Origin of the sequence: Streptomyces sp. 8N114, from assembly GCF_052245835.1 — a bacterium.
GTDB lineage: Bacteria > Actinomycetota > Actinomycetes > Streptomycetales > Streptomycetaceae > Streptomyces.
This window is the reverse complement of sequence record NZ_JBQQBT010000002.1, coordinates 169,410-226,484: the sequence shown is the minus strand read 5'-3', so window position 1 is coordinate 226,484 and position 57,075 is coordinate 169,410. Positions and strand designations below refer to the sequence as shown.

General features: G+C 71.7%; 49 protein-coding genes (2 of these 49 running past the window's edge). 22 read left to right on the top strand and 27 right to left on the bottom strand.

Going from position 1 to position 57,075, the window contains the following annotated elements; translation table 11 throughout:
- Positions 1-1,242 carry the 3' portion of a DUF1266 domain-containing protein gene (locus ACTWQF_RS06545; RefSeq protein ID WP_443277958.1) on the top strand. It extends 69 nt beyond the left edge of the window, so 1,242 of the gene's 1,311 nt are visible here — the last part of the coding sequence; the start codon falls outside the window, past its left edge; its stop codon occupies positions 1,240-1,242.
- A gap of 159 nt (positions 1,243-1,401) precedes the next feature.
- On the opposite strand, the gene ACTWQF_RS06540 is transcribed toward ACTWQF_RS06545, so the two are convergent.
- Both ACTWQF_RS06540 and ACTWQF_RS06535 read right to left on the bottom strand, forming a co-directional pair.
- Complete coding sequence (locus ACTWQF_RS06540; RefSeq protein ID WP_443277956.1) at positions 1,402-1,809, bottom strand: RidA family protein; 408 nt, start codon at positions 1,807-1,809, stop codon at positions 1,402-1,404.
- A gap of 71 nt (positions 1,810-1,880) precedes the next feature.
- The gene (locus tag ACTWQF_RS06535; protein ID WP_443277954.1) at positions 1,881-2,840 is read right to left on the bottom strand and encodes a TIGR03557 family F420-dependent LLM class oxidoreductase; all 960 of its coding nucleotides are present in this window, start codon (positions 2,838-2,840) and stop codon (positions 1,881-1,883) included.
- A gap of 146 nt (positions 2,841-2,986) precedes the next feature.
- Between ACTWQF_RS06535 and ACTWQF_RS06530 the strand changes: the two genes are divergently transcribed.
- Together ACTWQF_RS06530 and ACTWQF_RS06525 are read left to right on the top strand one after the other, a co-directional pair.
- A complete protein-coding gene (locus tag ACTWQF_RS06530; RefSeq protein WP_443277952.1) occupies positions 2,987-3,913 on the top strand; it encodes an SDR family NAD(P)-dependent oxidoreductase in 927 nt (308 codons plus the stop codon).
- A gap of 126 nt (positions 3,914-4,039) precedes the next feature.
- Complete coding sequence (locus ACTWQF_RS06525) at positions 4,040-5,230, top strand: zinc-dependent alcohol dehydrogenase (protein WP_443277950.1); 1,191 nt, start codon at positions 4,040-4,042, stop codon at positions 5,228-5,230.
- Between the two features lie 148 nt (positions 5,231-5,378).
- Here ACTWQF_RS06525 and paaK read toward each other — a convergent pair whose 3' ends face one another.
- Positions 5,379-6,668 carry a phenylacetate--CoA ligase PaaK gene (gene paaK / locus ACTWQF_RS06520; protein ID WP_443277948.1) on the bottom strand — a complete coding sequence of 430 codons (1,290 nt, stop codon included), beginning with the start codon at positions 6,666-6,668 and terminating at the stop codon, positions 5,379-5,381.
- Positions 6,669-7,098: 430 nt separating this feature from the next.
- On the opposite strand from paaK, the gene ACTWQF_RS06515 reads away from it, so the two are divergent.
- Positions 7,099-7,431 carry a hypothetical protein gene (locus ACTWQF_RS06515; protein WP_443277946.1) on the top strand — a complete coding sequence of 111 codons (333 nt, stop codon included), beginning with the start codon at positions 7,099-7,101 and terminating at the stop codon, positions 7,429-7,431.
- A gap of 51 nt (positions 7,432-7,482) precedes the next feature.
- Here ACTWQF_RS06515 and ACTWQF_RS06510 read toward each other — a convergent pair whose 3' ends face one another.
- Both ACTWQF_RS06510 and ACTWQF_RS06505 read right to left on the bottom strand, forming a co-directional pair.
- On the bottom strand, positions 7,483-7,731 hold the full coding sequence (locus ACTWQF_RS06510; RefSeq protein WP_443277944.1) for a DUF397 domain-containing protein: 249 nt from the start codon (positions 7,729-7,731) through the stop codon (positions 7,483-7,485).
- The gene (locus tag ACTWQF_RS06505) at positions 7,728-8,582 is read right to left on the bottom strand and encodes a helix-turn-helix domain-containing protein (protein ID WP_443277942.1); all 855 of its coding nucleotides are present in this window, start codon (positions 8,580-8,582) and stop codon (positions 7,728-7,730) included. Before ACTWQF_RS06505 ends, ACTWQF_RS06510 begins: the two co-directional genes overlap by 4 nt.
- A 205-nt stretch (positions 8,583-8,787) precedes the next feature.
- Here ACTWQF_RS06505 and ACTWQF_RS06500 point away from each other — a divergent pair, with 205 nt between their 5' ends.
- Positions 8,788-9,192: an ATP-binding protein gene (locus tag ACTWQF_RS06500; protein ID WP_443277941.1), complete on the top strand. Its 405-nt coding sequence runs from the start codon at positions 8,788-8,790 to the stop codon at positions 9,190-9,192.
- 210 nt (positions 9,193-9,402) lie between these two features.
- Here the strand turns inward: ACTWQF_RS06500 and ACTWQF_RS06495 are convergent, their stop codons facing one another.
- The 6 genes from ACTWQF_RS06495 to ACTWQF_RS06470 all read right to left on the bottom strand — a co-directional run bounded on the left by ACTWQF_RS06495 (position 9,403) and on the right by ACTWQF_RS06470 (position 15,144).
- Positions 9,403-10,842 carry a COG1470 family protein gene (locus tag ACTWQF_RS06495; protein ID WP_443277939.1) on the bottom strand — a complete coding sequence of 480 codons (1,440 nt, stop codon included), beginning with the start codon at positions 10,840-10,842 and terminating at the stop codon, positions 9,403-9,405.
- 191 nt (positions 10,843-11,033) lie between these two features.
- Positions 11,034-11,696: a hypothetical protein gene (locus tag ACTWQF_RS06490; RefSeq protein WP_443277937.1), complete on the bottom strand. Its 663-nt coding sequence runs from the start codon at positions 11,694-11,696 to the stop codon at positions 11,034-11,036.
- A 37-nt stretch (positions 11,697-11,733) separates the two neighbouring features.
- The gene (locus tag ACTWQF_RS06485) at positions 11,734-13,092 is read right to left on the bottom strand and encodes a nucleotidyl transferase AbiEii/AbiGii toxin family protein (RefSeq protein WP_443277935.1); all 1,359 of its coding nucleotides are present in this window, start codon (positions 13,090-13,092) and stop codon (positions 11,734-11,736) included.
- Positions 13,089-13,784, bottom strand: coding sequence for a hypothetical protein (locus ACTWQF_RS06480; protein WP_443277933.1), 696 nt, complete (start codon positions 13,782-13,784; stop codon positions 13,089-13,091). The genes ACTWQF_RS06485 and ACTWQF_RS06480 overlap by 4 nt, the downstream gene beginning before the upstream one ends.
- Before the next feature lie 47 nt (positions 13,785-13,831).
- Entirely contained in the window at positions 13,832-14,338 is a 507-nt protein-coding gene (locus ACTWQF_RS06475; protein WP_443277931.1) for a cupin domain-containing protein, read from the bottom strand.
- A 35-nt stretch (positions 14,339-14,373) separates the two neighbouring features.
- On the bottom strand, positions 14,374-15,144 hold the full coding sequence (locus tag ACTWQF_RS06470; protein ID WP_443277929.1) for a MerR family transcriptional regulator: 771 nt from the start codon (positions 15,142-15,144) through the stop codon (positions 14,374-14,376).
- Positions 15,145-15,338: 194 nt separating this feature from the next.
- Here ACTWQF_RS06470 and ACTWQF_RS06465 point away from each other — a divergent pair, with 194 nt between their 5' ends.
- The 6 genes from ACTWQF_RS06465 to ACTWQF_RS06440 all read left to right on the top strand — a co-directional run bounded on the left by ACTWQF_RS06465 (position 15,339) and on the right by ACTWQF_RS06440 (position 23,832).
- Positions 15,339-15,842, top strand: a complete 504-nt coding sequence (locus ACTWQF_RS06465) for a hypothetical protein (protein ID WP_443277927.1) — start codon at positions 15,339-15,341, stop codon at positions 15,840-15,842.
- A 22-nt stretch (positions 15,843-15,864) separates the two neighbouring features.
- Entirely contained in the window at positions 15,865-16,566 is a 702-nt protein-coding gene (locus tag ACTWQF_RS06460; protein WP_443277925.1) for an endonuclease V, read from the top strand.
- Between the two features lie 262 nt (positions 16,567-16,828).
- Positions 16,829-18,730: a methylmalonyl-CoA mutase family protein gene (locus tag ACTWQF_RS06455; RefSeq protein WP_443277923.1), complete on the top strand. Its 1,902-nt coding sequence runs from the start codon at positions 16,829-16,831 to the stop codon at positions 18,728-18,730.
- Positions 18,727-20,985 (top strand): methylmalonyl-CoA mutase, encoded by a 2,259-nt coding sequence (scpA, locus tag ACTWQF_RS06450; RefSeq protein WP_443277921.1) that lies wholly within the window; start codon positions 18,727-18,729, stop codon positions 20,983-20,985. The genes ACTWQF_RS06455 and scpA overlap by 4 nt, the downstream gene beginning before the upstream one ends.
- A 4-nt stretch (positions 20,986-20,989) precedes the next feature.
- On the top strand, positions 20,990-21,976 hold the full coding sequence (gene meaB / locus ACTWQF_RS06445; protein WP_443277919.1) for a methylmalonyl Co-A mutase-associated GTPase MeaB: 987 nt from the start codon (positions 20,990-20,992) through the stop codon (positions 21,974-21,976).
- A 326-nt stretch (positions 21,977-22,302) separates the two neighbouring features.
- Positions 22,303-23,832 carry an FAD-binding oxidoreductase gene (locus ACTWQF_RS06440; RefSeq protein WP_443277917.1) on the top strand — a complete coding sequence of 510 codons (1,530 nt, stop codon included), beginning with the start codon at positions 22,303-22,305 and terminating at the stop codon, positions 23,830-23,832.
- Positions 23,833-23,879: 47 nt separating this feature from the next.
- On the opposite strand, the gene ACTWQF_RS06435 is transcribed toward ACTWQF_RS06440, so the two are convergent.
- The 9 genes from ACTWQF_RS06435 to ACTWQF_RS06395 form a co-directional block, all read right to left on the bottom strand.
- Positions 23,880-25,388 carry a hypothetical protein gene (locus ACTWQF_RS06435; RefSeq protein ID WP_443277915.1) on the bottom strand — a complete coding sequence of 503 codons (1,509 nt, stop codon included), beginning with the start codon at positions 25,386-25,388 and terminating at the stop codon, positions 23,880-23,882.
- Positions 25,385-25,600, bottom strand: a complete 216-nt coding sequence (locus tag ACTWQF_RS06430; protein WP_443277913.1) for a non-oxidative hydroxyarylic acid decarboxylases subunit D — start codon at positions 25,598-25,600, stop codon at positions 25,385-25,387. Before ACTWQF_RS06430 ends, ACTWQF_RS06435 begins: the two co-directional genes overlap by 4 nt.
- A gap of 171 nt (positions 25,601-25,771) precedes the next feature.
- Positions 25,772-27,208 carry a non-oxidative hydroxyarylic acid decarboxylases subunit C gene (locus ACTWQF_RS06425; RefSeq protein ID WP_443277911.1) on the bottom strand — a complete coding sequence of 479 codons (1,437 nt, stop codon included), beginning with the start codon at positions 27,206-27,208 and terminating at the stop codon, positions 25,772-25,774.
- A gap of 75 nt (positions 27,209-27,283) precedes the next feature.
- Complete coding sequence (locus tag ACTWQF_RS06420) at positions 27,284-27,925, bottom strand: UbiX family flavin prenyltransferase (protein ID WP_443277909.1); 642 nt, start codon at positions 27,923-27,925, stop codon at positions 27,284-27,286.
- A complete protein-coding gene (locus tag ACTWQF_RS06415) occupies positions 27,915-28,634 on the bottom strand; it encodes an isochorismatase family protein (protein WP_443277907.1) in 720 nt (239 codons plus the stop codon). The genes ACTWQF_RS06420 and ACTWQF_RS06415 overlap by 11 nt, the downstream gene beginning before the upstream one ends.
- Before the next feature lie 36 nt (positions 28,635-28,670).
- Complete coding sequence (locus ACTWQF_RS06410) at positions 28,671-29,495, bottom strand: 2,3-dihydro-2,3-dihydroxybenzoate dehydrogenase (RefSeq protein ID WP_443277905.1); 825 nt, start codon at positions 29,493-29,495, stop codon at positions 28,671-28,673.
- Between the two features lie 82 nt (positions 29,496-29,577).
- Positions 29,578-30,846, bottom strand: coding sequence for a 3-deoxy-7-phosphoheptulonate synthase (locus ACTWQF_RS06405; RefSeq protein WP_443277903.1), 1,269 nt, complete (start codon positions 30,844-30,846; stop codon positions 29,578-29,580).
- Positions 30,843-32,906 (bottom strand): anthranilate synthase family protein, encoded by a 2,064-nt coding sequence (locus ACTWQF_RS06400; protein ID WP_443277901.1) that lies wholly within the window; start codon positions 32,904-32,906, stop codon positions 30,843-30,845. Before ACTWQF_RS06400 ends, ACTWQF_RS06405 begins: the two co-directional genes overlap by 4 nt.
- 135 nt (positions 32,907-33,041) lie before the next feature.
- Positions 33,042-35,696, bottom strand: coding sequence for a LuxR C-terminal-related transcriptional regulator (locus ACTWQF_RS06395; RefSeq protein ID WP_443277899.1), 2,655 nt, complete (start codon positions 35,694-35,696; stop codon positions 33,042-33,044).
- 668 nt (positions 35,697-36,364) lie between these two features.
- Between ACTWQF_RS06395 and ACTWQF_RS06390 the strand changes: the two genes are divergently transcribed.
- From ACTWQF_RS06390 to ACTWQF_RS06360, 7 genes are all read left to right on the top strand, one after another.
- Positions 36,365-37,996 (top strand): carboxylesterase family protein, encoded by a 1,632-nt coding sequence (locus tag ACTWQF_RS06390; RefSeq protein ID WP_443277897.1) that lies wholly within the window; start codon positions 36,365-36,367, stop codon positions 37,994-37,996.
- A 106-nt stretch (positions 37,997-38,102) separates the two neighbouring features.
- On the top strand, positions 38,103-39,113 hold the full coding sequence (locus ACTWQF_RS06385; protein WP_443277895.1) for an SDR family oxidoreductase: 1,011 nt from the start codon (positions 38,103-38,105) through the stop codon (positions 39,111-39,113).
- Positions 39,104-40,189, top strand: coding sequence for an aldo/keto reductase (locus tag ACTWQF_RS06380; RefSeq protein WP_443277893.1), 1,086 nt, complete (start codon positions 39,104-39,106; stop codon positions 40,187-40,189). The genes ACTWQF_RS06385 and ACTWQF_RS06380 overlap by 10 nt, the downstream gene beginning before the upstream one ends.
- Positions 40,190-40,225: 36 nt before the next feature.
- Entirely contained in the window at positions 40,226-41,164 is a 939-nt protein-coding gene (locus ACTWQF_RS06375; protein WP_443277891.1) for a pseudouridine-5'-phosphate glycosidase, read from the top strand.
- A 1-nt stretch (position 41,165) separates the two neighbouring features.
- Positions 41,166-41,858 carry an HAD family hydrolase gene (locus ACTWQF_RS06370; protein WP_443277889.1) on the top strand — a complete coding sequence of 231 codons (693 nt, stop codon included), beginning with the start codon at positions 41,166-41,168 and terminating at the stop codon, positions 41,856-41,858.
- A 126-nt stretch (positions 41,859-41,984) separates the two neighbouring features.
- Complete coding sequence (locus ACTWQF_RS06365) at positions 41,985-43,043, top strand: methyltransferase (RefSeq protein ID WP_443277887.1); 1,059 nt, start codon at positions 41,985-41,987, stop codon at positions 43,041-43,043.
- Positions 43,040-44,353 (top strand): aspartate kinase, encoded by a 1,314-nt coding sequence (locus ACTWQF_RS06360; protein ID WP_443277885.1) that lies wholly within the window; start codon positions 43,040-43,042, stop codon positions 44,351-44,353. The genes ACTWQF_RS06365 and ACTWQF_RS06360 overlap by 4 nt, the downstream gene beginning before the upstream one ends.
- A 297-nt stretch (positions 44,354-44,650) precedes the next feature.
- Here the strand turns inward: ACTWQF_RS06360 and ACTWQF_RS06355 are convergent, their stop codons facing one another.
- Positions 44,651-46,354: an MFS transporter gene (locus tag ACTWQF_RS06355; RefSeq protein ID WP_443277883.1), complete on the bottom strand. Its 1,704-nt coding sequence runs from the start codon at positions 46,352-46,354 to the stop codon at positions 44,651-44,653.
- An 86-nt stretch (positions 46,355-46,440) separates the two neighbouring features.
- Between ACTWQF_RS06355 and ACTWQF_RS06350 the strand changes: the two genes are divergently transcribed.
- The 4 genes from ACTWQF_RS06350 (at position 46,441) to ACTWQF_RS06335 (ending at position 50,830) form a co-directional block, all read left to right on the top strand.
- Positions 46,441-46,929, top strand: coding sequence for a MarR family winged helix-turn-helix transcriptional regulator (locus tag ACTWQF_RS06350; RefSeq protein WP_443277881.1), 489 nt, complete (start codon positions 46,441-46,443; stop codon positions 46,927-46,929).
- 121 nt (positions 46,930-47,050) lie between these two features.
- A complete protein-coding gene (locus ACTWQF_RS06345) occupies positions 47,051-48,691 on the top strand; it encodes an FAD-dependent monooxygenase (RefSeq protein WP_443277880.1) in 1,641 nt (546 codons plus the stop codon).
- 53 nt (positions 48,692-48,744) lie between these two features.
- A complete protein-coding gene (locus tag ACTWQF_RS06340; RefSeq protein ID WP_443277878.1) occupies positions 48,745-49,521 on the top strand; it encodes an amidohydrolase family protein in 777 nt (258 codons plus the stop codon).
- Between the two features lies 1 nt (position 49,522).
- A complete protein-coding gene (locus tag ACTWQF_RS06335) occupies positions 49,523-50,830 on the top strand; it encodes a phenylacetate--CoA ligase family protein (RefSeq protein ID WP_443277876.1) in 1,308 nt (435 codons plus the stop codon).
- 6 nt (positions 50,831-50,836) lie between these two features.
- Here ACTWQF_RS06335 and ACTWQF_RS06330 read toward each other — a convergent pair whose 3' ends face one another.
- The 6 genes from ACTWQF_RS06330 to ACTWQF_RS06305 form a co-directional block, all read right to left on the bottom strand.
- Positions 50,837-51,961: a helix-turn-helix transcriptional regulator gene (locus ACTWQF_RS06330; protein WP_443277874.1), complete on the bottom strand. Its 1,125-nt coding sequence runs from the start codon at positions 51,959-51,961 to the stop codon at positions 50,837-50,839.
- 141 nt (positions 51,962-52,102) lie between these two features.
- A complete protein-coding gene (locus tag ACTWQF_RS06325; protein ID WP_443277872.1) occupies positions 52,103-53,161 on the bottom strand; it encodes an NAD(P)-dependent alcohol dehydrogenase in 1,059 nt (352 codons plus the stop codon).
- A 19-nt stretch (positions 53,162-53,180) separates the two neighbouring features.
- Positions 53,181-54,515 (bottom strand): AMP-binding protein, encoded by a 1,335-nt coding sequence (locus ACTWQF_RS06320; protein WP_443277870.1) that lies wholly within the window; start codon positions 54,513-54,515, stop codon positions 53,181-53,183.
- Entirely contained in the window at positions 54,512-55,282 is a 771-nt protein-coding gene (locus ACTWQF_RS06315; RefSeq protein WP_443277868.1) for an amidohydrolase family protein, read from the bottom strand. The genes ACTWQF_RS06320 and ACTWQF_RS06315 overlap by 4 nt, the downstream gene beginning before the upstream one ends.
- Positions 55,283-55,286: 4 nt before the next feature.
- Positions 55,287-56,393 carry a 3-dehydroquinate synthase II family protein gene (locus ACTWQF_RS06310; protein WP_443277866.1) on the bottom strand — a complete coding sequence of 369 codons (1,107 nt, stop codon included), beginning with the start codon at positions 56,391-56,393 and terminating at the stop codon, positions 55,287-55,289.
- Positions 56,390-57,075, bottom strand: partial view of a 2-amino-3,7-dideoxy-D-threo-hept-6-ulosonate synthase gene (locus ACTWQF_RS06305; RefSeq protein WP_443277864.1) — the 3' portion only. It continues 151 nt past the right edge of the window; 686 of the gene's 837 nt are visible here — the last part of the coding sequence; its start codon lies off the right edge, out of view; its stop codon occupies positions 56,390-56,392. The genes ACTWQF_RS06310 and ACTWQF_RS06305 overlap by 4 nt, the downstream gene beginning before the upstream one ends.

Here is a 57,075-nt window from a genome sequence, read left to right as displayed (position 1 = left end):
CAGGACGATCACGACGACATCTTCCCCGTGATCGAGTACGAGGGTGACGAAGGCTGTTGGAAGGCCCCGGCCGATCTGGAGCGGCGGCTGTACAAACTGCACGAGGTCGACGAGAGCTACACCTATCTGCGCGTCCTCGCCGAGCACGGCGTCTACCATCCGGTGCCGATCGAGCAGGCCGACCGGAACCCCGCCGAGCGGCAGGTGCTCACCAGCGAGATCACCGGTTCCGACGGCATCGCCAGGACCATCACCCAGGTCTACACCGACGGCGTGCTGCCCCGCCCGCACCCGTACGTCGTATACGAGTTCATCACGCTGGGCACCCTCGCCGACATCCTGCCGCCCGAGGTGGATGTGCTGGTCGTCAACGCGGCGACGCCCTGCCAGGAGATGTTCCAGGTGGACGACGAGGAGCGGGAGGTGTGGTCGGACCTGCACGAGGAGCTGTTCGACCCGCACGCGCTCACCGACCGGCTCGTCACCCGCCGCACCGGGGCCCCGGAGCAGGGCCCGTTGCTGCACGGCCTGGCCTGCGGGGCCCACCTGTGCTACGGCAACGGCGACCCGTGGAACACCCTGGACTGGCACGGCGCCGGCTACAGCGCCGAGGTCGAGCGGCTGGAGGAGAGCTGGGGAGTCAGCAGCAGGGAGGACTGGCTGGAGACCCAGCAGCGGCTGCTGGAGTGCGAGATCAGCCCCTGGTTCTGGGACTTCGTGCTGGGTGCCCGGATCGCGCTGCAGAAGGAGCACGGCGGTCGCGGCCCGGTGGACGCGGGGCTGTGGCGGGACAGCGTCGAGGCGACACTGCGGCACGTCATCGACGCGCCGCCCGGGCCGGAGTTCGAGACGTTCATCGCGGACATGCGCGAACTGGTCGGCAAGGTCCTGCGCTACGAGGCCCGGTTCCGCGCCGACGAACTGCTCGGCCCCGACGAGGTGGTCCGTACGATCGCGGCCTGGGACCTGGGCCGGGCCTCCAAGATGGCCCGCTGGGGCCGTGGCGCCCGCTATGCGACCCGCGCCGAGATGTACGACGCGATCGAGCGGGTCAGCGCGGGTGTGCGGAGCACGTACCGCTCCTGGGCGGAGTTCTCGGCGGCGTATGTGATGGGCCGCTGTCTGCACTTCGACGAGGAGCGGTTCGGCGAGTGGTACACCGAGGTGCTGGTCGCGCACCGCGCGCTGCTGCGGGCCCCGGCCGGGCCTTGGAACACGGTGCCGTTCCAGTTGCCTGGCTGAGCACCACCCCGGCTGCGGGTGCGTCGTGGCTGGTCGCGCAGTTCCCCGCGCCCCTTACGGGGCGCGCCCCCTGCTGTGCTTGGGAGGTCTGCGCCAGAGGCGCAGGGCTGGCAAGCGCAGCCCCCGCGCCGGGTGCGCAGCGAAGTGGGGCGCGCCTGGTCAGTCGCGTACTGCCGCTATCGCCTCGATCTCGACCAGCTGATCGGTGTAGCCGAGTACGGTGACGCCCATCAGTGTGCTGGGGACGTCGTGGGCGCCCATGGCGTCGCGGTAGACCTCCCAGGCCGCCACCAGGTCTTCCTGCCGGCTGGAGGCGACCAGCACCCTGGTGCTGATCAGGTCCTGGAGGTCCGCGCCCGCCTCGCCGAGGGCGGTGCGCAGGTTGTCCACCGCCCGGGCCGCCTGGCCCGCGTAGTCGCCCACGGGGGTGACGGTGCCGTCGGCGGCCAGCGGACAGGCCCCCGCGAGGAAGATCAGACGGGCTTCGGGCGGTGCCGAGGCCGCGTAGGCGTACTCGGCCACATCGGAGAGGGTTCGGGAGCGGATCAGGGTCACGGCTCGCGCCACGAGGGGTCCCTTCGGGGGCGTCAGTTGGGTCCTCCGGTACCCCAGCGCAGGGCCGCGGCCCGCGCAACCGGTTATTCGCCGCGCTTGAGGCGTCCGATCAGTTCCGCGTCGCAGAAGTCCAGGAAGCCCCTGGGGTCCGGGCCCGCGTTCATCAGGACCAGACGGTCGTAGCCGGCCTCCGCGAAGGGCTTGGCGACCTCCAGGTAGCGCTGCGGGTCGTTGCCGCAGGCGAAGCGCTGCCGGATGTCCTCCTCGCGGACCTGCGCCGTGGCGGCCTCGAAGTTGACCGGGTTGGGGAGTTCGCTCATCACCTTCCAGCCGGCCAGCGCCCAGCGGAAGTACTTGAGCGCCGACTGGGCGCCCTCGCTCTCGCCCTCCGCCCAGGCCATCGGCACCTCGGCATAGCCGGGCCCGGTGCCGCCCGCCTCGCGGTAGTGGCGCACGATCTCGGGTTTCTCCTCGGTGGCGAAGAGCGCGTCGCCGAGTTCGGCCGCGATCCGGCAGGAGGCGGGGCCGCTGGCGGCGACCGCCATCAGTGGCGGTTCGGGAGGCAGGTCGAAGACGCGGGCGTCCTCGAGGCGGAGGTACTTGCCCTCGTAGGAGCGGTAGCCGCCCTGCCACAGCAGCCGGATGATCTCCAGGGCCTCGCGGAACCTGGTGTGCCGTTCGGATACGGCGGGCCAGCCGGTCCCGATCACGTGCTCGTTCAAACGTTCCCCGGAGCCGACGCCGAGTACGAAACGGCCCTCGGAGACGAGTGCCATCGTCGCGGCGGCCTGGGCGACGATGGCCGGGTGGTAGCGCATGCTGGGGCAGGTGACACCGGTGACCAGCCGGATGCGCTCCGTCTTGGCGGCGACGGCGCCGAGCACGCTCCAGGTGAAGGCGGAGTGGCCCTGGTCGTCCAGCCACGGATGGTAGTGGTCGCTCATCTCGACGAAGTCGAATCCGGCGGCCTCGGCGGCGATGGCCTGGCGGATCAGTTCCTGGGGACCGTACTGCTCGGTGGCGAGCTTGTAACCGATCTGCATGTGTGCTGCTCCTTGGTCGCTCTCCCCCCTCGGGTACCTCCACTTCCTCTCGCACACTCGCACCGTCCCACTGCCTGCGACGGGTGTGACACGGAGCATGCGGGGAACCGCCGGGTACCGACACCTCCGTCCGAAGGAGAGCGGGCATGGACACACTCTCGGATCTGTCGGTGCTGGTGACAGGCGGCTCACGAGGGCTGGGGCTGCTGCTGGCCCGGCAGTGCGTGGAGCGGCGCTGCGACGTGACTGTCGCGGCGCGGGATGAGGAAGAGCTGGACCGCGCCGTCGGACTGCTGCGCCGCAGGGCACGCGGCACCACCGTGACCAGACGGGTGTGCGACGTGACCGACCGGGCGGCCGTCCATGAGCTGGTGGAGAGCACCGCGACCGACCAGCGGGGCCTCGACGTGGTGATCGCCAACGCCGGGAACATCCAGGTGGGGCCCGCGGAGGAGTCGGGCACCGAGGCCTTCCGCAGCGCGATGGAGACGATGTTCTTCGGCTCGCTGCACACCGCGATGGAGTCGCTCCCGCATCTGCGGGACAGCCCGGCGGGCGGACGGCTGGGGGTGATCGGCTCGGTGGGCGGACTGCTGCCGGTGCCGCATCTGCTGCCGTACTCGTGCGCGAAGTCCGCCGTCGCGGCACTCGCGGACGGGCTGCACGCCGAGCAGGCCGAGCACGGGGTCAGCGTCACCGCCGTCCATCCGGGCCTGATGCGGACGGGTTCGCACCGCCAGGTGGAGCTGTCCGGCGACGAGGGCAAGGAGTTCGCCTGGTTCGCCACCCTCGCCGGGCTGCCCGGCCTGTCCATGGACGCGCTGCGCGCCGCCGAGCGCATCGTCCGGGCGCTCGAGCAGCGCCGGACGCGGGTGGTGCTGACGCCTGCGGCGCACTTGGGTGCCAAGGCGTACGGGGTCGCCCCGACCCTGGTCACCCGCACCAACGAGTTGGTCTCCCGGCTGATGCCCGAACCGGACGACTCCGGCCGGGAGGGCCGCTCGCGCTGGCAGTCCGCGGTCAGCGCGCTCAACGACCGGGCAGCGCAGCGGTTGAACCAGACACGTGCGTAGTGGCTGCGGCCGTCGCACGTTCCGCCGGACCCTCGCCATCGTGGCGCGCCACCGTTCCGGCGGGAAGATTTTCTCCCTCGCTGCGGAGGGCCGCCGAACCCCGCCCGCAAAGAACCTGGAGGACACATGCGAGCTGTCACCTATCAAGGTAAGCGGAACGTCAGCGTCGAGACGGTGCCTGATCCGGAAATCACGGAGCCGGACGACATCATTCTGCGGATCACCACAAGCGGGATCTGCGGATCGGACCTCCACCTGTACGAGGTGCTGGGGCCATTCCTCGCCGAGGGCGACATCCTGGGGCACGAGCCGATGGGGGTGGTCGAGGAGGTCGGGCCCGAAGTCGCGGAGCTCTCCCCCGGGGACCGGGTGGTCGTACCGTTCAACGTCAGCTGCGGCACGTGCTGGATGTGCCGACAGGGGCTCCAGTCGCAGTGCGAAACCACGCAGGTACGCGAGTACGACAGCGGCGGCGCGCTGTTCGGCTACAGCAAGTTGTACGGCCAGGTGCCGGGCGGCCAGGCGGAGTTCATGCGGGTGCCGTTCGGCAACCATCTGCCGGTGAAGGTGCCGGACGGGCCGCCGGACGAGCGGTTCGTGTATCTGTCCGACGTGCTGCCGACCGCGTGGCAGGCGGTGGCCTATGCCGACATCCCCAAGGGCGGCAGCGTCACCGTGCTGGGGCTGGGCCCCATCGGCGACATGGCGACCAGGATCGCACTGCACCAGGGCGCCGAGCTGGTCATCGGCGTGGATCTGGTGCCCGACCGCCTGGAGCGGGCCCGCGCGCACGGCGTACACACCCTGGACCTGCGCGAGCATCACGATCTTGGCGCCGCTGTACGGGAGTTGACGGACGGTCGGGGCACCGACGCGGCCATCGACGCGGTCGGCATGGAGGCGCACGGCGCGCCGCTGGCCAAGGCCGCGCACCAGGCGGTCGGCCTGTTGCCGGATGCGCTGGGCGCCAAGATGATGCAGCGCGCCGGGATCGACCGGCTGGCAGCGCTGAACGCGGCGTTCGACGTCGTACGGCGCGGCGGCACCGTCTCGGTCTCCGGCATCTACGGGGGTGCCAACGACCCGCTGCCGATGCTGAAGCTGTTCGACAAGCAGATCCAGCTGCGTATGGGCCAGGCGAACGTGCGTAACTGGGTGGACGACATCCTCCCGCTGCTGAGCGACGAGGACCCGCTGGGCGTCGACCACTTCGCGACCCACTCGCTTCCTCTGGAAAAGGCGCCGGGTGCCTACGGCACGTTTCAGCGCAAGGAAGACGGCATGGTCAAAACGCTGCTGAAGCCCTCAGCGACCTGACGCCCCGCGAGGGCCGGCGCTTATCCGCTTGCGTACCCGGCATGGGGGCTGCGCTTGCCAGCCCTGCGCCCTGGGGGTACCCCCTGCTCGAAGAGCTTGGGGGAGCAGACTGCCCAAGCGCTCAAGGGAGACGCGCCAGGGGCAGCCCCTACCCGCGCAAATCCCGGATCCGGCGAAACTTGCCGATTGACCGCTCGATGGTCTCCGGATCGACAACGCGGGCCTCAACCGTCACGCCGATGCCCTCCTTGACGCGGCGGACAATGGTTTCCGCCGCATCCTCCCGCTCCGCGGTCGTCGCCGTGGGGCGGGCTTCCACCAGGACGGTGAGGTGGTCCAGTCGGCCGTGCCGGGTGAGCTGGAGCTGGAAGTGCGGAGCCACCGCGGGGATGTCGAGGACGATCTCCTCGATCTGGCTGGGGAAGACGTTGACGCCGCGCAGGATGATCATGTCGTCGCTGCGGCCGGTGATCTTCTCGATACGGCGGAACGCCGGGCGCGCCGTGCCCGGGAGCAGCCGGGTCAGATCGCGGGTGCGGTAGCGGATGACGGGCAGCGCCTCCTTGGTGAGCGTCGTCAGCACCAGTTCGCCCCGCTGCCCCGCGGCGTACGGCTCCTCCCCCAGCGGGTCGACGATCTCCGGGTAGATGTGGTCCTCCCACAGGTGGAGGCCGTCCTTGGTCTCCACGCACTCCTGCGCCACCCCCGGCCCCATCACCTCCGAGAGCCCGTAGATGTCCACCGCGTGCAGGGCGAACCGCTCCTCGATCTCCCGCCGCATCGCCTCCGTCCACGGCTCGGCCCCGAAGATGCCGACTTGCAGCGAGGTGCCGCGCGGATCGATGCCCTGCCGTTCGAACTCGTCCAGGAGCGTGAGCATGTAGGTGGGCGTCACCATGATGATCTCGGGCCGGAAATCCTGGATGAGCTGCACCTGCCGTGCCGTCATCCCGCCGGATGCCGGAATGACGGTGCAGCCGGCGCGCTCGGCGCCGTAGTGCGCCCCCAGTCCGCCGGTGAACAGCCCGTAACCGTACGAGACATGCACCTTGTGCCCGGGCCGGCCGCCCGCAGCGCGGATACAGCGCGCCACCAGGTCGGCCCAGGTGTCGAGATCGCGCTGAGTGTATCCGACGACCGTCGGGCGCCCGGTCGAGCCGCTGGAGGCGTGAATACGGCGCACCTCCTCCATGGGCACACCGAACATGCCGAACGGGTACGTGTCGCGCAGATCCGCCTTGGTCGTGAAGGGGAACTTCGCCAGGTCGTCCAGCGTGCGGCAGTCCTCGGGCCGCACCCCTGCCGCGTCGAACTTCTTCCGGTACAGCTCCACGTCCTCGTACGCGTGCCGCAGCGTGGTCTGCAGCCGCTGCAGTTGCAGGTGGCGCAGCTCGTCGGTGCTCAACCCCTCGCCCGGATCGAGCAGTTCGTCCGTCATCCCCGAGCCCCCGTTTCGGCGGTGATCCGCATTCGCACGGCCGCAAACCCTTCGCCCACCTCGACCGGTCCGCTGCCCGGCGCGGCGGCGGCCCGGTCGGCACCGAGCACCGCCTCCGCAGGTCCGCACTCGGTTCCCGTACCGTTCCCCACCTGCGACCTCCCGCTCCTCGGCGGACACCGACCGACCATTCGGTGAGCCCAGTAATCCAGCGCGAGCTCCGGCCTGTCAAGGGAGCTGCAGCGACCTCCTCGGCAAACTGATCGTTTTCGTCCGCGATCGGGAACCGGGCAGACGTCGAGCTGCGTGGATGGTCACGTTCAACTATTCGAGCGATTAGCTTTGATGTCCGTGGAATCAGGTGGAATCAGAAGGTGCTGCGAACATGCCGAGGCATCGGTTGCGGGAGGGCGGAGGGGAACGACGGGCGATGAAGCGCGTCGACGCTTCGCTGCTGCACCGTAACGTGCAAGTCGCGTATCTCGACCTGGACACGGAAGAAGCCACCCGGCGCTGGGGTGACCCCGAAATCACCTGGGACGACCTCGGCCCCTGGAACACCTTCGTCTTCCGGCTGGCGAACGGCACCCTTGCGGGGCTGGTCCGCGAGGTCGAGAACGCCCCCAAGCCCGGCTACTTCCTGCTCGCCAGCAATGAGCAGACCGGTACCCCGGAGGGCATCGAAACCACTGACGCCCTCGCCGCCTTCCTGAGGGAGGCGGATTTCCCCGAGGCGCGGGTGCTGGAGCGGTACCCGAACTGACCCGCAGCATGGAGGCCCGCACCGATCGGTGCGGGCCTCATTGCGCTGCCCTCAGTCGCGGGCCGCGTGCGCGATGAACGCCGACCATGCGGTCGGGGCGATGGAGAGGGAGGGGATGGAGGTGTCCTTGGAGTCGCGGACGTGGATCGACGCGGGGGTGGTGGCCACCTCAACGCAGGCGTCCGCACCATCGCTGCTGTAGCTGCTCTTGGCCCAGTCCAGTGCGACCTCCACACAGTCGTCCCCCTGGGAGCCGCTGTAGCTGCTTTTGAACCAGTTCAGCTCGGCTGGGTTGCTCATAATGCTCCTCGCATTCGCTTCAGCAGGCTCAGAGAGTCCGCCGGGGTCAGAGCCTGTGAGCGCAGTTTTGCATACACCATGTGCAAATTGCTGAGCGCTGTGGGATCGGAGATTAGTTGGCCCGTTTGCTGGCCCTCGGAGTAGGCGAACCACCGGTGCTCAGGCGTCTCCAAGAGCCGCAACGGACCGTCCAACCCGGCGTGTTCCGGCTGCACCAGCGGCATGATCTGCAACTCCACATTGTCCAGCCCGGCACACTCGATGAGGTGGTCCAGCAGCTCCCTTGTGACCTCCTCCCCACCCGTTCGCCGCTCCAGGAGGGCCTGTTCGATGATGAAGCTGAACATCACGGGCTTCTTGCGGTGCAGCAACTCCTGCCGGTCCAGCCGGAGCGCCAGCCGTTCCTCGAACTGCTCTGCCGTAGGCGTCGGCGGCACCTGCCGCATCACCGCTTTCGCGTACGCCTCCGTCTGCAACAGGCCAGGGATCACTCGGCACTCGTAGGTGTACAGGCTGAGTGCCGTCTGCTCCATCTGAGCCCACTGGCGGAACCAGGAGGCGATGCCATGCGTTCGGGACAGGTGCTTCGACGCCTCCCGCAGTGCGCCGCCCGCATCAAGCTCCAGTTCCGCTCGCTCGACGAACCGAGGGGGCGGAAAGCGGCGGCCCTGCTCAACTCCCGCGCAAGTGCTCAGCGAGTAGCCGGACTTCTCGGCCCAGACCTCCTGCGTTAACCCAGCCCGCTTGCGCAGCTGCTTCACAACGGCGCCGAAGGTGCGGAGACTGTCGGAGCGTTCCGGCTCCTTGCCGCCGCAGCCGCGCTCCTCTTCGTCTTCGTCGTAATCGGCCACTTCCAGCCACCTCCCTGTGGCGGGGGAACATCCCCAACTCACCCAGGGTTACGGGTCATTGACAGCCGTGTCCACACTCCGCACCCCTACGCTTGCGCAGCGTAGGGGTTGCTGAACTGGTCACAGGAGGAGGCCGAGCATCAGCGTGACGCTCATGCATCAGCGTCAGCCACTCTCCCCGGTTCGCTCGGCCGCTACCGAGCGTATGTTCGCACAGCGGTTCTCCGCCACCCGGCGCGGCGCCCGTCTGGCGCGACTTCTCGCGCTGCACCAGTTCGACGCGTGGGGCATCCCGTACGGGAGCGAGCCGTCCGACAACGCGGCAGCGATCGTGGCGGAGCTGGCCGCGAATGCGGCGCTGCACGGCCGCGTGCCGGGGCGGGACTTCGAGCTCGCGCTCACTCTCCCGGAACCGGGCGCCCTGCTCATCGAGGTGACGGACACGCGGGGCGAGGCCACTCCGCCGGGCGCCCCAGTGGCGCCGGGACCGTACGAGGAGTCCGGCCGCGGCTTGCTGCTGGTCGCTGCGCTGGCGAGTGCCTGGGGCGTACGAGAGCGCACCCCGGCCGCGCCCGGCAAAACCGTCTGGGCGCGTTGCCACGCCACCTAGGTTCTGGAGAGGGGGTGCCCCTGCTCGACGTCCGCAGACTGCGGGTTCGTCGTGGCTTGTCGCGCAGTTCCCCGCGCCCCTTCGGGGCGCGTCCCCCCTGCTGTGCTTGGGCAGTCTGCTCCCCCAGACTCCGTCCGGGAGGTGCCCCCAGGGCGCAGGGTGGGCAAGCGCAGCCCCCATGCCGGGCACGCAAGAGGCGCCGGACAAGCGCTAGGCCGCCCGTCGCCGCGAGCGCCAGTACACCGCGCCGACTGCCGCCAGCACCACGGTGCCGCCGACCGCCCAGGGCACGGTGTCGGCGGCGATACGCCGGGCGCGCAGGCCATTGGTGACCCCGGTGACATGGAGGGCGAAGGTCTCAGTGTCGTTGGCGCGGTCGGGATCGTGGGCGGAGAACTTGTGGCCGTGGTCGATCCGAACACGGCCCTGCGCTCCGGGGACCTTGTGGTCGATGCGGAGTTGGAGCTGCTCGCCGTCCATGTTGCCCGGGCAGACGACGGTGCGGCGGTGGTCCCGCACGGAGCACATCGGTACGCCCGAATCCTCGGGGACGCCCACCACTGTGGTCCCCTGCGGGGCGGTGAACCGATAGGAGTACTCAATGTAGTTGGGGCTCGCCCGGCGGCCGTCGGGCCAGCGTTGCCGGATACGGATCGGTACCTCGACCGTCTCGCCCTCCCGACCACGTAGTGCCGTGCCGAGCGCCGAGACGTCCAGCTGGTTGTCCACCTTGATCCAAGTACTCACGTTCTTGCGGAAGGCTCCGAGCCCGTCGGCCTTCCCCGGGCGGAGCCCCAGCGCGGGGGCTTCGGACTTGCCGTCGTGCCAGTCGTGCCAGCGCTTCCGCCTCTCGCGGTAGGAGCCGCCCGGATTGAGGTCGGGGTCGCCCGGGGCGCCGATGGCGTAGGCGCGGAAGTCGAGCTCCGTGTACAGGATGTCGGCGGGTATGCGGAAGTTGATCGGCCGGTCGACCGTCGCCGTCTCGCCGGGGTCCGGCGCTCGGCCGTCGAGCCTGCACAGCGTGACCTCGTGCGTGTCAGGGGTGTCGCCGCAATTCCGGTACAGCCGCGAGAGGCCCATGCTGTCGCCCGGTTCCAGGGTGAGGCCGACGCCGTTCTCCGCCCGTACGGGTCCGGAAGCGCGGACGCTGAGCCGCAACCGTGCTGTGCCGCCCGGCTCCTGGCGCTCGCGCTCGAACTTGCCGCTGACCTGGAAGCGGGGCACGCCGACGACGAGCTCGGTCGTACGCTTAGCCGCCTCACTGTCGTCACCGGCCTGGGCAGTGACGGTGAGCTTCGCCCGGTCCCCTGCCTTGCTGCCTGTCGCGGCATGGATCGCGAACGGCTGCACAGCCGTGCCGGACTCGCGGGCGCGGTAGGAGCACTCGATCCGCTCGTTGCCGCTGCGGCGGCAGTGCTTGCTCAGCTCGTTCACCTCGGCGACGCCGGACAGCTTGCCCGTGTCGATCCGTACGGTGACGCGCCGCGCGCCTCCCGCCGCCCTCAGCTTGAACCCGAAGTCCTGCTCCGAGTCGTTCAGATACCGCGTACGCTGCGGCCCTTCCAGCGTCACGGCCGCCTTCCCGTCGTCGCGCGGCGCCGCGCCGGCAGGCGGGACGGCAGACAGCACGACGGACAGAACGAGCAGCATGCCGATTCTGAAAAGTTGTAGCCGCATACGGGCTACGACTCCGCACGGCAACGAACGGTTCAATCGCAGCGCAACGCGCCCCGTCAGGGGCGCGGGGAACTGCTCCCCCAGCCTCCGGCCGGGAGGTGCCCCCACCAGCCACGAGACACCGGCAGCCCGCGTCGGACAGGTAGGGACACCCCCTCATCGGCCTAGCGGCGCCTGTCAAGCGCGGCGGCGAGCAGGACGAGCAGGCGTAGGCCGATCACTACGGGTGGGAGTACCAATGCCAGCGTGTGCCATACGCTGCCGCGTTCCAGCCGGTCCGTGGGCTTGGGGTCGATCCGGCCGCGGGGGTCGTAGGTCACATTGATGTGCTCGCCCTGGTCGGCGTACTTCTTGTCCAGCGTCATCGAGTCCGGCCGCCTCGCCGCGCAGCGGAGCTCGTGCTTGTAGTCGACGCGGGTGGACGTGTGGGTCACGCCGTTGCTGTCGGTGTAGGTGGTGGTGTGCTCCTGGCGGTCGACGTCCAGCACCCGGCAGCCGGTGGACTCGCCCCGGGTGCGCAGGGTTTCGTCGTCCACCTTGGCGGCCACCGCGAGGACGCTCCCCGCCAGCAGCACGCTGGTCACGATTGCCACGAACGGCTGGAAGGGATGGTCCGGGTCGAGCAGGAAGCCGGTGCTGAAGGCGAGGAGAAACGCGGCCACGACCAGCGCGTTGCCGAGGAACACACTGCTGCCTGGCCCCCCGTCGACGGCGTACGTGGCTCCTCCGTAGGCCATGCCCAGGACGAGCAGCGGCGCACCCACAGCCCCCATCACATGGAAGACCACCATCGGCCATGTCCGACGCCGTCGCTTGTACACGTACACGGCAACCACCCCCTGTCGCCAAGGGTTTACCCTCTGATCACACCCGACCACCAGTCCCGGACAGTTTTTCGGCGGCCTCGGTCAGCCGCTCCTCCTCCCAGCGGTCCCGCTGCCAGGAGTGCTCGACCCGGCGCCACCGGAAGGCGACCAGCAGCGGCAGCACGTCCGCGACGGTGTACTCGGCGCGGCCGAGCACCTCGCGGGTGACGACCAGTGCGCCCTCGGGCTGTACGTACGGAGAGAACAGCCGCTCCAGCACGGCCGGCAGCCCGTCCTCGGAGAACGTCGTACGGCACTCGTCCGTCAGCGGGGCGAGCCAGCGGGCGAACTCCAGGTAGCGGACGGGCTCACCGGTGCTGTCGTCGTCCAGTGCGAAGGTGGGCGCGAGCGCGTTGGCGAGCCGTCGCCCCCAGCCGCGCTCGGGCACGGTGAGGTGCGGGTACTCCTTGGCGAATTCGGACCAGTCGGTGCTGTCGGCCACGTGGTGGGTGAGCCAGTCGAGGAGCAGCGGATTGCGGTCGTGGTAGCCGTAGTCCACCCCGCGGAAGGCCGCACGCAGCAGGTCGAAGGGGAGTGAGACCGTCTCGTCCTCGGCGAGCAGCACGGCGTCGTAGAGGTCCTTGGCCTCGGGATGCATGTCGCTGACCAGCCACAGGACCTTCCAGGCGAGGGAGAGTTCGCGGGTGGCCGCGCGTACGGACAGCGGTGCGTCGCCGTCGGCTCCCTCCGGGCGGGGAATCGCGGTGCGGGCGGCAGGCGCCGGGAGTGATTCGTTGAAGACGAAGTCGAGCTGGATCGTGCCGCCGGGCACGCCTTCGGCCGCCCACGGGACGACCAGGCGGCGGCCCGGGACCCGGTCGTACGTCCAGATCTCGTCGCGCACCGCGGCCCGCGAGTCCAGCCGGACGTCCCCGCCCGCCTTCCGGGAGCGGAGATCGGCACGGCGCGCGAGCCCGTCCAGCATCCGCTCGGTGCGCTCGTCCTCCAGCTGCCAGGTGACCGGCTCCACCACGAAGTCGAGGTCGCCGGGCTCGCGTGCGGCCTCCCCGTACCAGGCACGCAGCAGCACGCTGCCCCGCAGCACCAGGTGCTCGGCCCAGGGCGAGTCGATGACGGTCGCCAGGACGAGATCCAGCGCCCGACGGCGCGCCGCGAACCAGCGCTCACCCGTCTCCGCGTCGGCGAACTCGGGATTCCCCAGCCGCATCGCCTTGGCGTAATGGAGTGCCGAGGGGTCGAAGACGGGGCGCTGGACCACGGCTTCCCCCTGCACGGGCCGCAGGGTGGGCGGAAGTTCGAGGGCCCTGCGGGTCGCCTCGTCCAGCTCCTGGTGCGGCACGGTCTTCTCGGCGGGCCAGGGGCCGTGGCCGAGCTTCTGCCACGCGGATTCACTCATGACCGCACCGCCCCTTCCGTTTCGGCCCGCTCCTCGGCTATCCACCCGGAGTCCAGTGCCTCCGCACTGTCGTACACCACGAACTCCCTCTCCACCGAGAGGATTTCGTACGGGAGGGAGGAGAGCGCGGTGAGCAGCGCGTCCAGCCGCCGCCCCGCCGTCGCACTGCCGACCTCGCGACAGCGCTGCGTCACGAACTGCTCGCGCTGCCCGTCGTCGCGGACGCGGCGGGCGTTGCGGGAGAGGTGCGCGGCGTGTCGGACAGCGAGCCGGGCCAGCCCCACCGTCTGCGCATCCGGCGGCAGCAGCAGCTTCACATGGTGCTCGAAGTAGTACGCGGGGCCGAGTGCCGCTCCCTCCGCGTCGGTGGCCGGTACGCCCCGCGCCCCCGGCGCCGCCTCCACCTTGACGCGGACGACCGGGCAGCCGACAGCGGCCAGTTCGTCGGCCGCCGACTGCGCTGCCGCCCGCGCCGTACCTAGCGTGCCCTCAGCGGTGAGCGTGACCATCGGCTGGACGGGCGTGCGGCCCCGGTCCAGCACGATGTGCGCGTACTTCCAGCCCTGTTCGGCCGCGTACCCGGCGAGGGCGCCGGAGCGCACGGCGGGGCAGGAGCCGTCGACGGTCAGATGGATCTCGAAGTCTCCCGCGAACGCGTCCGCGGGCATTTGGGAGGGATCGGATGCGTGCACGCGTCCGATCCTCTCAATCCCGCTGCACCCCGCAGGGGGCGAGGCGGCTACTCTCCGACAAGCTTGAGCTGATACCTGTCGGTAAGTTCGGCGATCCATTCGTCCGAGAAACCGAGGCCGTACTGCTCGGCCAGTTCGGCGCGCCGCTCGACGAATTCGGCGGGATCGGCCGCCGTCTCGGAGACCGTGCCCAGCTCGTCGAAGAACCGCTCGAAGCCGGAGGGGGAGAGGATCTCCAGGATCCTGGCGGGTTCCGGTCCGGCGTTCCAGAAGGTGTGCGGAATGCCTCGCGGCTTGAGGATGTACGAGCCGGGACCTGCCGTGGCCTCCTGGTCGCCCACCCGTGCGCCGACCCGGCCCTCGAGGACGTAGGAGAACTCGTCCTCGCGGCTGTGCACGTGCGGCGGCACGAGACGGCCCGGCTCGATGGGGTGCTCGACGACCGAGAACTGGTTGCCGGTCTCCTCAGCCGAGATCTTGAAGTCGACTCCTAGCCCGGCGAGCCAGATCGACTTGCCCTCGTCCGGATCGACGACGAAGCGGGGAGCACCCATAGCAGCCTCCCAGGTGTCGGAAATGTCGTCTTCTTCTAGCCTATGGGGAGTATCTGGGACGCGCTCGGCGGGAGCCCGTGGTCCCGCAAATACGTATGCAGCAGGCCGGAGCCCTCCAGCATGGCGGTTGTCCGGGCCGTCAGCTCCTCCTCGCGGCGGGCCAGCGCTGCCCATAGCTCCGCCGTGCTGCCGGACTCGCGCAGGCCGTCCAGGACGGTACGGATCTGCAGCAGCGGATAGCGGCTCTGGCGGAGCAGGGCGATCAGACGGGCGTCGCGGATCTCGGCGGGGCCGAAGCGGCGGTAGCCGGTGACCGGTTCCCGGCGCGGGGCCAGCAGCCCGGCCGACTCCCACACGCGCAGCGCGGAGGGCCGCACCCCCAGCTGGTGTGCCAGCTCGCCGATGCGCAGGACGGTGCGGGGCGGCTCCGCTCCCTCGGGGGCTCGCTCGGCCACCGCCGCCAGCGCCTCGCCGGCCACCCGCAGGGAACGGCGCTGCTCGTGCAGGGCGGCATGGCTCTCGTTCACCAGGGCCAGCGCGGCGGGTACGTCGCCCGCGTGCACGGCGTGCAGCATGCGCTGGGCCGGGCCGGTGCCGTAGCCCTTCGCCAGCGCGCGGTAGGTGAGCAGTGCGGCACGGTGGCGCGGGGTGAAGGCGCGGTATCCGGAAGCGGTGCGGGCGGCGGGCGGCAGGATGCCCGCCTCCTCGTAGTTGCGCACCTGCTGCGTCGAGATCCCGGCGGCCCGCGCGAGATCCACGGAGCGCAGGACCCGCCGCCGCCCCTCCTTTGCCTCGTCAGCAGCCATGCCCCATTGAAACCCTTGACGGCATGGATGCCGTAACCGCTGCAGGCCCTGGGCCGAGGGCAGTGGGGCCCGTCATCCAAGTGGGGGATTTGTGGGGTGCGTTGAGGCGGCTCCGTTCCCCCGGGCCCGCCGGAAGGCGGACGATGCGGTCACCGGTTCTCATCCGGGACAGCGCCGACAAAAGAGGTGTCCGCATGCTCCGTACCACCCGCGCCACACTCCGTACCACCCGTACCCGTAGTGTCCTCACGCTGTCTGCCGCCGCGGTGGCGGCACTGGCGCTGTGCGTGCCGGCCGCACAGGCGGCGCCGACGGCAGCGGCGCAAGCCGCGGAGGCGAAGCCCGCCGCGCAGCCGGCCGGGCCGGTGGTCAAGCACCGGCACACCGGCCCCGAGATCCACCGCTTCCTCAGCCGGTTCTACGGCGACCATGGGCCGAGCGACTCCCAGCGGGAGCACTTCGTCTCGGACTTCCTGAAGCAGAAGCAGGCGGAGAACCCCGACCACGACGTCATCCTGTGCGCCCAGAACACGCCGCAGAACATCGAGGTGGGGCCGGTGACGACCGCCCAGTCCGCCGGGTTCGGCTGGGCGACGGTGACCGCTTACTGGGCGGACGGCACCACCACCACCTTCACCGCCTACGTCGATCTAGACTCCCACCCGATCGAGCTGCACGACGTCGTGTGTGCTCAGTGAGGTCCTGCGACAGCGGAGTGACATGGGTGTAGGGGCGGAGGCGGAGCCGGAACCGGACGGCTGGCCCGCCGACGAGGCGGAGGCGGTCGCCGCGCAGGAACGGCTGCGTGAGGCCGCCGACCTGGTCGGGCCCGGACCGGAGCCCGACCAGGTACGGACGGTGGCGGGGGTGGATGTCGCCTATGCGGACGACGGTGGCCTGGTGGCCGCCGCCGTCGTGCTGGACGCGGCCACGCTGGCGGTGGTGGACGAGTCCGTGCACATGGGACGTACGGACTTCCCGTACGTCCCCGGGCTGTTGGCGTTCCGCGAACTGCCGTCCGTGACGGCCGCGTTGCGCGGGCTGTCGCACAAGCCCGAGGTGATCGTGTGCGACGGCTACGGCGTCGCACACCCCCGGCGCGCCGGACTCGCCGTCCACCTCGGGGTGTTGACCGGCATCCCCTGCTTCGGGGTCGCCAAGACGCCGTTCCTCTTCGACTACGCGGAGCCGGGGCCGGAGCGGGGCGCGTGGACGCCGCTGACCATCGACGGCGAGCAGGTGGGGCGTGCGCTGCGCACCCAGGACGGGGTCAAGCCGGTCTTCGTCTCCGTCGGCAGCGGCATCGGCCTCGACAACGCCACCGCGCTCACCTTGCGGCTGGCCCCCGACTACCGCCAGCCCGAAACCACCCGCAAAGCTGACCACCTGGCGCGTCAGCGGCTGGCCGGACGGAGCGCCTGAGACCCCTCGCGCCCTGGGAGTGCCCCCTGCTCGAAGAGCTTGGGGGAGCAGACTGCCCAAGCTCGCAGGGAGACGCAGAGGCGCCCCGTAAGGGGCGCGGGGAACTGCGCGAGCAACCACCACGCAACCCGCAGCCCACATACAACGGACAGGGGCACCCCCTCACCGGAGCAACGGACACATGCGCCAATCGCACAGGAGAGTGCAAGGTCACACAGATGAGCTGGTGCTACTCACGGGTCACCTCGCCTAATCTGCGGCCATGACGGTCCCGCCTGAAGAAGGGCTCTCCCTCGCGCAGGACTTTCCGGAGGCTACGTACGAGCAGTGGCAGCAGCTCGTTTCCGGGGTCCTGGGCAAGACGGGAGCGAAGGTCCCGGACGCATCCGTGCCCGAGTCCGCCCTCACCACGACGCTTGCCGACGGCATCGAAGTACGCCCCCTCTACACGAGGACGAACGGGGACGGCGTTCCGCGCGGTTTCCCCGGATTTGCCCCGTTCACCCGAGGTGCGCGCCCCGAAGGGAACGCCGCGCGGGGCTGGGACGTACGGCAGCGGCACACGCGTGCCGACGCCGCGGGGACCCGTGAGGCCGTGCTCGGTGACCTGGAGAACGGCGTCACCTCGCTGTGGCTGACGGTGGGCGAGAGCGGGCTACCCGTCGGGGAGCTGGAAGGCGCGCTGGAGGGCGTCTATCTCGACCTCGCACCGATCGCGCTGGACGCGGGTGCCGAGTTCGGGCAGGCCGCGGCCGAACTGCTGCGGCTGCGCGGACAGCCGGCGAACGGTGCCGAGCCCGCGCCCGGAAGTGTGCTGGGCGCCGACCCGTTGGGGCACGCCGCTCGTACCGGCGCACACGGCGCGGCGCCCGCGCTGCGGCAGGAGGCCGCCGCGTTGGCGGCGCAGTGCGCCGGTGAACACCCGGGTCTGCGTACCTATGTGGTGGACACGCTCCCGTACCACGAGGCGGGTGGCACGCCCGCGCGGGAGCTGGGGTGCGCGCTGGCGACCGGGGTCGCGTATCTGCGGGACATGACCGAGGCGGGGCTCCCGGTCGAGGCGGCCTGCGGGCAGCTGGAGTTCCGGTACGCGGCGACCGCCGACCAGTTCACCACCATCGCGGCGTTGCGTGCGGCGCGCAGGCTGTGGTCGCGGGTGGTGCAGGCGTGCGGGGCTCCCGCGCACGCGGGCGCGCAGCGGCAGCACGCCGTGACCTCGCCGGTGATGATGACCCGCCGCGACCCGTGGGTGAACATGCTACGTACGACGGTCGCCACGCTCGCGGCCGGAGTCGGCGGCGCGGAGGCGGTGACGGTGCTGCCGTTCGACGACGCGCTGGGCCTGCCGGACGCGTTCGCGCGGCGCATCGCGCGCAATACCTCCACCATTCTGCTGGAGGAGTCCCATCTGGCCGGGGTCATCGACCCGGCGGGCGGCTCCTGGTACGTGGAAGAGCTCTCGGAAGCGCTGGCGCGCACGGCCTGGTCCTGGTTCCAGGAGATCGAGGGCGCCGGCGGTATGGCGGCGGCGCTGCGCGGCGGGCTGGTGGCCGAGCGGCTGCGCGAGGGCTGGGCGGACCGCAGTAGGGCGCTGGCCCGCAGAACGGAACCGGTAACCGGGGTGAGCGAGTTCCCGCTGCTGGACGAGCGTCCCGTCGAGCGCGAGCCCGCGCCGCAGCAGCCCGGCGGCGGACTGCCGAGAGTGCGGCGGGACGACGCGTACGAGGCGCTGCGGGCCCGCTCGGACGCGCACCTGGCAGCGACCGGCGAGCGCCCGAAGCTGTTCCTGGCGGCGCTGGGCCCGGCCGCGGCACACACGGCGCGGGTGTCGTTCGTCGCCAACCTGGCCCGGGCGGGCGGCATCGAGCCCGTACACGATCCGGTGACGGTGGACGCTGATGGCGCGGCGGACGCTTTCAAGGACAGCGGCGCCCGCGTCGCCTGCCTGTGCTCCAGTGACGCCCTCTACGCCGAGCAGGCGGCCGGGGTTTCCGCCGCGCTCAAGGCGGCCGGTGCCGTACGGGTGCTGCTGGCGGGGAAGCCGAAGGAGGCCGAACAGCGCGCGGAGTACCAGGGCTCCGGGGTCGACGAGTTCGTCCACGCGGGCGGCGACGCGGTCGCCCTCCTCACGTCCCTTCTCGACTGCATGGGGGTCGACGCATGAGTTTCCCGGACTTCGGCATCCCGGACTTCACGGCCGTCAGCCTGGACCCCGAGCAGCCCGCGGAAGGCGCAAGCGCCGAGGGCACGGCGGAACAGTGGAGCGAAGCCGTCAAGGAGCACTCCGGACACAGCGTGCCGGATCTGGCCTGGCACACCCCCGAGGGCATCGCCGTCAAGGCGCTGTACACGGACGAGGATCTGGAGGGGCTCGACTTCCTGGGCACCTACCCGGGCATCGCCCCGTATCTGCGCGGCCCGTATCCGACGATGTACGTCAACCAGCCGTGGACGATCCGCCAGTACGCGGGCTTCTCGACGGCCGAGGAGTCCAACGCCTTCTACCGGCGCAACCTGGCGGCCGGGCAGAAGGGCCTGTCCGTCGCGTTCGACCTGCCCACCCACCGGGGCTACGACAGCGACCATCCGCGGGTGACCGGCGATGTCGGCATGGCGGGCGTGGCCATCGACTCGCTCTACGACATGCGGCAGCTCTTCGACGGCATCCCGCTGGACCGGATGACCGTCTCGATGACGATGAACGGCGCCGTGCTGCCGGTGCTGGCGCTCTACATCGTCGCCGCCGAGGAGCAGGGCGTACCGCCGGAGAAGCTGGCGGGGACCATTCAGAACGACATCCTCAAGGAGTTCATGGTCCGCAACACCTACATCTATCCGCCGCAGCCCTCGATGCGGATCATCTCCGACATCTTCGCGTACACCTCGCAGAAGATGCCGCGCTACAACTCCATCTCCATCTCCGGCTACCACATCCAGGAGGCCGGGGCCACGGCCGATCTGGAGCTGGCGTACACCCTGGCGGACGGGGTGGAGTATCTCCGCGCCGGGCTGGACGCGGGGATGGACGTGGACGCGTTCGCGCCCCGGCTGTCGTTCTTCTGGGCGATCGGCATGAACTTCTTCATGGAGGTCGCCAAGCTGCGCGCGGCGCGGCTGCTGTGGGCGAAGCTGGTGCGGCGGTTCGACCCGAAGAACCCCAAGTCGCTGTCGCTGCGCACACATTCGCAGACCTCGGGCTGGTCGCTGACGGCGCAGGACGTGTTCAACAACGTCACCCGTACGTGTATCGAGGCGATGGCCGCCACCCAGGGCCACACCCAGTCGCTGCACACCAACGCGCTGGACGAGGCGCTGGCGCTGCCGACCGACTTCTCGGCCCGGATCGCGCGCAACACCCAGCTGCTGCTCCAGCAGGAGTCGGGCACCTGCCGGGTGATCGACCCGTGGGGCGGCAGCGCATACGTCGAGCGGCTCACCCACGATCTGGCGCACCGCGCGTGGCAGCACATCGAGGAGGTCGAGGCGGCGGGCGGCATGGCCAAGGCCATCGACGCGGGTATCCCCAAGCTGCGCGTCGAGGAGGCAGCGGCCCGCACCCAGGCCCGGATCGACTCCGGGCGGCAGCCGGTGATCGGCGTCAACAAGTACCGGGCGGCGAGCGACGAGCAGATCGACGTGCTCAAGGTCGACAACTCCGCGGTCCGCGCCCAGCAGATCGAGAAGCTGCGGCGGCTGCGTGCCGAGCGCGACGAGGGCGCCTGCCGTGCCGCGCTGGACGCGCTCACCCGGGCCGCCGAGGCGGGCTCCGGGACCGGCCTGGAGAACAATCTGCTGGCGCTGGCGGTGGACGCGGTGCGGGCCATGGCCACCGTCGGGGAGATCTCGGACGCCTTGGAGAAGGTGTACGGACGGCACGCGGGGCAGATCCGTACGATCTCGGGTGTGTATCGCGAGGAGGCTGGAGTGTCGTCGTCCCTGGCGCGCACCCGGGAGCTGGTGGACGCCTTCGAGGAGGCGGAGGGCCGCAGGCCGCGGCTGCTGGTGGCCAAGATGGGGCAGGACGGGCACGACCGGGGCCAGAAGGTGATCGCCACCGCCTTCGCCGACCTGGGCTTCGACGTGGATGTCGGCCCGCTGTTCCAGACCCCGGCCGAGGTGGCGCGGCAGGCCGTCGAGGCGGACGCGCACATCGTGGGCGTCTCCTCGCTGGCGGCCGGACACCTCACGCTCGTACCGGCGCTGCGGGACGAGCTGGCCGCGGCGGGGCGGGACGACATCATGATCGTCGTCGGCGGGGTGATCCCGCCGGCCGATGTGGAGCCGCTGCACGAGGCGGGCGCCACGGCCGTCTTCCCGCCGGGCACGGTGATCCCGGACGCGGCGTACGACCTGGTGCGCGAGCTCGCCGCCGCGCTCGGGCACGACGAGCTCGCCGGTCCTGCGGACGCCGAGGGCTGAGCGCGTGCCCCGGACCATCGACCTGGACAGCTATGCCAAGGGTGTCCTGGAGGGCTCCCGCACGTACATCGCCCGCGCCATCACCCTGGTGGAGTCCCGCCGGGCCGACCACCGCGAGCTGGCCCAGCAGTTGCTGACGACGCTGCTGCCGCACGCGGGCGGCGCCCGGCGGGTGGGGATCAGCGGAGTGCCCGGGGTCGGCAAGTCGACGTTCATCGACGCGCTGGGCACGCTGCTGACCGGGCGCGGACACCGGGTGGCGGTGCTGGCGGTGGACCCCTCCTCCAGCCGTACCGGCGGCTCCATCCTGGGCGACAAGACCCGTATGGAGCGGCTCGCGGTCAACCCCGACGCGTTCGTGCGCCCCTCCCCCACCGCCGGGACGCTCGGCGGCGTCGCCAAGGCCACCCGCGAGACGATGATCGTGATGGAGGCCGCCGGCTACGACGTCGTCCTGGTGGAGACGGTCGGCGTCGGCCAGTCGGAGGCGACCGTCGCGCAGATGGTCGACTCCTTCCTGCTGCTGAGCCTGGCCCGCACCGGCGACCAGCTCCAGGGCATCAAGAAGGGTGTGCTGGAGATCGCCGACGTGCTGGCCGTCAACAAGGCCGACGGGCCGCACGAGCGCGACGCCCGCTCGGCCGCGCGTGAACTCGCGGGCGCACTGCGGTTGATGCGGGCCGCCGATGCCGCCTGGGCTCCCCCCGTTCTTACGTGCAGTGGGCGGGAGGGCACCGGCCTCGACGAGGTGTGGGACCGGCTGGAGCGGCACCGCGCCGTGCTGGAGTCGACCGGGGAGCTGGCCGCCAAGCGGCGCGACCAGCAGGTCGAGTGGGTGTGGTCGATGGTCCGCGATGATTTGTTCCGCCGCCTTGAAGAGCACCCCGCGGTGCGGCGGCTGGCGCCGCTGCTGGAAGAGCGCGTGCGTGAGGGCTCTTTGACGGCAACGCTTGCCGCCCAGCGCATCGTTGAGGCGTTCGGCCTGGAGTGAGGGCCGGGCCTATGCCCGGTGGCCGGTGCGGGTGGCTGCGCGTCTGCGGGTGCTGCGCTTGCCCACCCTGCGCCCCTGGCGCAGACTGCCCAAGCGCAGCGGGGGGGGGAGAGAGGCGACGTGCCCCGAAGGGGCGCGGGGAACTGCGCGATCGGCCACAACTCAGCCGCAGCCTGCGGTGTCGAGCAAGGGGCACCCCCCCTTAGCAGAAGGGGGAGGACATCACGTGTTTCCGTGATCCGTATGGCGGGCCCGGAGGGCTACGTTCGCGGCGTGGACAAGCGGCAGCGCTCCGCGCCGCCACGTGCTCGGGAACGGAGGCCCACATGATGGACCGCAGGAGATTCATGGCGCTGGGCGGGCTCACCGCCGCCGGCACCCTCGGCGCTGCGCCGCTGGTGTCGACGGCGACCGCCAGGCCCCATGGCTCCACCCGCGGAAAGCCCGACTGGAACGCGCTGCGCCGCAGCGTGGCGGGCACCGTACTGCTGCCCGGCGACGAGGGCTACGAACTCGCCCACGGCACCTACCTCAGACGGTACGACGCGATCCGGCCGGCTGCCGTGGTGCAGCCGGCCCACGCGGAGGACATCTCCGAGACCGTACGGTTCGCGCAGCGGTTCGGCGTACGCTCCGTCGCCCGCTCCGGAGGACACAGCTTCGGCGGCTACTCGACGGGGCCGGGCATCGTGGTCGACCTGTCCTCGATGAACAAGACGGCCCTCGTGGAGGGGCGGGCCCGGGTGCAGGCGGGCAGCAAACTCGTCGACATGCAGGACGCGTTACTTCCGCGCGGCGTGACCATCAGCGGCGGAATGTGTCCCACCGTCGGCATCTCGGGGCTGACGCTGGGCGGCGGCTTCGGAATGGCGGGCAGGCGGCACGGGCTCACCTCCGACCGGCTCACCTCGATCAAGGTGGTGCTGGCCGACGGCCGGATCGTCACCTGCGACCGGCACCACCATCCGGACCTGTTCTGGGCGCTGCGCGGCGGCGGTTGCGGCAGCTTCGGCTTCGTCAGCGACTTCGAGTTCGAGACCTTCCGGGCCGACGACCCGACGATCTTCGAGCTGCACTGGCCCTGGTCCAAGGCGGGCGAGGTGCTGCCCGCCTGGCAGCGCTGGGCACCGGAGGCGCCGGACGAGCTGAGCGCGGGCATGTTCGTCCGCACCCCCGATCCGGCCGTCGAGCCGCAGCTGTACGCCTTCGGCCAGTGGGCGGGCGCGCCCGGCGATCTGGACCGGCACCTCGACCGGTTCACCGCCATGGTGGGGACCGACCCGGTCAAGGTGGTGCGCAAGACCATGTCGTACATGGACGCGGTCATGCACTGGGCGGGCTGCTCGGAGTTCACCGTCTCGCAGTGCCATGGGGAGGGTCAGACACCGGACGGGAAGCTGCACCGCTTCGAGTACGCGCTGACCAAGTCCAGCTTCTTCACCGACGTCATGCCCGAGCGGGCCGTCGAGACGCTGAAGGCCAAGTTCACCGCACCCGGACCGGGCGCGCAGCTGCGCGGGCTGGAGTTCCACGCCTTCGGCGGCGCGTACAACAGGCCGCGGCCGGGGAAGACCGCGTTCGTGCACCGCAGGCAGCGCTTCTTGGTGCAGTACCTGGCGCAGGTGCCGGTGAGTTCGCCCGAGGAGCACAAGGCTGGCGTCACCGACTGGGCGCGGCAGCTGCACGCGGCAATGCTGCCGTGGGCCTCGGGCGAGGCGTACCAGAACTACACCGACCCCGACCTGCGGGACTGGCGACGGTCCTACTACGGGAGCAACTACGGGCGGCTCGTAGGGGTCAAGCACCGCTACGACCCGGGCCGTTTCTTCGACTTCCCGCAGGCGATCGGCCACTGACGACGGCCATGGCCCATGGGCCCGCACCCGGCCGGGTGCGGGCCCTTTCATGGGCGCGCTGCGCCGGGGGCCCGCATGGTGACGACCTCGCCGTGGGTGCCGTAGGGCAGGACCTCCTCCTCGTACATCGACTCGTCGAAGGTGACCAGGAGCCAGTCGTCGCTGCCGGGCCGTGGGTCGGGGAAGACCTGCGGGAAGGGCGTGCCCGACGGATAGGGGGCGTCCAGGGTGCCACGCTGCCGCATCGTGAGATCCAGTCGCGGATACGTCCTGCGGGCGCGGTCGCTCACCAGCAGATACGGCCGCCCTGCGAACCACTGCCAGCGGCAGCCCTCCGTCTGCGCCGGTCCGGCGGGCACCGGGAGCCGGGCGATACCGTCCGCATAGTCGCCGCCGCGCTCGGCAGCCGCCAGCACCGGGCGGAAGCGCAACTCGGGCTCGTGCTCTGTGACATCGGCGTACGCCCACAGCCACCGGCCACCCGCGCGCAGCAGGGCCGGGTCCCAGGCACTGCGGGTGACCGGCGCGGCCAGCGGCCTGTCGTGCAGGACGTGTACTCCGCGCAGTACGTCGGCGGAGGTGGTGGTGTGGTAGAGCCGTACTCCCGGAGTGGGCAGATTGCCGCCGACGGCCAGGACGATGAACCGGTCGCGCGCCGGGTCGTGCACGATCTGCCCGCCATGGTCGCCGACGAGCAGCCCGTCCCGGGAGAAGAACACCTTGGCCACCTGTTCCAGGCTCCCCGGGTCCGCCGGGTCCATGGCCCACACGCCGGTGTGCGCCTCCTGTGAGAAGCCGGCGCCCGCGCATCCCGCGGTGAAGAACACTCTGCCGTCCCGTACGTAGGGGCGTCCCTCCGCCTCCCGCACCAGATGCAGATCGCGCAGCCCCAACTGCCCGAAATGCCCGCCGCGTACTCGGCGCAGGACAGCGCCCTCGCTACGGCACGCGTAGCGCAGCCGGCGCACGAGCGCGGGCTGCCGCAGATCGAGCAGTCCGGCAACGGTGCCCTTGTCGGTGAGCAGGGGCCGCCAGGGCAGTCCGGGACCTTCGGTGGCGGCGAAGACGGCGACGGTGCGGCCCGTCACGCTGCAGGCAAGTCGGAAAGGTGCCTGGAGCCGCGGCGCTGCGGTGGCGACCACCGTGGTGCCGCCTGCCGTACGGACCTCCAGCGATACGGTGCCCTCCGCGTCGCACCGGGCCCGCACCGCCTGACTGCCGTCGGCCGTCTCCAGCCCCGGCGCGACGGTGCCGCCGGGCCGCAGAGCGGTGACCTCCGCGACGACGGTCGCGAACGGCGCGGCCGGTCCGACGGGGGCCAACAGCCGTGCGGGCGTGGTGGCCAGCGGCCCGGTGTCGTGGTCGACGAAGCGCGGCGCGATCAGATCGACGGGCCGGTAGCGGCGGGTCACGGTGAAGTGCGGGTCCGGCAACGGGTGTTGCCGTTGCCGGTCTCCCGGGGCGCCCGATCGTGCTGCCGTCAGCGCGGTGGCACTGGCCGATGCGGCGAGCGCGGCGAGCGCCTGCCGCCTGCGGGGCCGCCACTCAGCGCTCACCGCTGGGGCACGGCAGGCAGTTCGGGCGCGCTCTCGATGGCCTGCCGGTCCATCCGGAACTCCGCGGGAAAGTGCTCCGCCGTCGTCCTCTCCGGCGGCTCGGTGCTGCGCCACGCATACCAGCAACAGGTGCACTGCCGCACCTCCCACGCCCCATCCGCCGCGACGGTAACCGTCTCGACGCGCTCGGACTGACACCTGGGACAGCTCATAACTGTTCTCCTTTCATTTGGGAATTGAGCAGAGCAGGGGGACGCGCCCCGAAGGGGCGCGGGGAACTGCTCCCTCAGCCTCCGGCCGGGAGGTGCCCCCACCAGCCACAACTCAGCCGCAGCCTGCAGCGTCGAGCAAGGGGCACCCCCTCACCAGAACAGGCGCTCCCCTCAACAATCACGTTCGCCCTCCCCGGTGAGCACGCGGAGCCGCTCCAGCCAAGCGACGGCCTCCGGCAAATCGCGGACCGGGGTCTCATGCCGACCACGCCGGTCCGGAGGGACCGGCGTGGTGGCGTCGAGCACGATCTTGCCGCTGACACCGGTCGGGTCCGAGGACGGATCCAGCGGCAGGATCGACATCTTCGGCAGGTGGATGACGTCGTCGCTCGGGTTGAACTTGGTGGACAGCGCCCACATCACCTGCGGCAGATCGAACGGATCGACCGTCTCGTCCACCACGATGACGACCTTGCAGTAGCCGAGGCCGTGCGGGGTGGTGGCGACCCGCAGCCCCACCGCACGCGCGAAGCCGCCGAGACGGGAGCGGGTCGAGACGATCGCGACCAGGCCATGGGTGTACATCGCGTTGACGGCGACCACCTCCGGGAACTCCGCGCGCAGTTGCTTCAGCAGCGGCACACAGGTCGCGGGGCCCATGAGGTAGTCGATCTCGGTCCACGGCTGGCCGAGATACAGATGCTCGAAGAGCGGGTCCGTGCGGTGGGAGACCCGGTCGATCCGGACCACCGGCATCCGGCGACCGCCCGAGTAGTGGCCGGTGAACTCCCCGAAGGGTCCCTCGATCTCCCGGACCCGGGACTCGATCACCCCCTCCATCAGCACCTCGCAGCCCCACGGCACGTCGAGGCCGGTCAGTGGCGCCCGGGCGATCGGCGCCGGCGCCCCGCGCAGCGCGCCGGCCAGCTCGTACTCGGACTCGTCGTAGGCCATGGGCGTGGCGGCGACGACGGAGGTCACCGGCTCGTTGCCCAGCGCGACGGCGACCGGCAGATCCTCGCCGCGCTCCTCGGCGATCCGCAGATGGCGCGCGATGTCGTGGATGGAGCCCGGCTGGATGCCGAACCGTCGTCTGCCCTTGCACTGGAGGCGGTAGATGCCCACGTTCTGCTTGCCGAAGTGGTCGGGGTCATCGGGGTCCCGGGTGACCACGGCGGCCTTGTCGACGTAGCAGCCGCCGTCGTGCGCGTTGAGCCGGAAGAGCGGCAGCACGCGGTAGAGGTCGATGTCGTCGCCCTCCACCGTGTGGGCGAGGAACGGCGGTGCCGCGCGGCGCTCGGGCGGCACCGGGAAGGACTCCCAGCGGCGGCTGAACTCCGCCACCTGCCGGCGGACCGGGGTGGCGGGCGGCAGGTCGAGCGCGATCGCGTGGTTGGCCCAGGAGCCGTGCACATTGAGCGCGACCCGGCCGGTGGGGTAACCGGTCACCTGCTCGAAGCACAGCGCCGGCGCTCCGGCACCCAGCCGGGCCGCCGCATTGGCAGCGGCGGCCAAGTCGGGCTCCGGGTCGACCGGTTCGGTGAAGCGCAGCAACTGGCCGTGTTTGTCGAGGACTTCGAGGAAGCCGCGCAAATCGTCGTAGGGCACGGATCGCCGCCTTCCGGCAGAGAGGTCGGTCAGGGACGGTGGTGCGCGAAAAGGGACGGTGGTACGCGAAAGCGGTCAGGACGTGGCGCGCAGCCGGGCGGCTCGCATGCCCTCCCAGCGGTGCGCGGGCGCCGGAAGCCCGACGGGCGCTTCCAGCCCGAACTGGTCCAGCACCCGCGACACCAGATGGGCCACGAGCTCGTCGATGGTGCGCGGCCGGTTGTAGAAGGCGGGCACGGGCGGCATGACGACGGCGCCCATCCGGGCGAGCGTCAGCATGTTCTCCAGGTGCACCTCGCTGACCGGCGTCTCGCGGGGCACCAGCACCAGTCGGCGGCGCTCCTTGAGCGTGACGTCGGCGGCACGCGCCACCAGGCCCTCGGTGTAGCCGGTGCGGACCGCCGCGAGCGTCTTCATGCTGCACGGCGCGATCACCATGCCGTCGGTACGGAACGAGCCGCTGGCCACGGTGGCGCCCAGGTCGTCGGGTGCGTGGCAGACGTCCGCCAGCGCGGTGACCTCGCCCGCCGTCCACTCCGTCTCCAGGCCGATGGTGGTGCGGGCCCACCTACTGAGTATCAGATGGGTCTCCACCTCGGGCACCGCGGCCAGCGCCTCCAGCAGCCTGATCCCGTAGACGGCGCCGGTGGCCCCGGTGATCCCGACGACGATCCGCCGTGCGGGCTGCGTACGGCCGTCCGCCGGCTCAGCCCGCACGGCCGGCTCCGGCAGCTGCCCGCTCCCCGGCGCCTCCCCCGGCCTCCGGCCGGGAGGTGCCTCCGGGCCGCGCGTCGTGCAGCGCGTGCAGCAGTTCGGCGGTGGTGGGGGTGGCGGCGCAGCGGTCGGTGGCGTAGTCGAGGGCGAGGTCGTGGAACTCGGGCGTGAAGTCGGCGACCGCGTCGGCCACCAGGAAGGGCTGGATGTCGTTGGTGAAGGCGTCCACGGCGGTCATCAGGCAGCCGATGTGCGCGTAGACGCCGCAGATCACCAACTGGTCGCGCCCCAGCCGGGCGAGCCGCTCCAGAAGGTCGGTGCGGGCGAAGGCGCTGTAGCGCCACTTGGTGAGGACCGGCTCGCCCTCGCGCGGCGCCACCTCGGGGAGGATGGCCCGGTGGACGGGGTCGGCGGACATGCCGGGCCCCCACACGTCGTACAGCAGCCCGCGCTGCTGCCGGGTCATATCGCCCGGCTGCGCCGTGTAGAGGACGGGCAGGCCCGCGTCCCGGGCCGCTGCGACGAGCTGCGCGGTGTGCGCCACCAGCTCCCGGCGGGGCGAGCTGCCGGGCGGGAAGAAGTCGAGGAAGTAGCGCTGCATGTCGTGCACAAGCAGCGCGGCACGGCCGGGGTCCGGCCGCCACAGGCCGCCTGAGGCAGCGCCCCGTACGTCGCGGGGCATCGGGTAGGTCACGTTGTCGGGTATCCGCACCGCGGAGCCTCCTTGGGTGAGTGAGCGGCGGCGCGGTCAGCGGCCGAGCGCGGCGCCGCCGTCCACGAACAGGTCGTGCATGGTGATCTGGGACGCCGCGGACGACAGCAGGAAGACCACGGCGTCGGCGACGTTGTGCGGCTCGGCGATCCGGCCCAGCGGGATGCCGACGCGGTAGGCGGCCGGATCGCCGTGCAGGGTGGCCTGTTCGCTCTGCTCGTCCTGCCAGAGGCTGTGCAGCATGGGGGTACGGGTGGAGCCGGGCGCGACGATGTTGCAGCGCACCCCGTACGGGGCGAGTTCGAGCCCGAGCGTCTTGGTGAACGAGGTGGCGGCGGCCTTCGAAGCGCCGTATGCCGCCATCTGCGAGCGGGGCACGGACGCGGCGTTGGAGGCGACCGTGACGATGGCGCCGCCCCGCCGCCGCGCCATCCGGCGTCCGACGGCCCGGGAGACGTGGAAGACGCCGGTCGTGTTCACGGCGAAGGTGGTGGTCCAGTCCTCGTCGCTCAACGCGAGCGCCGGCGCCGCGCGCAGCACGCCCGCGACGTTGGCCAGCACCTCCACCGGGCCCAGTTCGTCCTCGATCCGCGCCACGGTCGCGTCGACGGCCACGCTGTCGGAGACATCGAGCGGGTAGGGGTGTGCGTACCCTCCCGATTCCGTCACCTCCTTGACCAGTGACGTGAGCGGCTCGGCCGCGGAGTCGGCCGCCGCGACCTGAAGGCCGCGCGCCGCGAGTGCCCGTACGACGGCGGCACCGATGCCCCCCGCGGCACCGGTGACGAGCGCGACGGTGCCGCGCCCCGGATCGTCGGGCGTACTGTCCTGCTCCGCATTCGTGGTGTGCGTGTGGTTCATCGGTTCCCCCTAGGACGGGCCCGAGGCCGGCGCCTCGGACCCAGGTGTGTTCGGGCCCAGGAGCGTTCGGGCCCAGGTGCCTTCAGGCCCAGGTGTTCAGAAAGCGGCGGGCCTGTTCCGGGTTGAGGCGTGGGTCGCACAGCGTGGTGTACCGCTCGCCGAGACCCTCGGCGGAGCCGACGGGCCCGCCCACGCATTCGGTGACGTCGGATGCGGCGACCTCCAGGTGGACACCGCCCGCGTGCCGACCCTGCCGGTCCAGCACGGTGCGGAAGGCCGCGGCCTCGGCGATGAGGTCGGGCAGATAGCGCGTCTTGAGCCCGTTCGCAGCCCGCACGGTGTTGCCGTGCATCGGGTCGCACAGCCACACCACGGGGTGCCCCGCCCTGCGGACCGCCGCGACGATCGGCGGCAGCGCCTCGGAGATACGGGACCGTCCCATCCGGACGATCAGTGTGAGCCGGCCCGGCACGCGGTCGGGGTCGAGCAGCCGGCACAGCAGCAGGACCTCGTCGGGGGTGGCCGTCGGGCCGAGCTTGCAGGCGACGGGGTTGGCGACCGACGCCAGCAGCGCCAGGTGCCTGGACCCGGGTCCCCGGGTACGCTCCCCCACCCACGGCAGATGGGTCGAGGTCAGCAGCGGCTCGTCGACGTCCCGGTCGACGCGGCTGTCCCGGCCCTCCCAGTCACCCCGTCCGCCCCTGCTGTCCCGCACCAGCGGATGCTCGTAGTCCAGCACCAGCGCCTCGTGGCTGGCCCACGGGCCCGCGGTCCGTGCTCGCCGGCGGTCCCGCAGCGCTTCGAGGACGGTGGCGGCGGCTTCGTAGGCGCGGAGCATCCGGCGCGGGTCGGGGCGGCGTGCCAGTACCGTCGGCACCTCCGAGTTGACCATATGGCCGCGGAAGACCGGCAGTTCGCGGTCGCCGACCCGTTCGGTGGGCTGCGAGCGCGGCTTGGCGAACTGGCCCGCCAGCCTGCCGATGCGTACGACGTGCCGCCCCGAGCTGCGCTCCAGGTGGTCGCCGAGCTCGTCGAGGACCGCGATACGGTGCGCCGCCTGAGCGGGCCCGCACTCGTCCAGGCTCTCCGCACAGTCACCGGCCTGGAGCACGAGTCCGTCACCACGCGCGACCGAGGCGAGCGCCTGGCGCAGCTGCCGTACCTCGTCCACGTGCACGAGCGGCGGCGCGGCGGCGAGCCGGGCCGAGACCTCACCCAGCGCCGGGTGGTCGCTCCACTGCGGCTCTTGTCCGTGCCGGCCGGGCTCCGGTCCGTGCCGCCCGGGAGGGACCAGGTGCTGGACGCCGAGGGGGGCCTCCGGCGCCGCCGGCCGGCCCGCTGTGCCGTTCATGTGCTCCTCCGTGCATTGCTCAGGGTCGGGTCCGGGGTCGCCAGCGCGGTGCGGGCGAGCTGTGCCACCAGGTGGATGCCGTTCCTGGTGAGCACCGACTCGGGGTGGAACTGGGCCGAGACGAAACCGGTCCCGCGCAGCGCGTGCACCTCGCCGGTCTCCGGGTCCCGCGCGACCTGCACCTCGCCGGCCGTCCCGGCACAGCGCACACGGGACGAAGCGGAGTGCGCGGCGTAGGAGTTGTAGAAGCCGACGTGTTCCCGGCGGCCGAAGAAGTCGATCTCCTGCTGCACTCCCTGGTGCGGTACGGGACGCGGGCGCAGCTCGAAGCCGAGCAGCCGGGCGAGCACCTGGTGGCCGAGGCAGACGGCGACGAACGGCGTCGGCCCGTCGAGCAGCCGCGCCACGGTGGTGCGGACGGCCCGGATACGCGGGTCGGTGTCGTCCCGCGGGTCCCCCGGGCCCGGGCCGACCACGACGAGAGCGCCGGGGCCGGAGCGCGCGAGGTGCTCCGCCGCCCGGTCGTGGGGCACGACGGTGGTGTGCGCGCCGAGTTCCCGCAGTTGGATGGCGAGCATGCCGGTGAAGGAGTCCTCGGCGTCGACGACGCGTACGTCCACCCCCGTGAGCGGCTGGGTGCGGCGGCCGGCCGGCCCCCGGTCCGGTGCGGGCGGCTGCGCCAGCCAGAAGTCGGCCAGTGGGGCGTTACGCCGCTGCAGCGCCTCCCGTACCCGCGGGTGCCCGGCGAGCAGCGCGTGCGCCGGACGCAGCCGCGGGTGGGGCGGGGTGACCGGGCCCGGGACCGCCGGACCGTGGACGGGTGTGGGCTGTGGCTCCCCCGCGAGCCGCAGCCCCGCGGCGTCGAGCAGTCCGGCTGCCTTGGCCCGGGTCTCGGCGGCCTCCGAGTCCGGGTCCGAGTGCCGTACCAGGGTGGCTCCCACGCTCAGCCGCAGCGTGCCGCCGGAGTCGATGTGCGCGGTACGGATCAGGATCGAGGAGTCCAGCGCGGGACGCCCCAGGTGGTCGTTGTCGATGAGCGCGGCGACACCGCTGTAGTAGCCGCGGCTCTCCCGTTCGTGCCGTGCGATGACGCGGCACGCGTTCTCCAGCGGGCTGCCGGTGACGGTGGGCGCGAACATGGTGGCCCGCAGAATGTCCACCGGGTCACGGTCGCTCTCGCCCTCCAAAAGGTACTCGGTGTGCGAGAGGCGCTCCATCATCTTCAGGTACGGCCCGTGTAGCCGGGCCCCGCGCTGGCACACCCCGGCCATCATCTTGAGTTCCTCGTCGACGACCATGGACAGTTCGTCGGTCTCCTTGCGGTCGGACAGGAACGAGAGCAGACCGTCGAGTTCGGCTCCCGAACGCGGGTGCCGGTAGGTGCCGCTGATCGGGTTCATCACGGCACGACCGCCGTTGAGGCAGATGTGCCGCTCCGGCGTGGCTCCGACCAAGGTCTGGTCGCCGGTGTGGATCACGAACGTCCAGTAGGCGCCCGGCTGGCGCAGCAGGCGGCCGAACATGGCCAGCGCGCCCAGGTGGGCGGGACCGGGCAGCTGCGCGCTCAGGGTGCGGCAGATGACGAAGTTGGCCCCGGCTCCGGTGGCGATCTCCTCGTCGACGACCTGGCGTACCCGCTGCGCGTACTCGGTGTCGTCCAGGTCGAAGGCGGCCTCGGCCGCCGTGGCGGGCAGCCGCTCCAGCAGCGGCAGCACGTCCTGCACGGCGGCCTCCGCCCGCTCTTCGACCAGCATGGCCAGCACGGGCTCCTTGCCGTCGTGGCAGGCGAAGCCGCGTTCGGTGATCTGGCGGAAAGGCAACAGGGCGAGCACCGCCCGGGAGGCCGGCATCCCGGTGCAGTGCCACGACAGTTCGCCCAGTTCCCGTAGTTCGGCCACGGGCCCGGTGAGGAGCTCCAGGGCGTCCCGGCCGTGTGCGGCCGGTCGCCACAGCAGGGCGAAGGGCCCTGGGTCCGGCCCCAGGAGGCGCTCGATCGTCCTGGTGGTGGCGGAGCGCTGTGTCCGGGGCGCGGAGTCGGCGGATGCGGATGGTAGTCCCACGATCGTTCCCTCCAGCGAAAGGAGGCCCCCTGTCCGTCGCGCGGCCGGTGCGGCCGCGGGCAAAGGACCACGCGCGGCGCGCTGTCAGGGGCGCCGCTGCATGGTCACTCTCTCCTGGCCCGCACCAGGGACACATCACGTGTTCTCGGGATCGTCGGGAGTGTGGTGTTCCAGCACGGCTCGTGTCAGTTCCACCCGGTTGTTGACGGCGAACTTGGCGAAGCACTGGCGCAGATGGCTGTCGACGGTGTGCGGGGAGAGGAAGAGCCGCTTGGCGACCTCGCGGTTGGTCAGTCCCTGGGCGACGAGCATGCCCACGCGGCGTTCGGACTCGGTCAGCGACTCCCAGCCGGGAACGGGGGCCTGCGGCTGGTTTCCGCCGGTGCGCGCCGGCTGCTCCTTGAGCCGGCCGCGGACCCTGCGCGCGAGCAGGCTGGCGCCGGCCTTCTCGTAGAGGCACAGCGCCTGGCGCAGCCGGGTCGTCGCCTGCTGGCCGGCTCCGGCGGCGCGCGCCAGCAGACCGCTGTCCTCCAGGGCCGAAGCCAGCGCGAGCGGCCGGGCCGCCAACCGCTGCTCCTGGTGGGCCAGTTCCACCAGCCGGACGTCGTCCCGCAGCACGCCCTCCGCGTGCATGGCGGCGCCCTGCAGCGAACGCACGGCCGGGTGCCGGCCGGTCAGGTCCCGCATCACCGCCACCACCGTCGCGGCCTGTTCCCGGGCTCCGGCGCAGCGGGCGATACGGACCAGTGCCGCTGCGGCCTCCGGCTCGCGGCCGAGCAGCCGGGGGCGGGTCGGCAGCGTTCCGTAGAGCGGGCGCAGGGTGCGGAAGGCGCCCGGGGTGTCGCCCTCCGCGTGCTGGAGCAGGCCGCGTCGCCACAGCAGGTCCTCGGGGGCCGAGTCCATGGTGTCGAACGGGCCGAGCGCGGCGCAGCGCAGGTGGTAGCGGGCGGTTGGCACATCGTCGCGCAGCAGGGCGAGATGGCTGAGCAGCGCGAGCGTGGTGGAGCCGACCGGGCTGTGCGGCTCCGCGCAGGCGACGGCGGCCTCGGCGGCCTGCTCCGCCTCGAACAGCCGGCCGGCGGCGAACCGCACCAAGGCGCGCTGGAGGTCCCACATCGGCCGCAGCCAGGTGTCTCCCTTGCGCCGGGCCTGCTGCTCCCCGAGCCGCACCATGGTTTCGGCCTCGGCCAGTTCGTCGTACGCGGCGAGCGCTGCAGCCATCATCAGATGGGGGTAGTGGTGGGCCGTCTCCCGGCCGCCGAGGTGTGCGAGGTGCATGGCCTCGCAGGCCCGCGTCACGGCCTGGTCGAGGTCGCCCGCGTTCAGCGCGCACCGGCTCAGCGTCATGTCGGCGACCAGCCGGGTGAGCAGGTCGGCGCTCTCCTCGCCCGCCCGCAGCGCCCGGCGGCCGGTCTCGACGGCGGCGTGCGGCTGCATGTCGCACAGGTGGGCGACACTGCGGGCGGCCAGCAGCCGAGCCTGCTGCGCCGGAGAGTGCACGGACTCGCCGAGGAAGCCGACGGCCTGGCCGGTCAGTCCGTCGTTCCGGCCGGTGTAGAGCCAGGCCGAGGCGACGGCCAGCAGGGTGCGCACCTGGACGGCGCTGTCCGCGGCCTTGGTTCCTCCCTCGCGCAGCACACTGGCCACCAGGGCACGGGCCTCCTCGTGGTGCCCCGCGGTGGCCAGCAGCCGCACCGAGTCGGTGACCCCGTGCGGTGAGTTGCTGGTGCGCTCGATGAAGGCGAACAGCCGGCCGGAGGTGTCCTCGCCGGGTCTGCTGCCGAGCGAGATGTGCCGGGCGACCTCGTCGGCGGCGGCCCCGTCGTGCTGGAGCAGATTGGCGGCCTCCCGGTGCAGTGCCATCCGGGTGGCGCCGGGCAGGTTCTCGTAGACCGCGTCGCGGACCAGCGGGTAGCGGAAGTCGATGCCCTGCTCCCGTTCGACGAGCACACCGTCGCGCAGCGCCTCGTGGGCTGCGGCGGCCACCTGGAGCGCCGGCCGGTCCAGGAGCGCACTGGCCTCGTGCAGGGTGCCCGGCCGGTCGAAGACGGCGAGCGCCGTCACCAGCAGCCGGGCATCCTCGGACAGGTCGTTCAGCCGCAGCGCGACGGTGTCCAGGACGCGGCGCGGCAGTTCGTCGCTGCGCAGTCCCGCACGTTGGGAGCGGACGCGCACCAGGCCGTCCTCCGTCAGCGCGTCGAGCAGCAGTTTCACCAGTCCGGGCGCGCCCCCGGTGCGGTGGACGAGCTCGGCGAGCCGGGGCTCCATGGTGGCGCCGAACGCCGTGGTGGCCATCTCGTCCATGGCGGCCACATCCAGCGGGCCCAGGCTCAGCCGGGTGGCGTGCCGGGCAGCGACCTCCTCCAGCACCGTGCTCGCCGCGCTGATGCGGCCACCGGTTCTGCGGGCCAGCAGCCAAAGCACAGGCAGCTGACTGGTGCGCCGCAGCAGCGCGGCCAGCAGCAGGGCCCGCGCTTCGGGTAGCCGTTCGGTGTTGTCCAGTGCGACGGCGAACGGGTCGCCGCAGGCGCTCAGTTGGCGGAGCCGCTCGTCCGGATCGCGCTCCGCGATCACCTCGTCGCCCCGTACGAGACGCAGCCCCAATTGGGCGGCCTCGGACCGGACGGTATGCAGCAAGTGGGTCTTGCCGATACCCTCTGGCCCCTCGATGCTCACGCAGCCGCCGGTGCCGCTTCGTAACTTCTCCAGCATGCCGCGCAGCACGCCCCGTTCTTCGTGGCGGCCCGCCGTGGGCGCTTCGCGCGGCACTGTCAGTCCGGTCAAGGACACGTCCCATCTCCCTCGGAATGACGACGGTGCCTGCCTCGATGGACGTCGACGTACCGCCGCTGGGGGCGGCACCGTGCCGGGACGCGTGGGCACCGCGGCCTGGCACGCCGTACGTCGGCGGTAGGGAGGCTTGCCAAAGGGTCACTTGTCGTGGACCGCACAGCAGGACCGGGGACTCCTGATGCGCTGCGAGTCGGCACAGTCGTGGTCGAATCAGTGGTCGAATAGATCGGCTGATTCCTGTGACGCTGTCGGCCACCGACAGCACGGCAGCGGCGTCCGCTGATCCACCCCCCGTGGACTTCCGCTCTCACTCAAGCTCTTGGCGCACTCGAGCAGTTGGTGCCCTCCAGCTCTGCACGCGCCCGGAGCTTTCCTGCGCTTCTCAAGTCGTACGCGAGCGTGGCGCTCAGAGCCATGCATACAGGAATCCCGGGGCGGAAGACAGCACTCCCCTTCGGCTCGCGGAGCCTCGCAGACGGCCCTCACGAACGGCCCCCCGCAGGCGGCCGCACGCGGCCCGGCCGCTCCCCCGCCGCCTCGCATATCCCGCGTTCGCGTGAGGTGATCGCGGCTCCCTCCGTACCAGGCTGGCCGTGGCTGACACAGCCACGCTTCGCCGATCGCCGGTGCCCGCAGCGGTTCCGGCCCATCCAAGGAGGCAGCCGGTGCACCGACGTGCCCTGCTCACGGGAACGGCCGCCCTTGTGGCCACGGGCGCCACCACCCCGGCCTTGGCCCGTACCGCGCGGGAAACGCCGGGGGAAACGCAGCCCCGGCACCGCCCGGTGGCCCGCACCTCGGCGGGTGCGGTGCGGGGCACGGACGAGGACGGGATCGCCGTCTTCCGGGGCGTGCCCTACGCCCGGCCGCCGCTGGGGCGGCTGCGTTTCGCACCGCCCGCACCGCCGCTGCCGTGGACCGGGATACGCGAGACGGTGGAGTTCTCCCGGCCCTTCCTCTCGCCCGGTGCGCGCGACGGTACCGAGGATGCGCTCTACGCCAACGTGTGGACGCCCGACCTCACGGGCAGCAGCCCCGTTCTCATCTATGTGCACGGCGGTGCCTGGCTGTACAACACCGCAAGCAACCCGACGTACGACGGAAGCGGCCCCGCGCGGCGCGGCGGACTCGTCGTTGTGACCTTCAACTACCGGCTGGGCTGCTTCGGCTGGGGACTCCACGAGGGCTTCGGCACCGGCGACGCGGCGGCCAACTGGGGGCTCCAGGACCAGGCGGCGCTGCTGCGCTGGGTGCACGAGAACGCCCGGGCCTTCGGCGGGGACCCGGACAACATCACGCTGTGCGGCACCTCGGCCGGCGGCTCCAGCGTGTGGCAGCTCGCCCTGCATCCGCGGACCCGCCCACTGGTCCGCCGTATCGTCCCGATCAGCGCAGCCCATGTGTGGACCCCGGCCGGCGCCCTGACCCCGCGCGACGCGCACAGCACGTACGAGAGCACGGCGCACCGGTTGGACAGCACCGTGGCCGGGCTGCGCCGGCTTCCCGCACCGGCGGTGATGGACGCCTGGGAAGGCCACTTCGCGGGCGCTCCGGACACGCGCGAGGTAGGCAGCGGCCGGATGTTCCGCGGCCCTGTCATCGACGGCCGCTGGGTGCGCGGCTACGACCACGAGCTGCCGACGCCGGCGCTGCCGGCCATGGTGATCAACACCCGTACAGAGGGCTCGTTCTACACGGATGCGACCGCGCCCGCACCGCGCACCGAGGCCGAACTGCGGCGTATGACACGGGAGTACCTGCTGGTGGGCGCACGCGAGGTGCCCGACGCGCTGCTGGACGGCGCGCTGGACGCCTACCGGGCCGCAGCGCGCGCCGACGGACTGCCCGACGACCCGCTCTCGCTCTACACCGAGATCTACGGCGACGGACTGTTCCGCTACCAGATCCTGCGGCTGGCCCAGCGCCGCGCCCGCGAGAGCGGACTGCCGCAGTACCACATGGACTTCGCCCATCCTGTGCTGCCACCGCGGCACGGAACGCCGCACGAGGCGACCTCCCCGTTCCTCTTCGGCACCTACGGCATTCCGCAGAACGCGCCGGTGTACGGGGACGGCCCGCTGGAGCGCCGGATCTCGCACACCTTCATCGACCTGGTGGCCTCCTTCGCCCGCACGGGAGTGCCGCTCAGCCCGAGCGTCCCCCGGTGGCCAGTCTTCGCGGCCCGCGCTCCGCACTCCCTGGTGCTGGGCGGCGAGCGGGTGGCGCACGTGGCCGCCACGCCCAAGCTGCGCCAGCTCGCGTTCTGGGACCGGGCCGGCTGGGTGCCCAGGCCCTGACGCGGCTTCGCGGTCTTCCCGAGTCCCATCTCCAGGACCGGCCCCAGCCCCACCCCTTGGACCCCCTGTCCCCGACCCCGGCCACAGGCCGACAGGAAGGAACACCATGTCCGACGCACAGCAGGAGCGCTATCTGGTGATGGGTGCCACCGGCGCCCAGGGTGGCGCGGTGCTCAGGCAGTTGACCGCACAGGACCGCACCGTGGTGGGGATCGCCCGGGGCGCGACCGGGGCGGGCACGATGCCGGCCGCCGCGACCGGGCACCCGGTCGACCTCGCGGACCGCGACGCGCTGTGCCGCGCGTTCGACGGGGTGACGCGGGTGGCCGCGAGCCTTCCGCTGGTCTACGACGAGGATGTGGCCGCGGCGTACGCCAAGAACATCGCGTACGCGGCAGAGACGGCCGGGGTACGCCGGATGGTGTTCAACACCAACCTGCCGGTGCCGGCGGAGCCGACCGGCTACCCGGCGTTCGAGACCCGGCGGATCGCGGAGGAGACACTGCGCGCTGCGGACGTGCCGGTCACGGTGCTGCGCCCGCCGCTCTACCTGGACAACCTGTTCGGTCCCGGGCACGCCCCTGCGCTGGTCAACGACGGGGTGCTGGCCTTCCCGCTGCCCACCACGCTGCCGGTCAGCTGGATGTCGCTGGACGACATGGCCGCGGCCACGGTGGCGGCCCTGGAGGGCGCCGACGAACTGGTCGGCTCCGCGCTGCGGATCGGCGGCCCGGAAGCCGTCACGGGGCCGCGGCTCGCGGCGCTCTTCGAGGACGTACTGGGCCGGGATGTGACCTTCCGCCCGATGGCTCCCGGCGACTTCGAGGCCGCGGTGAGCGCGGTGCTCGGTCCGCAGCTCGGCGCCGGCATCGCGGGCGGCTACCACTGGGCGTGCGCCTCGGCCGGAGCCGACGCCTTCACCGCCGACGCGGCGGCCACCGAGAAGCACCTGGGCGTCCGGCTGACCCCGCTGCGCCAGTGGATCGCCGCCCAGCCGTGGAGCCGGTGGGCCGCACCCGCCGCACCCGCCGCACCCGCCGCACCCGCCGCACCCGCCGCACCCGCCGCACCCGCCGCACCCGCCGCAGCGAACGAGGAGGACGCGCAGTGGAACTGAGGACGTTGGGCCGCACCGGTATGCAGGTCAGCCCGCTGTGTCTGGGCACGATGATGTTCGGCGTCTGGGGCAACCCCGACGTCGAGGAGTCGGTCGGCGTGATCGAGGCGGCGCTGGACGCCGGGATCAACTTCGTGGACACCGCCGACGTCTACTCCTGGGGCGGCTCGGAGGAGATCGTCGGGAAGGCGCTGGCACGCCGCAGGGACGAGATCGTGCTGGCCACCAAATTCCACTTCCCGATGGGTGACGGGCCGCACCGGTCGGGCAACTCCCGGCGGTGGATCACCCGCGCGGTGGAGGAGAGCCTGCGTCGGCTGGGCACCGACCGGATCGACCTGTACCAGGTGCACCGGCCCGACCCGGAGACGGATCTGGAGGAGACCCTCTCCGCGCTGACCGACCTGGTCGCCGCGGGCAAGGTGTGCGCGGTCGGCACCACCACCTTCCCGGCCGAGGAGATCGTCGAGGCGCAGTGGGTCTCCGAGCGGCGCGGACTGGTCCGGTTCCGTACCGAGCAGGCACCGTACTCGCTGCTCAACAGGGCTGCGGAGGCGGCCACGTTCCCCACCTGCATCCGGCACGGCCTCGGGGTGACGACGTGGAGCCCGCTCAGCGAGGGCTGGCTGACCGGCAAGTACCAGGGCGAGATCGATCTGAGCCAGGGCCGGCAGGCCGCGCACCGGGCCAACTTCGACCTGGAACTGGCCGGGAACCGGCGCAAACAGGCCACCGTGGGCCGGCTGGCCAAGCTCGCCTCGGACGCCGGGCTGACGCTGATGCAGCTGGCCCTCGGCTTCGTACGCAACCACCCGGCGGTGACCTCGGTACTGATCGGGCCGCGCACCCGCGAGCAGCTGGACGGCCTGCTGGCGGCGGCCGACACGGTGCTGGACGCCGACCTGCTCGACCGTATCGACGACTGCGTGCCGCCCGGCACGGTGCTCAACCCCGCCGACGCGCACTACACGCCCGAGGCGCTGGCCGACCCGGCGCTGCGGCGCAGGAACGGCGTCGGCGCCCCCGTGGCCCCCTCCTGGGAGCGCCGCGGGCCCTCGGCCCCGCCGAACGCGTGAGGCCCATCCGTCGCAACTGCTGAGAGGAAACGACACGTGGACAGCACGGACAGCACGGACACCCTGACCGACATCAGCGAGGAGGTACGCGGCGCGATCGCCGAGGGGCGCCCCGTTGTCGCGCTGGAGTCCTCGCTCATCGCCCACGGGCCCGGCTACCCGGCAAGCGTGGAGATCGCGCTCGCGCTGGAGAAGGCCGTACGGGACGCGGGCGCGGTGCCCGCCACCCTGGGCATCGCCGACGGCAGGTTCGTCGTCGGCATGGACGAGGAGATGATCGAGAGGTTCGGACAGAGTAAGGGCACCCCGAAGGTGAGCGCCCGGGACATCGGCCGGGTCATGGCGGGCGGCGGCCTCGGCGCGACCACCGTCGCCTCCACCATCGTGGGCGCCGAGCGCGCCGGGATCCCGGTGTTCTCCACGGCGGGTATCGGCGGTGTGCACCGCGGGGCGCAGGAGACCTTCGACATCTCGGCCGATCTCCAGCAGTTCACCCGCAGCCGGATGACGGTGGTGTGCGCAGGCGCCAAGTCGATCCTGGATCTCGAGCTGACGGCCGAGGTGCTGGAGACCGCCGGAGTCCCCGTACTCGGCTACCGCACCGACTCCCTGCCCGCGTTCTACGTACGTGAGTCGGACGTCCCGGTGCCGCGGGTGGACGACCTGGCGCAGGCCGCGCGTTCGGTGCTGCTGCACTGGGAGGTCAACAAGGGCGGCTCGGTGCTGCTGACCGCGCCCATCGACGAGCAGGACGCACTGGACGGTACGGAGATCGAGCGGGTCATCCAGCAGGCGCTCGACGAGGCCGGCCGCGCCGGGGTGGTCGGCAACGCGGTCAGCCCGTTCCTGATGCGGGCCGTCGGCGAGGCCACCGCGGGCCGCTCGGGTGCCGCGACGCGCTCGGTGCTGATCAGCAACGCGCGGCTCGCCGGCGAGTTCGCCGTCGCGCTGTCCGCCGTGCGGGAGGAGAGCTGAGATGGCCGTCTCCACCGGTCCCGTACGACGGGGCGTGATCTTCGATCTGGACGGTACGCTCGCCGACACCGCGCCCGCCATCACCTCGGTCACCGCCAAGATCCTGAGCGCGATGGGGCGTTCACCTGTCGAGGCGGAGATCCGCGCGACGGTGGGCAAGCCGCTGGACCAGAACTTCGCCTTGCTGCTCGGCGTCGATCCCGGCCACCAGGACGTCGGACAGGCCATGGCCGAGTACCGCCGGCTGTTCGGCGAGCATGTACGCGCGGAGGGGCCCAGGCTGCTCTTCCCGGGCGTCGCCTCCGGGCTGCTCCAGCTGCGGGAGGCCGGCAGGAAGCTGGGCATCGCCACCTCCAAGGTCCACGCCGCAGCCGTCAAGACCGTCGAACTGACCGCGATCGCCGAACAGTTCGACGCCATCGCCGGGCACGACAGCGTGCCGCGCGGCAAGCCGCACCCGGACATGGCGCTGAAGGTCGCCGAGGAACTCGGCCTCGCGCCCCAGGAGTGCGTCGTGGTGGGCGATGCGACCGGTGACATCGAGATGGGCGTCGCCGCCGGGATGGCCACCATCGGTGTCGGCTACGGGGTCGCCGAAGCGGCGGAGCTCACGGCGGCCGGTGCCGATACCGTCGTCGACTCCTTCGACGCGGTGGTCACGGCGGTACTGACCGGTGTTCCCGTCGGGGCCTGAGCGGCGGACCGGGCGCCGGGGCAGCACTGCCCCGGCCCCCGGCCGTGTCCGGAAGACACGCGATTCCGGAAGACACGCAATATCCGGAAGCGGAAGCTACGCAGACATCCAGCGAAGGAGAACGCCATGGCAGAAGACGCCATGACAGCGCAGGAGGCCGCCGAGCGGCGAGCACTGCTGGTACGGATGACGTACGGCTATATGACCTCGCAGATGATCCGTACCGCGGTGGAGCTGCGCATCCCCGAACTGTTGCGCGAGGGACCGCGCACCGGCGCCGAACTGGCCTCGCTGACCGGCACCCATCCACCGTCGCTGCACCGGCTGCTGCGGGCCCTGGTGACGTTCGGCGTACTGGCCGAGCCGGAGCCGGGCACCTTCGGCACCACGCCCACCGGCGGGCTGCTGGACGCCTCGGCCCCCGGCCATCTCGTCGACATCGCCGCGCTGTTCTGCGGGGAGGAGTTCTGGCGCTCCTGGTCGTATCTGACCCACAGCATCACCACCGGCGAGGCGGCTTTCGACACCCTGCACGGCACCGACTTCTACTCCTACATCGCCCAGCATCCCGGATTCGCGCAGACGTTCCGTGCCGCGATGGCCGCGAACGCCGCTTTCGAGGCGCCGTTCATCGTCGCCGGATACGACTTCTCGCCGTACCGCACCCTGGTCGATGTCGGAGGCGGCGACGGGACGTTGCTGGCGGCGATCCTGGAGCGCTGCTCCGGCCAGGCGGGCATCGTGCTGGAGACGCCCGCCATGGCCGAGCAGGCCCGCGAGCGGCTATCCGAGGCGGGGCTGGCGGCCCGCAGCGAGGTGGTGGCGGGAGACTTCTTCGACAAGGTGCCCGAGGACGGGGACGGCTACCTCCTCAAGAGCGTCCTGCACAACTGGGACGACGCCCGGGCGATCGACCTGCTCCGCAGCTGCCGTGCCGCGATGGACACTTCGGACACCCTGCTGGTGCTGGAGCCGGTGCTCCCCGACACCGCCCGCGAGTCGGTGTGTGTGGAGACCGCGTTCAGCGATCTCAACATGCTCGTGCTGACGGCAGGCGGCTTCGAGCGGACCGAGGCGCAGCTGCGGCACGTCTTCGCGGAGGCCGGTTTCGAGCTGGCCGGAATCTCCCCGACGATCGAGGCCACGGACTTCCGCGTGGTACGGGGACGGCCGGTGCCGCGATGAGAACCTCGCAGACCATGGCGCGCCCGGCTGCCGCCGGTACCGGGCCGCCGCGGGGGCGCCGCCCGGGACTGGTCGTCCACAAGTACGGGGGCAGCTCGCTGGCCACGCCCGAGCTGATACGGCACGCCGCCGGGCGGGTCGGCGCGGCACGGGCCAGGGGCGAGCGCGTCGTCCTGGTCGTCTCCGCGCAGGGCGACACCACGGACGAGCTGCTCGCCCGGGCCCGGCACTTCACGCCCGGCGGGGCAGCTCCTGGCACGAACCTGCGCGAGGCCGACCAGCTGCTGGCCACCGGGGAGATCGCCTCGGCGGCCCTGATGGCGATGGCGCTGCACACACGCGGCACCCGCGCCCTGTCGCTGACCGGCGGCCAGGCAGGCGTCAGGGCACTGGGGCGGCACGGCTCCGGACTGATCGACCGGCTGGCGCCGGGCCGCATCCTGGGGCTGCTCGACGCCGGTGTCGTTCCGGTCGTCGCCGGCTTCCAGGGCGTCAACTCCAGCGGTGACACGGTGACCTTGGGCCGCGGCGGCTCGGACACCACCGCGGTCGCGCTGGCCGTCGGCCTGGGGGCCGAGCGCTGTGAGATCTACACGGATGTCGCGGGCGTCTTCAGCGCCGACCCCCGGGTGGTCGCAGCGCCGCGGCTGCTGCCGCACATACCCGTCGACGTGATGGCCGAGATGGCGTTCACCGGCGCCCGAGTACTGCACTCCCGCGCCGTGGAACTGGCCGCCCTGCACCAGATGCCCACCCATGTGCTGAGCTCCGCCACGGAAGGACCAGGAACAGTGATCACCGGTACGTACGAGACGGCGCTGGAGACCGCGCCGGTCGTCACCGCCGTCACCCATGACACGGACGTGGCCCGGGTGCTGGTGCGCTGCGCGGGCGCGGGGCGGGACATCGCTCCCGATGTCCTCCGCGTACTCGCCGAGCACGCGCTGCCCGTCGATCTCGTGGCCCGGTCAGGGCCGCAGGAGGAGGAGTTCCGGATGGGCTTCTCCACCCGGCGCGGCGAACTGTGCGGGGCGCGGGATGCGTTGGAGCGGTTGGTTGGGGCGCTCGGCGGTGAGTTGCGGGTCGATGAGGAGGTCGGCAAAGTCACTGTCGTGGGCACCGGGCTGCTCAACCGTCCGGAGTGCACTGCACGGATGCTCAGCGCCCTCGCGGACGCCGGAATCCCCACGACGTGGATTCTCACCACCCAGATGCGGGCCTCGGCCCTCGTTCCTGCCGAGCGCCTCGCGGAGGCAGTACGCGTCCTCCACACGGCGTTCGCCTTGAACGCCGCGCGCGTTGGCGGCTAGGGCTTCTCCGGCGCCTCTTGCTGCGGCCCTCCTTTGTGCCGATGAGGGGGTGCCCCTGCTTGTCGTCCGCGGGCTGCAGGTGCGTTGTGGCTTGGCGCGCAGTTCCCCGCGCCCCTGACGGGGCGCGGGTCCCCTACTGTGCTTGGGCAGTCTGCTCCCCCAAGCTCTTCGAGCAGGGGGTACCCCCAGGGCGCAGGGTGGGCAAGCGCAGCCCCCATGCGGGGTACGCAAGAGCCGCCGGGCACGCACCTGGCCGCCGCAGCGGTGTTCAGCTGCAGCGGCAAGGGGTCGGCGGGCTCAGCCCGAATGTTGGGGCGATCCCTCAGGGGTGCCGCCGCGAGGGAGCAGGGACGTCAGCGCGGTGACGACGACCAGCAACCCGACGTCCCACCACAGCGTGCGCTGCATCGCGTTGGTGTAGGTATGGGCGCGAGCCTCATCCGCCGCGGTGGCCAGCGCCCGGCCGGCCTCCGCGCGGGCCGGCCCGGGAACAACCTCCAGCGCCGCGGGGCAGCCCCGCGGCGCTGCCGCACCCTCCTGATCTGCCATCTGCCGCTCGTGGCAGGCGGTGAAGGCGCCGACGACCCGATCCTGTGCGGTGCCGGTGATGGCGGCGGCGCGCAGGTCGCGCCGGAGTTCGGCGACCACCGCGTCGGAGCCGGGGCCCGCCTGCGAGCCGACGGCGCCGAAGAACAGCACCCCGATGACGGCGACGCCGACCACTCCGCCCGCCTGCATCACCGCGTTGAAGACTCCGGAGGCCGCTCCCGAGTCGGAGCCGGGCACTTCGAGCAGGCTGACGTTGGTCGCCTGCGCCATCACCAGGCCCATGCCCAGGCCGCCGACGAGCAGCGAGGGGATCAGATACCAGCCGCTGAGGTCGGTGCCGGCCAGCTCGATGGTGCCGATCAGCAGCAACAGCCCGACGACCATACCGACGGCGCCCAGGGTGACCACGATCCGCTTCGGCGCGGTCCCGGCGTTGCTGATGAAGATGGCGGCGAGGGTGACGCCGATCGGCCAGGCCAGGCTCGCGGCACCGGCGGCCAGCGGTGAGTACCCGAGTCCGCGCTGGAGGTAGAGCGTCATGATGAGGAAGAAGCCGATGATCGCGGTGAGGAAGCTGAGCATCACCACGAGCCCGGCATTGAAGGCACGCAGCCGGAACAGCGAGGGCGGCACCAGCGGCGAACCGTCCGCCGCCTGCTTGCGGCGCTGCCACACGACGAAGAGGCCGATCACCGGGAGCGCGGCGACCATCAGGCCCCAGCCCCAGCCGGGCCAGCCCAACTCCCGGCCCTGGAGCAGCGGATAGAGGACGGCGAGCAGCGCGCCGGTGATCAGGACGACACCCAGCGGGTCCAGCCGCAGCGGCTTCTCGCTCCGGCTCTCCGGCAGCAGCCGCACCGCCATGACGAAGGCGCAGATACCGACGGGCAGGTTGACCAGGAAGATGGGCCGCCAGTCGAGCCCGAACAGATCGGCCTTGAGCAGCAGCCCGCCCAGGATGGGACCGCTGACGTTGGCGGTTCCCGCGATCATTCCGTAGAGGACGAAGGCTCCGCCGCGTTTGGCGGGCGGAATGGTGGCCGCGATGATCGAGAGCACCTGAGGCACCATCATGGCCGCCATGGCGCCCTGCACGACGCGTCCGGTGATCAGCATCCCGGGCGAGACTGCCGTACCGCATAACACGGAGGCCGCGGTGAAACCCGCCATGCCCAGCAGGAACAGCCGCCTGCGGCCGAAGATGTCACCGAGCCTGCCGCCGGTGATGAGCATGAGGGCGAAGGGGAGGGTGTAGCCGATGAGCGACCACTGGATGGCCGAGTTGGTGGCTCCCAGGTCGCGCTGGATGGCGGGGATGGCGACGTTGACGATGTTCGCGTCCAGGACGTCGACGAAGACGGCGATGAGGACAACGGTGAGGACGCCGCGCGAACTCCCGCTCCGCGGCGGGGCTTCGGGCGGGCCGGTGGCCGTCGTTGCTTCACTGCTCATGCTGCTGGTCCCTTCGAGGCAGATCAGTGCTAGCTTGGTTACCTTAGTTCCTAAGATATTTACGACGTGAGGGAAGTGCAACCGCATTGGGCAACACACACGCACACTCAGGAGGCCCGCACCGCCGGGAGCTGACGCGGGCGATCTACCAAGAGGCCCGCACGGTGGCCACCCGGCAGGCACTGGCCGACCAGGCCGTCGCGGCGCGGCTCGGCATCGGCAGCACGGACCTGCTCTGCCTCGGCGTGCTCGACCACGCGGGCCCGCTCACCGCAGGCCGGCTCGCCGAACTCACCGGGCTGACCACGGGCGCCGTCACCGGCGTCGTCGACCGGTTGGAGCAGGCCGGGTTCGCCCGCCGCAGCAAGGATCCGGCCGACCGGCGCAAGGTGATCATCCACCCCGAGAGCGCCCAGCGGGAGCGGACCGGCGCGCTCTACTCGCCCGTCCTCGACGCACTCGACGCCTGGTGCCAGACCCACTCCGAGGACGAACTGGCAACGGTGCTGGACTATCTGCGCTCCTTCAGCGAAGCGCTCCCTGTATTGACGGAGCGCCTCCGCTCGGAGAAATGAATCCCCCGGTTGTGGGCATGACGGGGCACCCCGCAGGGAATCGCACCCCGCGGGGAGTGGCGTGATTGCGTGACGGGATCGCGGGATGTGCTCCGGCGGCGGGCCCGGCAGGGTGCGGGGCATGGGAAAACGGCATGCTTCGGCCGAACGGCCCGTCCCCGTCCTGATCGTCGGGGCCGGCCCGGTCGGCTCGACTCTCGCACTGGAGCTGGCGCACCACGGCGTCGCCTGCCTCCTCGTCGAACGGCACGGCGCACCGTCGCCGCATCCGAAGATGGACTTCGTCAACGGCCGGAGCATGGAGCTGTTCCGGCGCCTGGGCGTGGCCGACGAGATCCGCGCCGGCGGCGTACCCGCCCGGCACTCGTTCAACTTCCAGTGGTTCCGCAGCTTCGCCGAGCCGCCGGTCGACGAGTGGACACACCCCTCCGTCGACGAGGCGTTCGCCCACATCGCGCGGACCAACGACGGCACCGCGCCGCTGGAGCCGTACCAGCGGCTCCCGGGCAACGTCCTGGAGGAGCTGCTGCGCCGCCGGGCCGGTGAGCAGCCGCTGGTCGAGCTGCGCACCGGCACCGCCTTCCGGGAGCTGACCCGGCAGCGGGACGGCACCCTGGCGGCGACGCTGACCGACATGGCCACGGGCGAGGAGTACCAGGTTCGGGCCCAGTACGTGGTCGGCTGCGACGGCGCGGGCAGCGCGGTACGGCGCGGCACCGGCATCGCCATGCCCACCGTCGGCCCGGAGACCGATCACTGCGATGTCTACTTCCGCAGCACGGACCCGCGGCTGCGCCCGTACGGCAGATACTTCCTGGGCATCTCGGCGGGCGGCGCGACGCTGGTCTCCCGGGACGAGAAGGACACCTGGACCGCCTTCTTCCCGGAGCTGGACGACACCGACTTCGAACGCGACCCCATCGGGGTGCTCAGCCGTCGGCTGGGCACCGACATCACCGTCGAGGAGGTCCTGAAAGTCACCCGGTGGCGGGGCCGGATGCGGGTGGCGGAGCGCTACCGCGAGGGTCGTGTCTTCCTCGCCGGCGATGCGGCGCACGAGTTCTACCCGATGGGGGGACACGGGGCGAACACCGGGCTGGCTGACGCCGTCGATCTGGGCTGGAAGCTGGCGGGGGTGCTGCACGGCTGGGGCGGTCCCGCGCTGCTGGAGTCGTACGAGGCCGAACGGCGGCCGGTCGCGCTGTTCAACCGCGAGATGTGCTTCAACCTGCTGGAGGTCTGGCAGCGCTTCCCGCAGCTGGCGGCAGCAGGCGCACCGCCCAGTCATCTGGCGGGCTATCTCGCCCAGGAGCGCTACCAGATCGAGAACACCGGCATCCACTTCGGCTACCGCTACAGCTCCTCGCCCCTCGTCCTGGCCGAGCAGACGGACACCGGCGAAGCGCCGCCCACCTGGCGGTGGACCGGCATCACCCCCTCGACCTGGCCCGGTTCCCGGGCGCCCAGCGTGCGGCTGCCGGACGGCACACCGCTGCTCGACCGGCTCTCCCGGGGGTTCACGCTGGTCGACTTCTCCGGGAAGGAGCTCGGCCGGGACGCGGCCACGGCCGCCGACAAGCGGGGCATCCCGCTGGACGTACTGGCCGTGGACGACCCACACGCGCGGGGGGTGTGGGAACGGTCCCTGGTCCTGGTCCGTCCCGACCAGCACATCGCCTGGCGCGGCGAGACGCCGCCCGCCGACTGGAGCGAGGTCCTCGATCAGGTCAGCGGCAACGTGACCGAAGGGCGGCGGCCGTGACCCTGGCCGACCCACCCTCCGCAACGTCACCTGCCAGAGCGGTGACGCCCGTGATGACAGCAGGCCGACTGCCCGGCGGCGGCGCCGCGTTCGACTTCCGGGTCCGGCTGCGGCCGGGAGCCGAGGCCGCCGCCGCGCTGCTGGCCACCATGGACGCGCACGGTATCCGGCGGGCCCTGGTGACGGCGGGCGGTACGGCGCCGCTGGAGCGGATCTCCCGGCAGTTCCTGGAAGGCGGCGGGGTGACGGACGACGCCGGCAACAGCGCGCTGCTGGACGCCTGCGAGACCCACTCCGACCGGCTGGTCCCCTGCTACTTCGCCAACCCGCACAACCCGCGCGCCTACGCCGAGCAGGCCGCGCGGTACGCCGCCATGGAGGTGTCGCCCGCGGTGCACGGCGTACCGCTGGCGGATCCGCGCACTGAGCAGCTGGTGGAGACCGCGGGCCGGGCAGGGCACAGCGTCTACACCGTCTGTCTGCCCCTGCCCGGCTCCGGCGTCCCCGACCTGGTGCATCTCGCCGCCGCTTTCCCCTCGGTGACGTTCGTGCTGGGCCACTGCGGCATCGGGAACATCGACGTGTACGGCATCGAGCTGGTACGCGGGAGCCCCAATGTGCTGGTCGAGACGTCCGGGGGCTACACCGTGACGCTCCGTGCGGCGCTGGAGCGGCTCGGCGCCGACCGCGTGCTGTTCGGTTCGGAGCATCCCCTGCAGGACCCCGGCGTGGAGCTGGCCAAGTTCGCCGCACTCGGCCTCGACGCCACCGCCGTGGCCCGGGCCGTCCGGGAGAACGCGCACCGCATACTCGGACTCGGAAGGACCTGACATGAACGCGCACCTGCCGCAACTGGGAGACTGGACGAGCGCCGAGGAGCTGCTGGCCGGGCAGGAGAAGCAGCTCGCCCTCACCCTCTCCTGGGCCGCCCGCTCCCCCTTCTACGCCCAGCGCTTCGGCTCCGGGCCGACCCCGGCCGACCCCGCCGACCTGGCCGGGCTGGAACTGACCAGCAAGCAGGACCTACGCGACAACTACCCGTTCGGCCTGCTGGCGGTGGAACGCGAACGGCTGGCCACCTACCACGAGTCCAGCGGTACGGCGGGGCAGCCCACCCCCTCCTACTACACCGCCGAGGACTGGCAGGACCTGGCCGAACGCTTCGCCCGCAAGCACGTGGGCATCACCCCCGCCGACACGCTGCTGGTCAGAACCCCCTACGCACTGCTGCTGACCGGTCATCTCGCGCACGCCGCCGCCCGGTTGAACGGCGCCACGGTGGTGCCCGGCGACAATCGGTCGCTGGCGACGCCCTGTTCGCGCATCGTGCGGGCCCTGCACGATCTTGAGGTCACCCTCACCTGGTCGATGCCGACCGAGTGCCTGCTGTGGGCCGCCGGTGCGCGGGCCGCGGGGTACGAGCCGGGGCGTGACTTCCCGGCCCTGCGTGCGCTGTTCGTCGGCGGCGAGCCGCTCAGTCCCGCGCGCCGCAGCAGGATCAGCCGGCTGTGGGGCGTGCCCGTCGTCGAGGAGTACGGATCCACCGAGACCGGGACCCTCGCCGGTGAGTGCCCGGCGGGGCGGCTGCATCTGTGGGCGGACCGGGCCCGCTTCGAGGTGTACGACCCGGCGACCGGCCGGTGCGCACCGGAGGGGTCCGGCCAGCTGGTGGTGACCACCCTCTTCCGGGAGGCCATGCCGCTGGTCCGCTACAACCTGGAGGACACCGTCGAGGTGTCGTACGAGGAGTGCCCGTGCGGCTGGCAGCTGCCGACCGTCACGGTGCTGGGTCGCTCCGCCTTCGGGTTCCCGGTGGGCGGGCGTACGGTGACCCAGCACCGGCTGGAGGAGCTGGTCTTCGGGCTGCCGGACGAGGACGAGGTGCTCTTCTGGCGGGCCCGCGCCGAGCCCGATGTGCTGCGCGTGGAAATCGAGGCCGCTCCGGACCGCGCCGCGGGCGCTGCGGACCGGCTGGACCGGGCCATCCGCGACCGGTTGGGGGTGCCCACCCGGGTGACGGCACTGCCACCCGGCGGGCTGCTGCCCACCGAGCTGCTGCGGGCGATGCCCGACGTGGTCAAGCCCCGCGGCCTGTTCGGACCGGACGAGGACTGGGACAAGGCGCTGCTGTACCAGTGACCCGCGTCAGCCGGCCGAGTCTGCGCCCTCCTCGGCGAGGGGGGCGTAGTGCTCGATGAACAGCTTGCCGACCAGCTCGCCGCGGCTGGTGACGCCCACCTTCTCGAACGCCGCCTTGATGTGGTCGCGCACCGTGTGCGGCGAGAGGTACAGCTTGCGGGCGATGGCCTCGGTCGACATGCCGCGGGCGACGCACCGGGTCACCTCCAGCTCCCGTACGGACATCTCGTAGGCGCCGGCCACCAGCGGCATGATCTCGCCCAGACCGGCCGGCTCGATGACGACGGCGAAGGACTGCAGCGTTCCGTCCGCCGAACGCAGGCACGAGGCATGGCAGATCAGCCACTGTCCCGCGGTGGTGCGCAGCCGGATCCTGGCGTCGCCGCGCTCCCCGGACCGCGCCAGGGCCCGGGCCTGCATGGCGGTGCTGTGGATCCAGACCGGGATGCGGTAGCCGAGCCCGGAGGGGGTGGTGGGCACGTCCGGGAGGTCGTTGAGGTAGCCCAGCGCGGCCTCGTTGACGGAGACGAGCGAGCCGTCGGTGTCGAAGAGCAGCAGCCCCGGCTGGTCGGCACGGTGTGCGGCGGGCCTCTCCAGCGGCAGGTGGAACGCGCGCAGCCGACGGGCCAGCGGGGTGACGAGCGAGCCGACGAAGCGGCTGTCGGCAGCGGTGAAGGGCGCCCGGCCCCGCTCGCGGAACAGACTGATGTAGCCGTGCGTCGTACTGCCGACGCGCAGCACGGCACGCAACTCGTCCTGCATCCCGCGCGGGTTCAGGAAATCGTGGTAGAGCGCGCTGCGGGTCGGCCGGCCCTGCGCCGACTCCCACAGCCCGGAGACGGGCAGCGGGGCGCGGGCCAGATCGCGGAAGCGGTTGATCTGTTCGTCCAGGAGTTCGCACTCCCAGTAGGCGGCGCACTCCGCATCGTCGATGTTCTCCGCGTGCACCGGCGCCGTCATCATCCCGTTCACCGGGTCCGTCACCCGCCACACCCCCGCATCGTGCGGCACCGCCCGGCGCAGCCGCTCAGCCGCGAGGGCGAACAACTCCCCCGCATCCGCTGCGCGGGCCACACCGCTGAGCAGCCCGTCCCTCTCCCGCGCCGCCCTCCGCGGACCAGCACCACTCATGACCCCTCCTTCGCTCTACCCGGCATGGGGTGCTGCGCCCCGTCAGGGGCGCGGGGAACTGCGCGACAAGCCACAACGAACCCGCAGACCGCAAGCGACAGACAGGGGCAACCCCCTTACCGGCAACCTCCGGTCGCTCCCTCAAAACGTAGCCGCGTCAATGACAAAGCGGTACCTGACATCCCCGCCCTCCATCCGCGCGAGGGCCTCATTCACGCGGGCGGCATCAATGAGTTCGACCTCGGCCCCGATCCCGGCGCCCCCACAAAAGTCGAGGGCCTCCTGAGTCTCGCGGAGCCCACCGATCATGGAACCGGCGACCGCTTTCCTGCCGTACACCAGAGAGAAGGGGCCAACAGAGGCAGGCGCGTCGGCGATACCCACATGCACCAGCACGCCATCGACGGCCAGCAGCGACAGATACGCGTCCTGGTCGACGCGGGCAGGCGCGGTGTTGAGGATGAGGTCGTAGGAGCTGGCCAGCGGGGCGAAGTCCTCCGGTCCGCGCAGCACATGGAAGTGCTCGGCGCCCAGCCGGCGCGCGTCCGCCTCCTTGCGGGGGCTGCCGCTCAGCAGCGTCACCTGTGCCCCCATCGCCCGTGCCAGCCGGACGCCCAGATGCCCGAGCCCGCCCATGCCGACGACGGCGGCCCGGGTGCCCCGCCGCACCCGCCAGCGGCGCAGCGGCGCGTACATGGTGACCCCGGCGCACAGCAGCGGTGCGGCCCGGTGCAGCGGCAGCTCGGCGGGGAGGCGCAGCACATGGCGCTCGTCGACGACGATATGGGTGCTGTAGCCCCCGTACGTCGGCCGCCCGTCGGCGCCGACGGCGTTGTACGTGGAGGTCATACGCGGGCAGAACTGCTCGGCGCCCGCAGCACAGTTGGCGCAGCTGCCGCAGGACTCGACGTAGCAGCCGACGCCGACCCGGTCGCCCACGGCGTGCCGGGTCACGCCCTCGCCGACCGCGGCGACCACGCCCGCTATCTCGTGCCCGGGAACCATGGGGTAGATGCCCGGTCCCCAGTCGCCGCGCACCTGGTCGAGGTCGGTGTGACAGATGCCGCTGTAGCGGATCTCGATGAGCACATCGTGCTCGCCGGGTGGGCGCCGGGTGATGACGGTCGGTTCCAGCGGCGCTCCCGCCTTCGGCGCCATGTAGGCGGGGACCCGGTCGAGCCGGGTGGTGAGGGATGGCATTGCGCGTCTCCCGGTCAGGTCAGTAGTAGTGGACCGCGCGGCCCCAGTCCTCGTCGGCCGCGAAGACGGTGCGCGGTTTGACGAACTCGCGTGAGCGGCACAGCTCTTCGCGGGAGACGAGGCCGCCCGGCGGCAGCGCCCGTATCCGGGAACCGACCCCGAGCACCGAGCGCAGGGCGTGTGTCAGCCGGGCCGCGGCTGCCGTGCCCCGGCCGTCGGCGGTCTCGATCTCCATCTCGACCGCGTCGGGCCGCACCCGGGCGCGCCAGAACAGCACCCCGAACTCCACGGGCAGCCGGTAGACCAGCTCCTCCAGTTGCTGCGGGGTGACCTTGCGTCCGCCGACCGGGTAGCCGTCGCCGGAGCGTCCGGCCACCCGAACGGTGGGCAGCTGCCAGCCGCAGGGGCAGTCGGCGGCGGAGATCTCCACGGTGTCCTGGAGGTCGTAACGGACCAGCGGCATCGCCTCGCGGTAGAGCGTGGTGATGACGAGCCGGCCGCGTCCCTCGCGGGCGCCGGTTCCGGTGGCGGGGTCGTGGACCTGGGCGAGGAAGCGGTCGGCCCACAGGTGCAGCCGGCCGGCCGGACACTCGCCCGCCAGGCTGCCGGTCTCTGTCGATCCGTAGTCCTGGTGGACGGGTACGCCGCCCCACAGCTCGCTGATCCGGGCGCGCCGGGCCTCGCTCAGCGGTTCGCCCGCGACGAGGAAGGCCCGCAGTGCCGGGAAGTCCCGCTCGGGCCGGTACCCGGCCTCGCGGGCTGCCGCGGCCCACAGCAGGGCCTCACTGGGCAGGCACCAGGCGACGGTGACGCCCAGGTCGTGCAGGACGCGGACGACCCGTGCGTAGGGCATCACCAGCGAGCGGTTGTCGGCGGGGATCACGGTCGCGCCCCGGCTGCGGGCCGCCTGGTGCGCCTGGTGGGCCGTGGTGAGCATCGCGTACGGGGTGCGTACCAGGACGGTGTCGTCACAGCCGAGGCCGACGGCGTTGCGGGAGAAGCGGTCGGTGACGTCGTGCCAGTCGCGCTCGGAGAAGTAGGAGGGCGTGGGCTCGCCCGAGGTGCCGCTGGACTCGTGGTAGGTGGCCAGGTCGCGGCGTTCGAGGGCGAGCATGCCCCACGGGTACTGCGCCCGCAGGTCGTCCTTCGTGGTCAGCGGTAAGCGCTCGAGGTCGGCGACGGTCGCCCCGGGGCCCAGGTGCGCCAGCCGTCGCCGGTTGAAGGGCGAGCGCCGGGCCAGCTCGACGGCTGCCGGCAGGCGCGCATCCTGGAACGCGTACAGGCCGGCGAACGACTCCCAGGCGCCGAGCGGCGGCGGCAGGGCGAGGGCCGGGGTGGTCTCCACTGGGTTCACGGGACGTCTTCTCCTATGAGTCGGCAGGTGTTCTGCCAGGTCACGCGGTGCCACACCGCGTCCGGAAGCTCCAGCGCCCGGTACTTGGCCAGCTCGACGGCCGGGTGCTGGAGGGGGTACTCGGTGCCCAGCAGCACCCGGTCGAGGCCCAGCCGGTCGAGCGCCGTCCGTACGACGACGCTCAGACAGCCGGAGGTCTCCAGCAGCACGTTGGCCCGGGGCCGGATCAACTCGACGCCGTACAGGTCCATGTCGCCCACCCCGCCGTGCCCGAGCACGAAGGTGACGGTGGGGAACTCCGCCGCGAGCCGGACCAGTTCGGCCACCCCGAAGCCGGGGCGCTGGAGGCAGTGCAGATAGACGCCGTGCCGCCGGGCGTCCGCCAGCTCGACCAGTGCCTTGGTCCGCGGGTCGAGCAGGCCGACGCCGTGCACGGAGGGCGCCAGCTTCAGCCCGCGGAACGCCCCGGCCGCCGCCCGGTAGTCGGCGCAGTGCCGGTGCGGGTTGGCGAAGAAGAACGGCACCAGCCGGCCGCCGGAGCGGGCGCATCCGGCAAGCACGGCGTCGTTGTCGGCGTCGTCGACGACGTGGCCGCCCTCGATGATCTGACGGGAGAGCCGGTCGGGATCGACAGCGCCGCCCGCCACGACGACGGCACGGCTGATGCCGTTGCTGCCCATGGTCCGCAGCAGCCGTTCGGTGGCTCCGTCCGCGCCCGCGAGGTGCGCATGGGAGTCGAACACCGGCGTGTGCTCCGTACCGGTCACGGGATCACTTCTCGATACAGAACTCGTCGATGGGGTAGCCCACGTGACGGTCCTCGCTGGGCAGATAGCCCAGTACCCGGTCGCCGGGCTTGAGCTCAGTGCTGTTGAGCACGGTGCCGCCCGGGCCGAGCACCCTGACGTGCCAGTCGTCCTGGAGGATCAGATTGACCCGCTGGCCGCCCGGTGCCACCGCGTCCACGGAGATCAGCGGCCGGGACTCGATCTTGACGCGGCCGACGGTGACCATCCGGGTGCTGCCCTTGATGTCCACGGCCATCACCTTGCTGCCCGCCTGGAGTTCGCTGAGGTAGTTGGTGCGCTCGTCCTTGGAGAGCGTGTAGGAGTGGATGGCGCCGGCGTTGACCCGGAACGGGCGGGTGGGCATGTAGGGCAGCGGGTGGGTCTCGCTGACGCACAGGATCATGCCCTTGGAGTGCGAGCCGACCAGGATGCCCTCGTCCTCCCGGAAGTGGCTGCAGGTGTCGACGCAGGCCCGCTCCCCCATGCCGATGTGCTCGGTGCCCACCACCTCCAGCTCGGTCAGCTGGAGGTCGGGCACCTCCGCCTGTGCGGCGGCCTTCAGCTTCGCGGCGTCACCGACCCGGCGGGGCGCCATCATCACACCGTCCGAGCCGTGTTCCAGGACCCCGAAGATGATCTCGGCCTCCTCGACGTCCTGGGCGACCGTCACCAGGCTCCCGGTGGAGCGGGCCGCCGCGGCGATCACGATCTCCAGCGGGATCTTCGTCGGGTCCCGGAAGAGCAGTACGCTCCACCGCTCGGTCCTGGCCGCGTCGCACGCCTCTTCCAGGGTGGGCGCGTCGATGATCTCGACGAACCGGCCGAACTCGATCTGCGGGTGTTTGAGGGCGAGTTCGGCGGGGGCGATGCCGTGCCGAGCCGGGTCGACGATGACGATCGTGGCCTCGCCGAACTCCTCGGGCAGCGCACCGCCGGCCGGGAAGTAAATCTTGCTGAGCGTGGGCGGCAGCTCCGCGAGGTCGGCGAGGTCGTCGGCGACCACACCCTCCACCCGGTAGTGCAGCGCTTCTTGCAGGACGGCTTCCTTGAGCTCACCGAGGCCGCGGATGTCCAGCCAACTCAGCTTCATGACAGCACTCCTTGAGGGGTGGGAACGGTTGCGCGGACCGATACTTGATCAACACGGTCGGCGTGGATGACGGAGGCGAGCCGGGCCGCGAGCGCGCCCGGGTCGGGGGCCTGGAAGATGTTGCGCCCGATGGCGACGCCCGCAGCGCCGCCGCGCAGCACCTCCTCCACGTAGGCCACGACGTGGCTGTCGTCGGCGGCACGCGGGCCGCCGACCGCGACGACGGGCAGCGGCGCCGCGCGGGTCAGATCGCGCATCTCGGCCTCGGAGCCCACGTACATCGTCTTCACCAGATCGGCGCCGAGGTCGGCGGCGAGGCTGACGGCGTGTGCGACCAGCTCCGGGTCACGCGGATTGCGGATCTTGGGGCCGCGCGGGTACATCATTGCCAGCAGCGGCACGTTCCAGCGGTCGCAAGCCTCGGCGACGGCGGCCATGTCCGAGATCTGCTGGCGCTCCTCGGTCGCGCCGAGGTTCACATGGACGCTCACCGCGTCGGCGCCCAGCCGCACGCTCTCCTCCACCGTTGCCACCAGGTACTTGGCGTTCGGGTCGGCGGCGTGCACCGTGCTGGCGCTCAGATGGACGATCAGCGAGGTGTCGCGGAAGACGCCCGGGCGGACGGCGCGCAGGCTGCCCTTGTGCAGCACCACCGCGTCGACCTGGCTCGCGGCCAGCTCAC

What these genes read in the sequence shown, in the direction of transcription:
- ACTWQF_RS06535 (WP_443277954.1), bottom strand. Translation starts at nt 2,840, where the DNA reads ATGCAGATCGGTTACAAGCTCGCCACCGAGCAGTACGGTCCCCAGGAA.
- ACTWQF_RS06530 (WP_443277952.1), top strand. Translation starts at nt 2,987, where the DNA reads ATGGACACACTCTCGGATCTGTCGGTGCTGGTGACAGGCGGCTCACGA.
- ACTWQF_RS06525 (WP_443277950.1), top strand. Translation starts at nt 4,040, where the DNA reads ATGCGAGCTGTCACCTATCAAGGTAAGCGGAACGTCAGCGTCGAGACG.
- paaK (WP_443277948.1), bottom strand. Translation starts at nt 6,668, where the DNA reads ATGACGGACGAACTGCTCGATCCGGGCGAGGGGTTGAGCACCGACGAG.
- ACTWQF_RS06515 (WP_443277946.1), top strand. Translation starts at nt 7,099, where the DNA reads ATGAAGCGCGTCGACGCTTCGCTGCTGCACCGTAACGTGCAAGTCGCG.
- ACTWQF_RS06510 (WP_443277944.1), bottom strand. Translation starts at nt 7,731, where the DNA reads ATGAGCAACCCAGCCGAGCTGAACTGGTTCAAAAGCAGCTACAGCGGC.
- ACTWQF_RS06500 (WP_443277941.1), top strand. Translation starts at nt 8,788, where the DNA reads ATGTTCGCACAGCGGTTCTCCGCCACCCGGCGCGGCGCCCGTCTGGCG.
- ACTWQF_RS06495 (WP_443277939.1), bottom strand. Translation starts at nt 10,842, where the DNA reads ATGCTGCTCGTTCTGTCCGTCGTGCTGTCTGCCGTCCCGCCTGCCGGC.
- ACTWQF_RS06485 (WP_443277935.1), bottom strand. Translation starts at nt 13,092, where the DNA reads ATGAGTGAATCCGCGTGGCAGAAGCTCGGCCACGGCCCCTGGCCCGCC.
- ACTWQF_RS06475 (WP_443277931.1), bottom strand. Translation starts at nt 14,338, where the DNA reads ATGGGTGCTCCCCGCTTCGTCGTCGATCCGGACGAGGGCAAGTCGATC.
- ACTWQF_RS06470 (WP_443277929.1), bottom strand. Translation starts at nt 15,144, where the DNA reads ATGGCTGCTGACGAGGCAAAGGAGGGGCGGCGGCGGGTCCTGCGCTCC.
- ACTWQF_RS06465 (WP_443277927.1), top strand. Translation starts at nt 15,339, where the DNA reads ATGCTCCGTACCACCCGCGCCACACTCCGTACCACCCGTACCCGTAGT.
- ACTWQF_RS06460 (WP_443277925.1), top strand. Translation starts at nt 15,865, where the DNA reads ATGGGTGTAGGGGCGGAGGCGGAGCCGGAACCGGACGGCTGGCCCGCC.
- ACTWQF_RS06455 (WP_443277923.1), top strand. Translation starts at nt 16,829, where the DNA reads ATGACGGTCCCGCCTGAAGAAGGGCTCTCCCTCGCGCAGGACTTTCCG.
- scpA (WP_443277921.1), top strand. Translation starts at nt 18,727, where the DNA reads ATGAGTTTCCCGGACTTCGGCATCCCGGACTTCACGGCCGTCAGCCTG.
- ACTWQF_RS06440 (WP_443277917.1), top strand. Translation starts at nt 22,303, where the DNA reads ATGATGGACCGCAGGAGATTCATGGCGCTGGGCGGGCTCACCGCCGCC.
- ACTWQF_RS06430 (WP_443277913.1), bottom strand. Translation starts at nt 25,600, where the DNA reads ATGAGCTGTCCCAGGTGTCAGTCCGAGCGCGTCGAGACGGTTACCGTC.
- ACTWQF_RS06410 (WP_443277905.1), bottom strand. Translation starts at nt 29,495, where the DNA reads ATGAACCACACGCACACCACGAATGCGGAGCAGGACAGTACGCCCGAC.
- ACTWQF_RS06405 (WP_443277903.1), bottom strand. Translation starts at nt 30,846, where the DNA reads ATGAACGGCACAGCGGGCCGGCCGGCGGCGCCGGAGGCCCCCCTCGGC.
- ACTWQF_RS06385 (WP_443277895.1), top strand. Translation starts at nt 38,103, where the DNA reads ATGTCCGACGCACAGCAGGAGCGCTATCTGGTGATGGGTGCCACCGGC.
- ACTWQF_RS06370 (WP_443277889.1), top strand. Translation starts at nt 41,166, where the DNA reads ATGGCCGTCTCCACCGGTCCCGTACGACGGGGCGTGATCTTCGATCTG.
- ACTWQF_RS06365 (WP_443277887.1), top strand. Translation starts at nt 41,985, where the DNA reads ATGGCAGAAGACGCCATGACAGCGCAGGAGGCCGCCGAGCGGCGAGCA.
- ACTWQF_RS06360 (WP_443277885.1), top strand. Translation starts at nt 43,040, where the DNA reads ATGAGAACCTCGCAGACCATGGCGCGCCCGGCTGCCGCCGGTACCGGG.
- ACTWQF_RS06355 (WP_443277883.1), bottom strand. Translation starts at nt 46,354, where the DNA reads ATGAGCAGTGAAGCAACGACGGCCACCGGCCCGCCCGAAGCCCCGCCG.
- ACTWQF_RS06345 (WP_443277880.1), top strand. Translation starts at nt 47,051, where the DNA reads ATGGGAAAACGGCATGCTTCGGCCGAACGGCCCGTCCCCGTCCTGATC.
- ACTWQF_RS06340 (WP_443277878.1), top strand. Translation starts at nt 48,745, where the DNA reads ATGACAGCAGGCCGACTGCCCGGCGGCGGCGCCGCGTTCGACTTCCGG.
- ACTWQF_RS06335 (WP_443277876.1), top strand. Translation starts at nt 49,523, where the DNA reads ATGAACGCGCACCTGCCGCAACTGGGAGACTGGACGAGCGCCGAGGAG.
- ACTWQF_RS06330 (WP_443277874.1), bottom strand. Translation starts at nt 51,961, where the DNA reads ATGAGTGGTGCTGGTCCGCGGAGGGCGGCGCGGGAGAGGGACGGGCTG.
- ACTWQF_RS06325 (WP_443277872.1), bottom strand. Translation starts at nt 53,161, where the DNA reads ATGCCATCCCTCACCACCCGGCTCGACCGGGTCCCCGCCTACATGGCG.
- ACTWQF_RS06310 (WP_443277866.1), bottom strand. Translation starts at nt 56,393, where the DNA reads ATGAAGCTGAGTTGGCTGGACATCCGCGGCCTCGGTGAGCTCAAGGAA.